The 57,671-nt window shown below is 55.4% G+C and carries 47 protein-coding genes, 1 tRNA gene and 1 pseudogene (1 of these 49 running past the window's edge); 24 read left to right on the top strand and 25 right to left on the bottom strand.

Going from position 1 to position 57,671, the window contains the following annotated elements:
• The 3 genes from AB3175_RS05865 to AB3175_RS05855 form a co-directional block, all read left to right on the top strand.
• On the top strand, positions 1 to 335 hold the end of the coding sequence (locus AB3175_RS05865) for a glutamate synthase-related protein (protein ID WP_367360011.1). Its footprint begins 1,147 nt before the window's first position; 335 of the gene's 1,482 nt are visible here — the last part of the coding sequence; its start codon lies off the left edge, out of view; its stop codon occupies positions 333 to 335.
• 17 nt (positions 336 to 352) lie between these two features.
• On the top strand, positions 353 to 3,025 hold the full coding sequence (locus AB3175_RS05860) for a glutamate synthase (RefSeq protein WP_367360010.1): 2,673 nt from the start codon (positions 353 to 355) through the stop codon (positions 3,023 to 3,025).
• Between the two features lie 97 nt (positions 3,026 to 3,122).
• Positions 3,123 to 3,196 (top strand) — tRNA-Gln (locus AB3175_RS05855).
• Positions 3,197 to 3,319: 123 nt separating this feature from the next.
• Here AB3175_RS05855 and AB3175_RS05850 read toward each other — a convergent pair.
• The 3 genes from AB3175_RS05850 to AB3175_RS05840 all read right to left on the bottom strand — a co-directional run bounded on the left by AB3175_RS05850 (position 3,320) and on the right by AB3175_RS05840 (position 8,256).
• Entirely contained in the window at positions 3,320 to 4,714 is a 1,395-nt protein-coding gene (locus tag AB3175_RS05850) for a deoxyribodipyrimidine photo-lyase (RefSeq protein ID WP_367360009.1), read from the bottom strand.
• A 156-nt stretch (positions 4,715 to 4,870) separates the two neighbouring features.
• A complete protein-coding gene (locus AB3175_RS05845; protein WP_367360008.1) occupies positions 4,871 to 7,474 on the bottom strand; it encodes a PEP/pyruvate-binding domain-containing protein in 2,604 nt (867 codons plus the stop codon).
• A 296-nt stretch (positions 7,475 to 7,770) separates the two neighbouring features.
• Positions 7,771 to 8,256 (bottom strand): methyltransferase domain-containing protein, encoded by a 486-nt coding sequence (locus AB3175_RS05840; RefSeq protein WP_367360142.1) that lies wholly within the window; start codon positions 8,254 to 8,256, stop codon positions 7,771 to 7,773.
• Positions 8,257 to 9,104: 848 nt separating this feature from the next.
• Between AB3175_RS05840 and AB3175_RS05835 the strand changes: the two genes are divergently transcribed.
• The 9 genes from AB3175_RS05835 to AB3175_RS05795 all read left to right on the top strand — a co-directional run bounded on the left by AB3175_RS05835 (position 9,105) and on the right by AB3175_RS05795 (position 20,305).
• Positions 9,105 to 11,201 (top strand): glutamine synthetase III, encoded by a 2,097-nt coding sequence (locus AB3175_RS05835; RefSeq protein ID WP_367360007.1) that lies wholly within the window; start codon positions 9,105 to 9,107, stop codon positions 11,199 to 11,201.
• Between the two features lie 346 nt (positions 11,202 to 11,547).
• A complete protein-coding gene (locus AB3175_RS05830) occupies positions 11,548 to 12,162 on the top strand; it encodes a hypothetical protein (RefSeq protein ID WP_367360006.1) in 615 nt (204 codons plus the stop codon).
• Positions 12,163 to 12,350: 188 nt separating this feature from the next.
• Positions 12,351 to 13,139, top strand: a complete 789-nt coding sequence (locus tag AB3175_RS05825) for an enoyl-CoA hydratase/isomerase family protein (protein WP_367360005.1) — start codon at positions 12,351 to 12,353, stop codon at positions 13,137 to 13,139.
• A gap of 12 nt (positions 13,140 to 13,151) precedes the next feature.
• On the top strand, positions 13,152 to 13,610 hold the full coding sequence (locus AB3175_RS05820) for a VanZ family protein (RefSeq protein WP_367360004.1): 459 nt from the start codon (positions 13,152 to 13,154) through the stop codon (positions 13,608 to 13,610).
• Between the two features lie 198 nt (positions 13,611 to 13,808).
• Entirely contained in the window at positions 13,809 to 15,752 is a 1,944-nt protein-coding gene (gene acs / locus AB3175_RS05815; protein WP_367360141.1) for an acetate--CoA ligase, read from the top strand.
• A 90-nt stretch (positions 15,753 to 15,842) separates the two neighbouring features.
• Positions 15,843 to 18,293 carry a glycogen/starch/alpha-glucan phosphorylase gene (locus tag AB3175_RS05810; protein ID WP_367360003.1) on the top strand — a complete coding sequence of 817 codons (2,451 nt, stop codon included), beginning with the start codon at positions 15,843 to 15,845 and terminating at the stop codon, positions 18,291 to 18,293.
• Positions 18,290 to 19,498, top strand: a complete 1,209-nt coding sequence (locus AB3175_RS05805) for a PP2C family protein-serine/threonine phosphatase (protein ID WP_367360002.1) — start codon at positions 18,290 to 18,292, stop codon at positions 19,496 to 19,498. Before AB3175_RS05810 ends, AB3175_RS05805 begins: the two co-directional genes overlap by 4 nt.
• Positions 19,499 to 19,525: 27 nt before the next feature.
• Entirely contained in the window at positions 19,526 to 19,870 is a 345-nt protein-coding gene (locus AB3175_RS05800) for an STAS domain-containing protein (RefSeq protein WP_367360001.1), read from the top strand.
• 6 nt (positions 19,871 to 19,876) lie between these two features.
• Positions 19,877 to 20,305, top strand: coding sequence for an ATP-binding protein (locus tag AB3175_RS05795; protein WP_367360000.1), 429 nt, complete (start codon positions 19,877 to 19,879; stop codon positions 20,303 to 20,305).
• Positions 20,306 to 20,488: 183 nt separating this feature from the next.
• Here the strand turns inward: AB3175_RS05795 and AB3175_RS05790 are convergent, their stop codons facing one another.
• The 6 genes from AB3175_RS05790 to bioB form a co-directional block, all read right to left on the bottom strand.
• Complete coding sequence (locus tag AB3175_RS05790; protein ID WP_367359999.1) at positions 20,489 to 20,803, bottom strand: Hpt domain-containing protein; 315 nt, start codon at positions 20,801 to 20,803, stop codon at positions 20,489 to 20,491.
• Complete coding sequence (locus AB3175_RS05785; protein WP_367359998.1) at positions 20,784 to 22,847, bottom strand: response regulator; 2,064 nt, start codon at positions 22,845 to 22,847, stop codon at positions 20,784 to 20,786. Before AB3175_RS05785 ends, AB3175_RS05790 begins: the two co-directional genes overlap by 20 nt.
• 117 nt (positions 22,848 to 22,964) lie before the next feature.
• Positions 22,965 to 24,680 (bottom strand): murein L,D-transpeptidase, encoded by a 1,716-nt coding sequence (locus AB3175_RS05780; RefSeq protein WP_367359997.1) that lies wholly within the window; start codon positions 24,678 to 24,680, stop codon positions 22,965 to 22,967.
• Positions 24,681 to 24,852: 172 nt separating this feature from the next.
• Positions 24,853 to 25,665 carry a glutamate racemase gene (gene murI, locus AB3175_RS05775; RefSeq protein ID WP_367359996.1) on the bottom strand — a complete coding sequence of 271 codons (813 nt, stop codon included), beginning with the start codon at positions 25,663 to 25,665 and terminating at the stop codon, positions 24,853 to 24,855.
• 155 nt (positions 25,666 to 25,820) lie between these two features.
• On the bottom strand, positions 25,821 to 27,041 hold the full coding sequence (locus AB3175_RS05770) for a class I SAM-dependent RNA methyltransferase (RefSeq protein ID WP_367359995.1): 1,221 nt from the start codon (positions 27,039 to 27,041) through the stop codon (positions 25,821 to 25,823).
• The gene (bioB, locus tag AB3175_RS05765) at positions 27,038 to 28,021 is read right to left on the bottom strand and encodes a biotin synthase BioB (RefSeq protein WP_367359994.1); all 984 of its coding nucleotides are present in this window, start codon (positions 28,019 to 28,021) and stop codon (positions 27,038 to 27,040) included. Before bioB ends, AB3175_RS05770 begins: the two co-directional genes overlap by 4 nt.
• 89 nt (positions 28,022 to 28,110) lie before the next feature.
• Here bioB and AB3175_RS05760 point away from each other — a divergent pair, with 89 nt between their 5' ends.
• Positions 28,111 to 29,121: a biotin--[acetyl-CoA-carboxylase] ligase gene (locus AB3175_RS05760; RefSeq protein ID WP_367360140.1), complete on the top strand. Its 1,011-nt coding sequence runs from the start codon at positions 28,111 to 28,113 to the stop codon at positions 29,119 to 29,121.
• Between the two features lie 265 nt (positions 29,122 to 29,386).
• Positions 29,387 to 30,109 carry a hypothetical protein gene (locus AB3175_RS05755; protein ID WP_367359993.1) on the top strand — a complete coding sequence of 241 codons (723 nt, stop codon included), beginning with the start codon at positions 29,387 to 29,389 and terminating at the stop codon, positions 30,107 to 30,109.
• A gap of 298 nt (positions 30,110 to 30,407) precedes the next feature.
• Here the strand turns inward: AB3175_RS05755 and AB3175_RS05750 are convergent, their stop codons facing one another.
• Both AB3175_RS05750 and AB3175_RS05745 read right to left on the bottom strand, forming a co-directional pair.
• On the bottom strand, positions 30,408 to 30,563 hold the full coding sequence (locus tag AB3175_RS05750; protein ID WP_367359992.1) for a hypothetical protein: 156 nt from the start codon (positions 30,561 to 30,563) through the stop codon (positions 30,408 to 30,410).
• 185 nt (positions 30,564 to 30,748) lie between these two features.
• Positions 30,749 to 30,994, bottom strand: a complete 246-nt coding sequence (locus AB3175_RS05745) for a hypothetical protein (RefSeq protein WP_367359991.1) — start codon at positions 30,992 to 30,994, stop codon at positions 30,749 to 30,751.
• A 540-nt stretch (positions 30,995 to 31,534) separates the two neighbouring features.
• Here AB3175_RS05745 and AB3175_RS05740 point away from each other — a divergent pair.
• Positions 31,535 to 31,960, top strand: a complete 426-nt coding sequence (locus tag AB3175_RS05740) for an AI-2E family transporter (RefSeq protein WP_367359990.1) — start codon at positions 31,535 to 31,537, stop codon at positions 31,958 to 31,960.
• Positions 31,961 to 32,051: 91 nt separating this feature from the next.
• Here the strand turns inward: AB3175_RS05740 and AB3175_RS05735 are convergent, their stop codons facing one another.
• Both AB3175_RS05735 and AB3175_RS05730 read right to left on the bottom strand, forming a co-directional pair.
• On the bottom strand, positions 32,052 to 33,053 hold the full coding sequence (locus AB3175_RS05735) for an anion permease (protein ID WP_367359989.1): 1,002 nt from the start codon (positions 33,051 to 33,053) through the stop codon (positions 32,052 to 32,054).
• Positions 33,046 to 33,666, bottom strand: a complete 621-nt coding sequence (locus AB3175_RS05730) for a DUF47 domain-containing protein (protein WP_367359988.1) — start codon at positions 33,664 to 33,666, stop codon at positions 33,046 to 33,048. Before AB3175_RS05730 ends, AB3175_RS05735 begins: the two co-directional genes overlap by 8 nt.
• A 417-nt stretch (positions 33,667 to 34,083) precedes the next feature.
• Between AB3175_RS05730 and mutM the strand changes: the two genes are divergently transcribed.
• Positions 34,084 to 34,863 (top strand): bifunctional DNA-formamidopyrimidine glycosylase/DNA-(apurinic or apyrimidinic site) lyase, encoded by a 780-nt coding sequence (gene mutM / locus AB3175_RS05725; RefSeq protein WP_367359987.1) that lies wholly within the window; start codon positions 34,084 to 34,086, stop codon positions 34,861 to 34,863.
• A gap of 102 nt (positions 34,864 to 34,965) precedes the next feature.
• On the opposite strand, the gene AB3175_RS05720 is transcribed toward mutM, so the two are convergent.
• Positions 34,966 to 35,733 carry a DsbA family protein gene (locus tag AB3175_RS05720; protein ID WP_367359986.1) on the bottom strand — a complete coding sequence of 256 codons (768 nt, stop codon included), beginning with the start codon at positions 35,731 to 35,733 and terminating at the stop codon, positions 34,966 to 34,968.
• 181 nt (positions 35,734 to 35,914) lie between these two features.
• On the opposite strand from AB3175_RS05720, the gene AB3175_RS05715 reads away from it, so the two are divergent.
• The 4 genes from AB3175_RS05715 to AB3175_RS05700 all read left to right on the top strand — a co-directional run bounded on the left by AB3175_RS05715 (position 35,915) and on the right by AB3175_RS05700 (position 40,725).
• Positions 35,915 to 36,148 carry a DUF3343 domain-containing protein gene (locus AB3175_RS05715; RefSeq protein WP_367359985.1) on the top strand — a complete coding sequence of 78 codons (234 nt, stop codon included), beginning with the start codon at positions 35,915 to 35,917 and terminating at the stop codon, positions 36,146 to 36,148.
• 478 nt (positions 36,149 to 36,626) lie between these two features.
• Entirely contained in the window at positions 36,627 to 38,264 is a 1,638-nt protein-coding gene (locus tag AB3175_RS05710; RefSeq protein WP_367360139.1) for a methyl-accepting chemotaxis protein, read from the top strand.
• Between the two features lie 240 nt (positions 38,265 to 38,504).
• Positions 38,505 to 38,705 carry a cold-shock protein gene (locus AB3175_RS05705; RefSeq protein WP_093883538.1) on the top strand — a complete coding sequence of 67 codons (201 nt, stop codon included), beginning with the start codon at positions 38,505 to 38,507 and terminating at the stop codon, positions 38,703 to 38,705.
• A 247-nt stretch (positions 38,706 to 38,952) separates the two neighbouring features.
• Positions 38,953 to 40,725: a DEAD/DEAH box helicase gene (locus AB3175_RS05700; protein ID WP_367359984.1), complete on the top strand. Its 1,773-nt coding sequence runs from the start codon at positions 38,953 to 38,955 to the stop codon at positions 40,723 to 40,725.
• A 73-nt stretch (positions 40,726 to 40,798) separates the two neighbouring features.
• Here AB3175_RS05700 and pheA read toward each other — a convergent pair whose 3' ends face one another.
• Complete coding sequence (gene pheA, locus AB3175_RS05695) at positions 40,799 to 41,863, bottom strand: prephenate dehydratase (protein ID WP_367359983.1); 1,065 nt, start codon at positions 41,861 to 41,863, stop codon at positions 40,799 to 40,801.
• Positions 41,850 to 42,674, bottom strand: coding sequence for a 3-deoxy-7-phosphoheptulonate synthase (gene aroF / locus AB3175_RS05690; RefSeq protein ID WP_367359982.1), 825 nt, complete (start codon positions 42,672 to 42,674; stop codon positions 41,850 to 41,852). Before aroF ends, pheA begins: the two co-directional genes overlap by 14 nt.
• A gap of 411 nt (positions 42,675 to 43,085) precedes the next feature.
• Here aroF and AB3175_RS05685 point away from each other — a divergent pair, with 411 nt between their 5' ends.
• Positions 43,086 to 44,045 (top strand): hypothetical protein, encoded by a 960-nt coding sequence (locus AB3175_RS05685; protein ID WP_367359981.1) that lies wholly within the window; start codon positions 43,086 to 43,088, stop codon positions 44,043 to 44,045.
• Here AB3175_RS05685 and AB3175_RS05680 read toward each other — a convergent pair.
• The 7 genes from AB3175_RS05680 to AB3175_RS05650 form a co-directional block, all read right to left on the bottom strand.
• Positions 44,006 to 44,170: a hypothetical protein gene (locus tag AB3175_RS05680; protein WP_367359980.1), complete on the bottom strand. Its 165-nt coding sequence runs from the start codon at positions 44,168 to 44,170 to the stop codon at positions 44,006 to 44,008. The genes AB3175_RS05685 and AB3175_RS05680 overlap by 40 nt on opposite strands.
• A 65-nt stretch (positions 44,171 to 44,235) precedes the next feature.
• Positions 44,236 to 46,275: an acetate--CoA ligase family protein gene (locus AB3175_RS05675; RefSeq protein ID WP_367359979.1), complete on the bottom strand. Its 2,040-nt coding sequence runs from the start codon at positions 46,273 to 46,275 to the stop codon at positions 44,236 to 44,238.
• 391 nt (positions 46,276 to 46,666) lie between these two features.
• Positions 46,667 to 47,338 carry a formate dehydrogenase subunit gamma gene (locus tag AB3175_RS05670; protein ID WP_367359978.1) on the bottom strand — a complete coding sequence of 224 codons (672 nt, stop codon included), beginning with the start codon at positions 47,336 to 47,338 and terminating at the stop codon, positions 46,667 to 46,669.
• 2 nt (positions 47,339 to 47,340) lie between these two features.
• Positions 47,341 to 48,138 carry a 4Fe-4S dicluster domain-containing protein gene (locus tag AB3175_RS05665; protein WP_367359977.1) on the bottom strand — a complete coding sequence of 266 codons (798 nt, stop codon included), beginning with the start codon at positions 48,136 to 48,138 and terminating at the stop codon, positions 47,341 to 47,343.
• 10 nt (positions 48,139 to 48,148) lie between these two features.
• On the bottom strand, positions 48,149 to 51,217 hold the full coding sequence (fdnG, locus tag AB3175_RS05660; protein ID WP_367359976.1) for a formate dehydrogenase-N subunit alpha: 3,069 nt from the start codon (positions 51,215 to 51,217) through the stop codon (positions 48,149 to 48,151).
• Between the two features lie 306 nt (positions 51,218 to 51,523).
• On the bottom strand, positions 51,524 to 52,408 hold the full coding sequence (locus AB3175_RS05655) for a formate dehydrogenase accessory protein FdhE (RefSeq protein WP_367359975.1): 885 nt from the start codon (positions 52,406 to 52,408) through the stop codon (positions 51,524 to 51,526).
• Positions 52,409 to 52,687: 279 nt separating this feature from the next.
• The gene (locus tag AB3175_RS05650) at positions 52,688 to 53,257 is read right to left on the bottom strand and encodes an FmdE family protein (RefSeq protein WP_367359974.1); all 570 of its coding nucleotides are present in this window, start codon (positions 53,255 to 53,257) and stop codon (positions 52,688 to 52,690) included.
• A gap of 117 nt (positions 53,258 to 53,374) precedes the next feature.
• Between AB3175_RS05650 and AB3175_RS05645 the strand changes: the two genes are divergently transcribed.
• The 3 genes from AB3175_RS05645 to AB3175_RS05635 all read left to right on the top strand — a co-directional run bounded on the left by AB3175_RS05645 (position 53,375) and on the right by AB3175_RS05635 (position 56,250).
• Positions 53,375 to 53,686 (top strand): integrase core domain-containing protein, encoded by a 312-nt coding sequence (locus AB3175_RS05645; protein WP_367360138.1) that lies wholly within the window; start codon positions 53,375 to 53,377, stop codon positions 53,684 to 53,686.
• A gap of 430 nt (positions 53,687 to 54,116) precedes the next feature.
• The gene (moaA, locus tag AB3175_RS05640; protein WP_367359973.1) at positions 54,117 to 55,097 is read left to right on the top strand and encodes a GTP 3',8-cyclase MoaA; all 981 of its coding nucleotides are present in this window, start codon (positions 54,117 to 54,119) and stop codon (positions 55,095 to 55,097) included.
• Positions 55,098 to 55,350: 253 nt separating this feature from the next.
• Positions 55,351 to 56,250, top strand: a complete 900-nt coding sequence (locus tag AB3175_RS05635; RefSeq protein WP_367359972.1) for an HD domain-containing protein — start codon at positions 55,351 to 55,353, stop codon at positions 56,248 to 56,250.
• 112 nt (positions 56,251 to 56,362) lie between these two features.
• Here AB3175_RS05635 and AB3175_RS05630 read toward each other — a convergent pair whose 3' ends face one another.
• Together AB3175_RS05630 and AB3175_RS05625 are read right to left on the bottom strand one after the other, a co-directional pair.
• Complete coding sequence (locus tag AB3175_RS05630; RefSeq protein WP_367360137.1) at positions 56,363 to 56,875, bottom strand: lipocalin family protein; 513 nt, start codon at positions 56,873 to 56,875, stop codon at positions 56,363 to 56,365.
• A 209-nt stretch (positions 56,876 to 57,084) separates the two neighbouring features.
• Positions 57,085 to 57,671 (bottom strand): annotated as a pseudogene (locus tag AB3175_RS05625) (hypothetical protein); the annotation flags it as partial.

Here is a 57,671-nt window from a genome sequence, read left to right as displayed (position 1 = left end):
TCGCTTCGGGAGGGATCCGGACCGCCCATGACCTGGCGAAGGCGATCTGCCTTGGCGCAGACGGGGCCGTGGTTGGAACGGCTGAGTTGATTGCCCTGGAATGTGTCCGCTGCGGCAATTGTGAATCGGGGCGCGGCTGCGCCCGGGGCATCGCTTCAACGGACTCCGAGCTGGCAGACCTCTTCACCGAGGAGTGGGCGACCCAACGCCTGACCAATTTCTACCATGCATGGAATGTCCAGCTCGTTGAGATCCTTCAGAAGTTCGGCATGAAGAGCGTTAAGGAGCTTGTCGGGCGGACGGATCTGCTGGAGCACATAGATTACAGTAATTAAGGCGGAGCTTGCAAATCATGGATAGCGCTGACAAAATATTGCTTTCACGCACGGAACTCTGCAGCCGGGTGCCCGATCTCCCCTCGAATACGGAGGAGGAAGGCGGCTGCGGCGTTACGGGATTCATCAGTTCCATCCCCGTCACCGGGAAGAACATCTTCGAGCCGTCCGTCCAGATGCACAACCGGGGCAACGGGAAGGGCGGGGGCATCGGCGCGGTGGGGTTTATTCCGGAAGCGCTGGGAGTCTCCCGGCAGGTCCTCGATGAGGATTACATGCTCCACATCGCCCTCCTTGAAACCGATGTGGCCGAGGAGATAGAACAGACTTACATTCAACCGTATTTCCGGATTGACAAGTCCGAGAAACTGGCCACGATCGATGATTATCGAAGCATCGGCCTTGAAGTCAGACCCCCGGACATTATGCGCTATTTCGTCCGCGTCAGGGACGACGTCCTGGACCAGTTCATTCGGGAACATGATTTCTCCTCGCTGGACCGGCGGGATGCCGAGGACGAATTCGTCTATCAGAACAGCTTCCGGATCAACACCCGGTATTACGCCTCTCTCGGTGAAAAGAAGGCCTTTGTCATGTCCCATGGCCGGAACATGATGATCCTGAAAATCGTCGGGTATGCGGAAAATGTGGTCCGCTACTACAAACTGGATGACTTCAAGGCGCACGTCTGGCTGGCCCACCAGCGGTATCCCACCCGGGGGCGCGTCTGGCACCCCGGCGGCTGCCACCCCTTCAGCGCCCTCAATGAAGCCCTGGTGCACAACGGTGATTTTGCGAACTATCAGGCCATTTACGAATACCTCAAACAGAGGAACTATACTCCCCTGTTTCTCACCGATACGGAGGAGGCTGCGCTGCTCCTGGACCTGTGGAGCCGCGTCTACAAGTATCCCTTGGAATACCTGATCGAGGCCATGGCGCCGACCTCCGAAATGGACTTCGACATGCTTCCGGCAGAAAAGCAGGAGCTCTACAAGGCCATTTCGACCCATCACGTCAACGCCTCACCCGACGGACCCTGGTTCTTCATCATTGCCCGCAATGACGTCAGGAACAGCCGGTTTCAACTGATCGGCATTACGGATACGGCCATGCTCCGCCCCCAGGTGTTCGCCCTGCAGGAAGGGGAGGTGTCCATCGGTCTGATCTGTTCGGAAAAGCAGGCCATCGACGCCACGCTCATCTCCCTGGAACGGGAAGATCCGCGCTTCGGGCCCATTGCCGACAAATACTGGAATGCCCGCGGCGGGAGCTATACGGACGGCGGCTCTTTCATCTTCAGTCTTCAGGATGCCGGCGACGGTTCGGAAAACAGGAAGCTCATCTGTACGGACAAGTTCGGAAAGGTCATCGAAACGCCCAAAGACAAGCTCATCTGTGACCTCTCAAAACCGGTGGCCGTGACGGAATCGTGTAAGGAAATCGAACAAAAGCTGGCGGGCCTGTTTTCCGAAAAAGAACCTACGGATGCAGCACAGAAAATGTTCACCTATATCCGGAGCCAGATCGTGAATTTTGAACCCGGCGACTTCCGGTTTGCCATTGAAACCATTAAACGGTATGCCTTGGAAAAAGATGAATTCAAGCAAATGGCGATTGAGGCCCTGACTCTTTTGTACGATCGGCGGTACGACACGGGCAGGATCAAGAGAAGTTCCGTCCAGCATGTCCTGAAGGTCAACCTGGATGAGATCTTTTCCATGACTCCGCTGATTTCGGAAGAATCGGAGTCCGCTTTTCGCCGGATCGATTTTACGACCCGGGATCAGCTGCGGGCGCCCAGGAAGAATGAGCGGACCCTCATTGTCGACGCAGAACGCTTCGAGCCGGAAGGTGACCTCTGTGACGCGGTGCTGATCGTGGCCGCTTACAAACTTGGCTGGAAGAGGTTCATTGTTTACAGATACCGTGGCCAGCGATTTACCGGCTGCGGGTTCGGCCCGGTCGTCAAGGATGTGCGGATTGATGTTTATGACTCCTCGGGTGATTACCTGGCATCAGGCATCGACGGCCTGGAGATCCATGTTCATGGAAATGCCCAGGATCAGCTCTGCCAGATCATGAAAGACGGGAAGCTGGTTGTCTACGGCGATGTCGGCCAGACATTCATGTACGGTGCCAAGGGCGGCAGTGCCTACATCATGGGGAATGCCGCAGGACGGCCCCTGATCAACGCCGTCGGCAAACCCCGTGTCGTCATCAACGGGACGGCACTGGACTACCTTGCGGAGTCCTTCATGGCCGGCGATCCCCTCAACGGCGGCGGCTTCGTGATCCTCAACGGCATCGGTTTCGACGATAACGACGGATCGATCCGCGAGTATGAATCGCCATATCCGGGCTCCAACATCTTTTCCCTGGCGTCCGGCGGGGCGATCTACGTGAGGGATCCCCGGAAAAGGCTGGTCAATGAGCAGCTCAACGGCGGGCAGTTTGCGTCCGTCACCGAGGCGGACTGGAATCTCATCCTGCCCTACCTCGAGGAGAACGAAAGACTGTTTGGCATCTCAGTGGACAGGCTCCTGACGGTTGACGGACAAAAAAGACCGCCGGCAGGGGTGTACCGGAAGATTATCCCGCAGGCGGCCGGGGCCCCCGCGAAAAACGACGACGGGCTCAGCGAGTGGGAATCCGGACAGGGGGCAATGCCCTGCGGCGCCGCATCATAAAGCATGGACAGCCGGAGCAGATCCCGGAAACGGACCTTTGCCGCCAGCGGCGGAAGAGCAATACGAATCCGGATCGGGATCTTTCCCCTTCTGTCCTTGAGGGGTCGTCTAACGGTAGGACGCCTGGTTCTGGCCCTGGAAATCGAGGTTCGAGTCCTTGCCCCTCAGCCATTCCGCCTTTCAGGCGCCGCGGAGAAGGCCCGCTTCCTGCCTCTGCAGGGGAGCCTTCTCAATCCGGTTGCCGGCGAGGTGAGGCCGGATCTCTTTTCATATCCTGACTCCCGGCTGATTTTTCTAGCGGGGAAGATCGTTCCCCCCTGCTCCGGCTTCAGCGTTCTGTGATTCCCATCGTCGGACCAATTGCACATACCCGTCCGCATCAAATTTTCTCTTCAATCCCCCTGCGTTCATGTATCGGACGTTGCCGAAAATGGGACGCTCTCCCCAGGGGCGGTCGTGCTTCCCGAAGCACCAGGCGACCCCCATGAAGCCGCTGGGATCCCTGCCGTCCAGTTCATACTTGTTGTTGAGGTAGAGGGCGGTCTGGTAAGCCTCCTCGGGAGTCGAACTCCACTCCAGGATTTTCTTTCCCCAGTACATTCTCATATAACCGTGCATCTTCCCCCGTAACACCATCTCCTTCTGCGCCGCGTTCCAATAGGGATCGTGAGTGTTCCCCTCCTCGAATTCCCGGCGGGAGTAACGATAAGGCCGGGGGTCATGCCTGTGGGCCTTGAGGCTCCTGATTGCCCAGTCGGGAAGGGATGCAAACGTATCGTAGCGGTCATTGTAGAAGACGAAGTTGATGCCCAACTCCCGCCGCACGATGAGTTCCTCGAGATAGGCCTCGGCGTCGGCGGCTCCCGAGCCGGAGATTCTCAGGGCGATGTGCAGGGGTGAGATCTGTCCGAAATGGAGATAGGGGCTCATGAGAGAGAGGTAATCCCGCGTGGGATCATTTCTGAACTCGGCATAATGCTCCAGTTTGTCCTCGAGAAAAATTTCAAGATGCCTGCCCGCCTCCCCGGATCCGCCCCGAAGAACGGGGACCGGCTGGACACTCCGATCCACTTCGAGGTGCGAAAGGGCCTTTTCCACATCCTCGACGGGAAAAGATTCGAAATCCAGGGCAAGGGAATCGGCCAGGGGCCGGGTCTCCTTCAAAGGGATCAGGTACGAAGTCAGCTTACGATGAATTTTTTTCCGGATCGTGGCTGCGGAATATTCCTCCTTGGGGGACGCTTCTTTTACCGGGACGACGACGTCGCTTTCGACCTGGAGGAGAGGGCAATCCATGGCCGCGGCCCCATCCCTTCGCCAGGCCTTCTGTATCCTGAGATAGCCCCGGTCCACAACCGCCAGGGAGGCATCCCGGCTCATCATGACGGCCCCCCGCTCCGGCGAACAGCGCTGGATCACGAGCTGTATGCCCCTCTTCTCCAGGGTGCGCTTTGCATCGCGGAGGCCCTCCAGCATAAACGTGTAATGCCGCTGGTTGCCCTCGGGAAAAGAGTCCGTCATTCCGAAAAATGTAACAACCGGTATGCCAAGGGCATTGGCCTGCACAATGGCATATTCCAGGGCATGGTTGCACTGCGCTCTCTGGGAAGCCTGCATCCAGTACAGCACATACTTCCCCTTTCTTTGCTCCGCGGCATTGAGCGCCTCGACTCTTTCCTCCTGGATCATGATCCTCCCTCGGCATTCCTGGATGCTTCTTTGATGGATCCAATCGATCGTGGCCGCGGTGTCAGTCCTGTAACCCTGACCTTGATGGCTTCCGTGTGATGGACGTCCACAAAGAGATTATTCCTGATACTGGAAAAAGATGCAAGAGGCCGCTTCCTACCGGATGATCGAACGGTAACAGAGGACCTTCCGGGAAACGATGTCGGCAAAGAGCGAGAATTCCTCCTTTTCCACGTCACGGACGATGACCGTCTTTCCATGGCGGGCGCTTTCCGGGAGAAGAACGGGCAGCCGGTTTTCCCCCTCCCTGATGACGCCGACATTGAAGAGGAACTCCTCCTGTTCCGGGAAGAGGGCCACATAAAAAATGTCCGTCTCCACCAGGTCCTGGAAGAAGTGCGTGCCGTAGGACAGTTCCGGCATCAGGCTCCCCGTCATGTAGGCGATTTCGACAATCGCAACGAAATTGTTGATCTCGGCGAACCGCACCGGCACGCCCAGCGAGGGGGTCGTGGTGCCCCATCGGCCCGGTCCCAACAGAATGGCGGGGCAGTCCTCCCGCTTGCTGATCCGGTTCAGTCTGCCGATCAGCCGGGCAACATCGTATTTTTCCGAGAGAGACAGCCGGCTGTATTCTTCGTAATCCACGTAGACAAGACGCTTCAGCCCCTGGGCAATGCTGCCGCCCATAAAGTTGCCCTCCGTCTGGAAAAGGATCTGCTCCAGGGCCGGCTTGGACGGGATGTCCACCCGGGTCCCCTCGCGCCGGCCCTTGGTCTGCAGCGGACGGCACTGGACGAGATTGATCATGAAAGCGCCGTCGCCGGTAAAATTGGTCGTAAATTCGATATCCACGGGATAATCGTACTTCTCTTCAAGCGTTTTCATCATGTTCTGCATGACGCCCGGGAAAGGGGTTTCAGAGAGAAGCCTGTCAAAGGTCAGGATCCACCTCTCTTCGCCGCCCCGCCCCCGCTCTTTTAACAGCTGCTCACTTTCATGATCCCGAATCCCGACCATCTCGGACTGGATTCCCATATCCCCGGACAGGACAGCATTGGCCGGGATGGTTTCAAATTCATTTTTGCCGATGTTGAGGACATCCACATCGTGCTGAGAATATCTCCTGATGTCACTGCCCCCGGAATGGGGACGCAGGGAAGGGGCATCCAGGGGAATAACGCGGGGGTAATCGTTCTCGACCCGGTTGACCGCCCGTGTTCCCAGCCCCAGCACCAGCCGGACCATTCCGGCCCTGGGGTCCATCTCCTTCTTCCAGACAAAGGTGTTGTAGGAGATGCCGACGCCCGCCAGATCGGGGAAGAAAAACTCCTTCCGGTAGGAGCCGGAGACCCGCTGAACCAGGAGGGCCATCTGCTCGTCATGCTGTTCCAATCCCCGCTGCAGCCGGTAGGCCAGGGCGTCTTCATTCATCGTGCTGGCGAAAATGCGACGAACCGCCTCCCTGAACTGCCGGTAGCGTTCTTCGGGAGGCCCCTGGTTGACGCAGAACAGGCTTTCATATTTGCCCGCAAAGGCATTTCCAAAGGCATCTTCCAGGAGGCTGCTGGAGCGCACAATCAGCGGGGATTGGCCAAAATACTCAATCACCCGCCAGAACTGTTCCTCGATTTCATCGGGAAATCTGCCGTGAAGCATCTGCTCGCGCAAAGTCCGCGCGACATCGAAGTACCCTTCCTGAGTCTTCTGATCCATGCGCAGTTTCCACCAGCCATTTTCCACAATGTAGGTGTAGAAGACATCCGAGCCGATGAAAAAGGAGTCGTGCGGCTCCAGATAGCGCGGCCAGTCGAAGGAAGGATCCTGAAGGAGCATTTTGCGCGCGATCAGCATGCCTGCCGCCTTGCCGCCGATGTAGCCCGTCCCGATGAGCCGTGCCTTGATGTTGCAGAGGTCTTCCAGGGTGAGGTAGTTTCTGGCGAGCGCATGGATCCGCTCCTCCCGCCCGATCATGATCTCGCAGAGATGGTCGAGGATCTTTCCTTTCTCCTCGTCGTCCATCTCTCCCTGCAGCAGATCCCGGACATGAAGAAAAAGCCGATCCCAGTAATCGAGATTTCGTTTGGCGCTTTCCAGCCCCTTTCCGGAAAAATAGCGGACGAGCTGCCCTGTGTCCATGCTGCTGCTTACCGGCGAAAAACGGTTTCCACTCTTGAGGTGCGGGAGAAACATGGTGGGAAGATGGCGTCCCATGACCTTCAGGGGATGGACGTATATCCTGTCTTCCACATTGTAGACATCCAGGAGAACCTGGGTGGTTTCCCGAATCCGGGCAACGGTTTTATAGGAGTGGTTGTCGCGCAGCAGGGCAAAATAGGCAACGGTATCGAGCTGGTAAAGATAGGGACAGGTGATCCGGAAGAAGTTGCCGATCATCAGATCCGTGGCCCAGGCGGACAGAAGATCCGAAAGGGAATCAAAGACGTAAAAGACCCCATCTCCTTCGCGGGTCGCAATGTTGTAAACCTCCGACGAAAACGACTCGAAGCCGCTCTGGGCATCGAGGTGATAACGGGTAATCCGCCTGTTCTCTTCCAGAAGCGGCTCATGCTGTGCAAAACGCAGATAAACGACTTTTCGATTTTCAGAAAGGGCGTGCTGCACGAAAGGCTTGACAAAAGAGCGGTAGTCCGAGATGGAATCCACCTGCCAGACGACATTGTCGCCGATTCTCAGGCCGTCGATAACCTTGTCTAAACCTTCGAGCCCCGTGCTCACTCGGGCGGGTATTTTTTCCATGACATCTTCTCCAGGGAACTCGTGAAAATTGTTCTGAAGCGGTTTGATTAACACAGCGAACCTTCCGCTCGTCACCTGCGGGTCAGCGCATCAGCCGGCATGGCCGGGAACCCTGCCGCGTTGAAAAACCGAATCATCCTTCGCTCATTTCAAGTAAGATCAAGATGTGTGCCCATGAACAAGAAATGTCCAACTAGCTGATCATGAACGATATCTGTAAAAATTTTCTAAAGGGCTTTTCCCCTGGCCGGGGCATGGATCAACAATTTTGTTCCAGATGGACATCGGGATGGGAATCAGGCGGGCTTGCGGCAGACAAGCTGGGCCATCGCCCTGGTGGGATTTTCCAGAAGGCCTTCAAAGGAATGGATGATCTCCCAGTCCCTGAACCAGCCAGCCAGTTCCCCGGGCCTCAACAGAAAATCGGGATTGCGGGGGCGGCCGTATCTGGGCTGTTCGATGGTGAACGTTTCATAAATGAGGATTCCTCCCCTGCGGATCGCCCGCCTCAGAGACGGCATCAAGGGCCGGTGGAGGTAACGGAAAACCATGATGGCCCGGTAATAGTCCTCCTGGAGGGGGTTCTCTCCCGTCTCCAGGTCGATTTCCCGGAACTGGACCTGAAGGCCTCTGGCCTCTGCCGATCGCCTGGCGTCTTCCAGCGCCTCCCTGGACTGGTCAGCCAGGATAACCGGCAGGTTCAAACCGGCCAGAAACAGGCCGTTTTGTCCCGCACCGCACGCCAGATCCAGGATGGGGCCTTCGGGTTCCTGCGCCTTCAGAAGGGGTGAAAACTTGACGAGCAGCGGGTTCGGGGCCTTCTCCCCTTGCCTTTATGGTCGTTCATGGTTGATCTCCTCTCATCACGATGGCTTCCCATCCTTTTCTACCATATCCGAAATCGGGCAGGCAAGGCCAATGGCAAATCCCTTCCATAGGGCCGTTCTGGAATCCTTATATTCATTCCGGAATAATTATGTTATGTTCGCGGAAAATTCAGCCTGGAAAGCCATGCCTGAACAAAAATCCCGTCTCAGATTTCCTGAACGACCCCGATCTCTGCCCAAGGCAAACTCTACAAAATGGGAAAGAGGCGAAAACCGTGAGGAGCCATGAGACGAACATCTGTCTGGATTCAAGAACAGAGGGGATCGACCCGGCCGCAATGACAGTATCTTCTTGAGTATTCTCTCTTGTCACGGCCGTCTGAAGATTGCACCCCGGGTCTTTTTCCCTGCTATTTCACCTCCGTGCAGGATGGCAGGAAAGATGCACTTTACAAGCCGGTGAAAAGAACGTTATGGAACAGCCGGTGAACACCGGGAGAATTCCTTCCGTCGACGAAAGAATTCAGACAGGAAAACGGACCGCGGCACATCAGAATTAATGAAGTATTACAAGATGTTGTAACGATATCTTTTTGGAGCATCCCACGGATGCCGAAAAGAAAAGGATTTTGACGCAGAGGGGAAAGGCGGGAAACGCCCGGTGGTATTTAACACAAAAATGTGCACATTCCCTGTTGTCGATACAATAATGTGCGCACTGAAACGGTCGGCTAAGAATAACTCCAGGCTCATGAGGTGAAATTCATGGGCATGATGCAAAAAGGTAAAATAAGGAGATAACGATGGATCTTGCTGAAATTTTTGGTTCTAACGTATTCAGCGATAAAGTGATGAAGGGGCGGTTGCCCAAGGATGTTTACAAGGCGCTGAAGGAAACGATCGAAAAAGACATGCCCTTGCGGCCGGACATCGCCAATGTCGTTGCCAATGCCATGAAGGATTGGGCTGTCGAAAAAGGGGCGACGCACTATACACACTGTTTTCAGCCCCTGACAGGAATACCCGCTGAAAAACACGACTCTTTCATCTCGCCTGCCGCAGACGGCAGCGGAATTGTGGAATTTTCCGGCAAGCAGCTTATTCAGGGAGAGCCGGATGCATCCTCCTTCCCGAGCGGTGGTCTGCGATCCACCTTCGAGGCGAGAGGTTATACCGCCTGGGATTGCACCTCCAACGCCTTTCTGAAGGAGGACGAAAGCGGCAACGTCACCCTGACGATTCCCACGGCCTTTTACTCCTACCACGGCGAAGCTCTCGACAAGAAGACGCCTCTGCTGCGCTCCATGAAAGCCGTGTCCAAGCAGGCCCTGAGGGTTTTAAAGGCCATGGGCAACGTGACCGCAACCAAGGTCACCTCCACCGTCGGCCCGGAGCAGGAATATTTCCTGGTTGACAAGCAGTTCTACATGGAGCGTCTCGATCTGATGCTGGCGGGGCGAACGATCTTCGGCGCGCCGGCCCCCAAGGGGCAGGAACTGGAAGACCAGTATTTCGGCTCCATCAAGGACCGGGTTTCGGATTACATGAAAGATCTCAATACCGAGCTGTGGAAGATGGGCATAAGCTCCAAAACACAGCACAACGAGGTGGCGCCGACGCAGTTTGAGATGGCTCCGCTGTATGCCACAACAAACATCGCCACCGACCACAACCAGCTCGTCATGGAAACCATGCAGAAGGTCGCCCTGCGCCATGATCTGGTCTGCCTGCTCCATGAGAAGCCCTATGCGGGGATCAATGGTTCCGGAAAGCACAACAACTGGTCGCTGTCCACCGATGACGGCACCAATCTCCTGGACCCCGGCCGCACCCCCGGTGAGAATGTCCTGTTCCTCCTGTTTCTGAGCGCCCTGATCAAGGCTGTCGACACCCATGCCGACATCCTCCGGGCGACCTGTGCGTCTGCCGGGAATGATCACCGTCTCGGTGCCAACGAAGCGCCTCCGGCCATTGTCTCCATTTTCATGGGGGAAGAAGTCACGGAAATTCTGGGAAAGCTTTTCAAGGGCGAAAAGGTCGCGGCCAAGGGTGAGCAGTATATGAAGGTCGGTGTGGATACCCTGCCCGAAATTCCCATGGACAATACGGACCGCAATCGAACCTCGCCCTTTGCCTTTACGGGAAACAAGTTCGAGTTCCGGATGGTCGGATCGGCACAATCCATTGCAGGGGTCAACGTGGCCTTGAATACCATTGCCGCCGAAGCCCTCGATGAAATCGCCACCCGCCTCGAAAAGGCCAGGGATAAAAATAAAGAAGCCGCGGCGATCATCAAGGAAATCTACGAGAAGCATCACCGGATCATCTTCAACGGAAACAATTACAGCGAGGAGTGGGTCCGGGAAGCTGAGAGGCGGGGCCTGCCCAATGTAAAAAACTCCATCGACGCCTTGAAGGCCTTTGTCACGGAGAAGGCTATCGGCCTTTTCCGAACGTATGAAGTTCTGTCCGAAAAGGAACTGCATTCCCGCTACGAGATCTATGTTGACACCTATGCGAAACAGATCAACATCGAAGCGCGGGTAGCCATCGACATGGTCAAGAAGCAGATTCTGCCCGCCGGTCTTGAATATGCGACATTCCTGGCGGATTCCATTTCCAGTTTCCAGGCTGTTTCGGTCCGTGCGTCTGTCCAGGAAGATCTGATCAAAAAGCTGGGCGCCCTGCTCTCATCGACCTATAAAAATCTGGCCAGGCTTGAAGAAGCCTTGACAGCGGCTCAGGGGATTTCCGATTGCTCCAGGCAGGCTGAGGCCTATCGTGACAAGGTGTTTCCGGCGATACAGACCTTGCGGACAGATATCGACGGCATTGAGATGCTGATGCCCAGCGACATGTGGCCCATCCCCACGTATGTGGACCTTCTCTTCAAACTGTAAAAGGACCTGCAGACGGGAAAGGCAGGATCATGTCCATGATCCTGCCTTTCCCGTTCGTTCCGGAATCACGCGATGGGCTCTTCGAATCAATGGAGTTCGTTGCAATGCCCTTGAAGTACGCCGTGCGGATTGGAAAACAGGTCATATTCCATTTTTTCTTAGCCGACTACGCCTCACGCCTAATCCATGTTTCCCAAACCGTAGTGAAAATACCTTAAAACTGGTATTGCATTATTTTGAAAATCAGGCTTTTATAGCACAGTGATTGCAAGGTTTGCAGGGAATGTCAACTTCAAGATCCGTGGAACACGCTTTAACTTTGATGGATAAGCCGGTGGGAGGTCTTATGAAAAAGCTTCTGGTTGTTTTCCTGTGGGCATGTGCTCTGTCATTGGGCCTATCGGCAGTGGCAGGGGCCGCAGAGCTTGATTTCGATGATCTCAGCGGGACCTTGACGCCCCTGCCTGATGGTTACGCAGGTTATTCCTGGTCCAATTTTACCTATCTTGACGCTACGGCCTCTCAGTATGCGAAAAGCGGCTACTCCGCGGGCGTGGTGTCGATCAACAACGTGGTCTATAACAGCCAGGCTCGCGATGCATCCATCGTAGCCGATTCGCCTTTCACCTTCAGCGGGGCCTATTTTACAGCCGCATGGAACAATGGCCTTCACATTGAGATCAGTGGATACCGCTCAGGGATGCTTATCGGGTCGGATGAAATTGTCGTCTCTGCCTACGCTCCCATGTGGTATGCTCCAAACTGGTCCGGCGGCGTTGACCGGTTGGCTTTCCACTCTTACGGAGGGACGGGTGTTGCCGCGTATTCCGGCTTCGGAAAACACTTTGCCATGGACAACTTGCGAGTTGCTCCAGTGCCCCTGCCTCCGGCGGCCCTCCTGCTCGCCCCGGGACTGATCGGTATCGCGGTCATCCGGCGACGACGGATCGGCAAGCGGTGAAAGAACAGAATGGCCGAAAAAGGCGGGGTTTCACCCCGCCTTTTTTATTGCCTCCTTACTCCGTTCGGCGGTTGAATCTTTTCTGCAGGATATGATATCTCTCGCGTGACGGGGCAGAGTGCCCTCTGGAAGGGCCGGAGAAACTCTGCGGCAGATGATCAACATGCCACAAAGCCTGGAGAAAAATCATGACTGAAGACCATATCCTGTACAGCGTTGAGGGACATCGCGCCATGATCACCCTGAACAGGCCGGAGGCGAAGAACGCCTTCAGCCCCGAGATGATCCGGCTGTGGCGCCAATGCCTTGAGGAGGCGCGGAGAGACGATCGGGTCAGGGTGGTCGTCATTACGGGGAAGGGGGACACGTTCTGCTCGGGCGGCGATATCCGGGATATGGCCGAGGGGAAACTACGCTCCTGGGACATGAAGAGTTACCTCTGGGAAGGGGTTCATCGCATTGTCCTGACCCTGGAGGACCTCGACAAACCGGTCATTGCGGCAATCAACGGCGCCGCCATGGGCGCGGGCCTGGACATGGCCCTCATGTGCGACATCCGGATCTGTTCGGACAAGGCGAAGCTTGCCGAATCCTATATTCTCCTGGGCGTCGTACCGGGGGACGGAGGGGCATACTTTCTGCCGCGCCTGGTCGGCGTCTCCAAGGCCCTGGAGCTTCTCCTCACCGGTGATGTTCTCTCTCCCGAAGAAGCCCTCCGGCTGGGCCTTGTAAATCGAGTCGTACCCCACGACCGCCTCCTGGACGAAAGCATCGCCCTGGCGGAAAAAATAGCCGACAGGCCGCCGCTGGCTGTCCGGATGACGAAACGGGCCGTCTACCAGGCGCAGACCAGCACCTTGAGGGCGCACCTCGACTACATTTCTTCGCAATTATCCCTCCTTACCGAAACGGAAGATCATCTTGAGGCGGCGAAGGCCTTTCTGGAAAAAAGAAAGCCCGTCTTTCAAGGACGATAGACAGGTGAGCCGGTGAATCATCCGTTTCTTCGATACTGGCTTCCCGTTCTTATCTGGATGGGCGTAATCTTCTCCATGTCCACCGGAACATTCTCTGCGGATCATACATCCCGGTTTATCGGGCCTCTCCTGCGCTTCCTGCTGCCAGGATACCCGGAGCATGACATCGCCGTGCTTCATGGACTCATTCGAAAGGCCGGACACGTCACGGAGTATTTTATCCTGGGACTGCTTTTCTTCCGTGCCCTCCGTGGAAATGCTCGGCAGGGCTGGCAGCTGCGGTGGGCCCTCTGCACGATTCTTGCTGTGGCGGTCTTTGCCCTGAGCGATGAGTTTCATCAATCCTGGGTCGCTTCGAGAACGGCTTCTCTGGTGGATGTGAGCATTGATTCGGCAGGCGGCGTCCTTGCCCTGATCGCTATTCTCCTGAAAAATAGATTTTTTGGACATGCCAACTCCGGACTCGCCTGAGATTGCCTGAGCGGTTTCATATTTCTGAAAAATCTTCTTGAAATAATTAATAATTACAGATACATAATTACATCATGCCGGTCGTGCAATTTCTTCGACAAGAAGAATCCATCAGGAAAAAAGAAGGCCACATTTCCGGTGGCAAAAGAGAAAAGCGAAGAATTTTCCAGTTACAGAGAGGCGTTAAAGGGGGGAGCCATGACGGATACGTTGTTTCCTGTTCCGGATTCCTGGGCAAAAGCGGCCTGGATAGACAATGTTACCTATCGGCGAATGTACGAGCAGTCGCTTTCAGATCCCGAGGGTTTTTGGGGAGAACAGGCCGGCTGCCTCGATTGGTTTCGCCCATGGACGAAAGTGAAGGAGGGATCCTTCGACGGCGATGTCCATATTTCCTGGTTCTGTGGTGGGAAACTGAACGTCAGTTATAACTGCCTGGATCGTCATCTGCCCATGCGTGGCGATGCGGTCGCCCTCATCTGGGAGGGGGACGATCCCGCGGTAAGCAGGTCCTTTTCCTATCGCCAGCTGCATGAAGAGGTCTGCAGGTTCGCCAATGTTCTGAAGTCTTTGGGATTGCGGCGGGGTGATCGCGTCACCATCTATCTGCCCATGATTCCCGAACTGGCGGTGGCCATGCTGGCCTGTACCCGGATCGGAGTCGTGCACTCCATCGTATTCGGCGGTTTTTCCGCGGACTCTCTGGCGGAACGTATCCGGGACTGCCAGGGGCGGGTTTTGATCACTGCTGATGAGGGATTGCGCGGAGGGCAGAGAATTCCCGCAAAAGAGAACGCGGACAAGGCCGTAGAAAAATGTCCCATTGTCGAAAAGGTGATCGTGGTGAAGCGCACGGGCGCCGCCATTTCATGGATACCGGGAAGAGATCTTCCGTGGGGCGAACTTATGGAAAATGCATCGACCGACTGTCCGCCGGAAGAAATGGATGCCGAGGACCCGCTTTTTATCCTCTATACCTCCGGGTCCACGGGAAAGCCCAAAGGCGTGCTGCACACAACGGGGGGCTATCTGGTCTTTTCGGCCATGACCCATAAGCACATCTTCGACTATCACGATGGCGACATTTACTGGTGTACCGCGGACATCGGCTGGGTAACGGGACACAGCTATATCATTTACGGCCCGCTGGCCAACGGCGCTACCACGGTCATGTTCGAAGGTGTACCCCATTATCCGGACTGGTCCCGCTTTTGGAATATCGTTGACAAGCACGGGATCTCCATTCTCTATACCGCTCCGACGGCCATTCGCGCCCTGATGCGCCAGGGCGACGAGCCGGTGCAAAAAACATCCCGCAGGAGTCTGCGACTCTTGGGCACTGTCGGGGAACCCATCAATCCTGAAGCCTGGCTCTGGTATTACGACGTGGTTGGCGAAAAACGCTGTCCCATTGTAGATACCTGGTGGCAGACGGAAACAGGCGGAATTCTCATTTCACCCCTGCCGGGCGCCATGCCCCTCAAACCGGGGTCAGCCGCCCGGCCCTATTTCGGTGTAAAGCCGGCCATCGTTGATGCCGCCGGCAATTTCCTGGAGGGGCCGGCAGACGGCAATCTCGTCATTACCGATCCATGGCCGGGTATGCTGCGAACGATCTATGGCGATCATTCCCGATTTCTCCAGACTTATTTCTCCATGTACAAGGGGGTTTACTTCACAGGTGACGGCGCGCGCCGGGATGAGGATGGCGACTACTGGATTACGGGGCGGATCGATGACGTCATCAATGTATCGGGGCACCGCCTGGGAACAGCAGAGGTGGAAAGCGCCTTGGTGGCTCATCCCGGCGTGGCGGAGGCGGCCGTAGTGGGTTTTCCCCACGAGATCAAGGGCCAGGGCATTTATGCCTATGTGACCTTGAAAGCGGATTGCCCCCCTTCTGAGGTGCTGCGGGAAGAGCTCCTGCTGTGGGTCAGGAAGGAAATCGGGGCCATCGCCGTGCCCGATGTTCTCCAGTGGTCTCCCGGCCTGCCCAAGACCCGCTCGGGGAAGATCATGCGGCGGATCCTCCGTAAAATCGCCGCAAATTCACTTGACGATCTGGGCGATACGAGCACCCTCGCCGAACCTGCCGTCGTTGAGGAGCTGACCAGGAACCGGCCGGCTGCAGCCGGGGGATAAATCAGGCATTGCGTCTCCTTTTTGATTGACAAGATCGGCAAGTCTTATCAGAATGACAGCTTAAATAACGAACCATCGAGGATTCCATCCATGACTCGGAACTACCTGGACAATTCAAGAGCGGCCCTGAAGGAATCGATGGATTATCATCTCCGTTGTTCACTCTGTAGGGAGACTCCATCAAAGGACTATCGGGATCATTTTCTCGCGACGGCTTTTTCCTTGCGGGACCGGATGACGGAGAAGATCCTCCAGACCGAACGGCGCTATCAGGAGGCCGGGGCAAAGAGGGTCTATTACCTCTCCATGGAATTTCTAATCGGAAGGCTGCTGGGCGACAGCCTCTACAATCTAGGCCTTTTCGACCTTTGCCGGGATGTTTTGTCCGAAGCCGGCATTGATATTGATGAGGTCCGGGAGCAGGAAAACGATGCCGGGCTCGGTAACGGGGGGCTGGGGCGTTTGGCGGCCTGTTTTCTCGATTCCATGGCGACACTCGATATCCCCGGGTTCGGTTACGGAATTCATTATGAATACGGCCTTTTCAAGCAGGAGGTCGATAACGGTTACCAGAAGGAAAAACCCGATAACTGGCTGGCGGAATTCAGCCCCTGGGAGATCAAGCGCCCCGACGAGAAATGTATCGTTCCCATCTATGGCCGGATCGAGCACTTTCAGGACCGTGCAGGCGAATACAATCCCATGTGGCTCGACTGGAAGGTGATCATGGGCATTCCCTTTGATATTCCCGTCGTCGGCTACGGGGGGAAGACGGTCAACTGGCTGCGTCTCTACGGAGCCGGTTCCTCCACGGATTTTGATATTCAGATCTTCAATGAGGGGGACTATTTCCGGGCGGTGGAACAGAAGGTTTCCTCAGAAACCATCACCAAGATGCTTTATCCCCGGGATACCCTCAAATCGGGGAAAGAGCTCCGTCTGGTGCAGGAGTACTTTCTGGTGGCCTGCTCCCTGAGGGATATTGTCCGTCGATACCTGAAGGACCATGGTGACTTCGACCGATTTTCCGATTCGGTGGCCATCCAGATGAATGACACCCATCCCTCGCTAGCGGTGGCGGAGCTGATGAGACTGCTCGTCGACGAGTACGCCCTTCCCTGGGATTCCGCCTGGGAGATCACCCAGAGGACGATGGCCTACACCAATCATACCATTCTTTCCGAGGCCCTGGAGAAGTGGCCGGTAAGCCTTCTGGAGCGGGTGATTCCCCGTCATCTCCAGATCATCTATGAAATCAATTCCCGTTTTCTCGCGACAGTGGCCTCCCTCCATCCCAGCGATATCGATCTGATACGCCGGATGTCGCTTATCGAGGAAGGCGAAAACAAGCAGGTCCGAATGGCCCACCTGGCCATGGTGGGTTCCCATTCCATCAACGGCGTCTCGGCCCTCCATACGGAAATACTGATGAAGAATAATTTCTCCGATTTCCATGCCCTTTGGCCGGAGCGCTTTGTGAGCATCACCAACGGAATCACCCAGCGACGCTGGCTCCTCAAGTCCAATCCGCAGTTAGCCGGGCTGATATCCGAAAAGATCGGGGATTCCTGGATAACCGATCTTGCTCAACTCAAGCGGCTGGAGTCCTGTGCCGATGACCCGGACTTCCAGGACCGGTTCCGCGGGATTAAGCGGGCCAACAAGGAGGCTTTGAGCAGGATCATATCGAGAACCGCCTGGGTTTCCGTCAATCCCGATTCCCTGTTCGATGTCCACGTCAAGAGGATTCATGAGTACAAACGCCAGCTGCTGAAGATCATGCATATCATCTATGAGTATCTGCAGATTGTCCGGGGAGAAAAAACCCCGACGGTCGCCAAAACCTATATCTTCGGCGGCAAGGCCGCGCCCGGCTACTGGGTGGCGAAGCAGATCATCAAATTGATCCACAACGTGGGACAGGTGATCAACTCGGACAAAAGGCTGCAGGACATCATGAAGGTTGTCTTCCTGCCCGATTACCGGGTGTCGCTGGCGGAGAAGATCATTCCCGCGGCGGATCTCAGCGAGCAGATCTCCATGGCCGGCACGGAGGCCTCCGGAACGGGGAATATGAAATTCATGCTGAACGGCGCGCTCACCGTGGGAACGCTTGACGGCGCCAATGTGGAAATGCTCCAGGAGTCGGGGGAGGATAACATCTTCATCTTCGGGCTGAAAGCCGGGGAAATTGAAGAGATGCAGAGGGCAAACACCTATCGTCCGACGGAGTACTACCGGAGCTATCCGGAAATCCGCATGGTGGTCGACACCTTTCGCGATAATGTCTTCTGCCCCTCGGAACCGGGACTCTTCCAGTGGATCTACTCCCGCTTCATGCATGAGGAAGACACCTACTTCCATCTGCCGGACCTTCTCGAATACATCCGTATCCAGGAAAAAATCGAGGAGGAATACCGAGATACGGCCTCTTGGACCAAAAAGGCGATTTTCAACGTCACACGGTCGGGAAAATTCTCCAGTGATCGGGCCATCTCCGAGTATGCGGGTCTTATCTGGAAGGTGGAAGCGGTTAAATGAGGAGGCTGAAAGATCGGATCCTGATCATAGATGACAGCCTGGATTTCAGGGCGCTGCTGGCCAGGCTGCTCAAGGCGTCGGGTTTTGAAATGATGGAAGCCGAGAGTGGCGAGGAGGGTCTGCAGAAAATCGGAGAATTTCAGCCGGATCTCATTCTTCTGGATATCATGATGCCGGGTATCGATGGATACGAGGTTTGTGAGAGAATCAAGGCCGATCCCTGCTTTCGGGATATCCCCATCATCTTTCTGTCCGGCAGGACCGATGCAGCGGACAAAATCCGGGGGCTTGCCATCGGCGGCGCCGACTACATCACCAAGCCGTTCGATCGGGGCGAGGTGATCGCCCGCATTGAAAATCAGCTCAAGATCCGAAGACTGACCGACGAGCTGATCGCGACCAATGCCGAATTGACTGAAAAGCAGAAGAAGCTCGACGAAGATCTTCAGGCCGCTGCCGGAATTCAGCAGAACCTGCTGCCCCGCAATCCGCCGGAGGTCGACAATCTGGACATCGCCTGGAAATTCATGCCCTCCGAGCAGATCGGCGGCGACATCTTCAATGTGCTCCGCCTGGATGAGGATCATCTTGGCTTTTACATGATCGATGTGAGCGGGCATGGAGTTCCCCCTGCCCTGGTGACCTTTTCCATTTCCCAGACCCTTCAACCCCACATGGGATGCACCATCAGGAAAAGGCCCGGTTTCACCCCGGATCATCAGGTGGTTTCTCCCGGTGAGGTTTTGAAGTCGCTGGACGAGGAATATCCCTGGGAACGCTTTGAGAGGTTTCTGACCATCATCTATCTCATTGTCAATATCCGGAATGGTCATATGATCTACAGCAACGCCGCCCACCCACCGCCTATTCTCCTTCACGCCGATGGAGCCCTGGAGTTGCTGGAAGAGGGTGGGACGATTATCGGGCTTGATGGGATCCTGCCCTTTGAGGAAGGGGAGAAGATCTTATCGCCTGGCGACAAGATTATCCTCTATACCGACGGAGTGTTTGAATTCGTGGATTCCAGGGGGGAAATTTTCGGTGAGAAGCGGTTTCATGAACTTGTAAAAGGCCTCTACAGGCTTCCCATCGGCGCCGTCCTTGACGAGATTGTCCTGGCGATTGAGCGGTTCGTTCAGGGGGCCAAGCTTCAGGACGATGTCAGTCTGCTGGGGATCGAATTCAAAAACGGGAAATGTCAGTGAACATATTACAGGCTAAGGAAGGAATCTATGCAACTACACCAGAACAAGATGGGGGATGTTTTGATTGTACGACCGCTGGAAAGAAGGATTGACGCAGCCACCGCAACGGAGTTCAAGGAGAAAATGAGCGAGTGGATCGGTGCCGGGAACCGGAGGATCGTGCTTAATCTTTCCGAAGTGGATTTTATTGACAGCAGCGGTCTCGGCGCCATCGTGTCCAGCCTTAAAAAAATCGGCAATGACGGCGACCTGGTGATCTGTTCCGTCCGGGAAACGGTCATGAGCCTTTTTCGTCTGACCCGGATGAATCGGGTGTTCGATATCCTGTCCTCGGAAGAGGAAGCAATCGGGGCCCTCTCCAGACGATTGTGAGGTACAATGGAAACAACTGGCTCCATCAAGCTGATTATTGAAAGCAAGCTCGAAAATGTTCCACTGATCGGCGGGGCTGTGCGCGGAATCGCCAGTGCCCTGTCTCTCGATGACGTCAGCGGCTATCATCTTGAACTCTGCGTCGTAGAGGCGGTCACCAATGTGACGAAACACGCCTATACGCTCGAAGCGGGAAATTCCGTGGAGCTGAACATCCTGCTCTTTCCGGACCGGATCACCTTTCAGGTTTGTGACCGGGGAAAAAGCCTGGATCCGGCCAAGGTCCGGCTGCTGCGCTTTGACCCCCAGAAGCGGGAAACGCTTCCGGAAAGCGGCATGGGCCTTTTCATCATGCATGCCCTCATGGACGAGGTTTACTACGAAACGGAAAGCGGACTCAATATTCTGACGATGAGCAAATATCTGAGGCGGTAGGATGAAATCCCCGCGAGCCCGGTTTCGACTCCGGAAGCGACGGGCTTCGGCACCGTCAGCGGCGATTTCCTGCCCGCGCCCGCTCAGGAGCAGATCCATCGCTTCGAAACCCGACGGGAAATATGAAATGGCATCAGGCCGTATCCCGGCGATGCGACCGGGTGCTGATGGCTCCCCGGCGACCTACTCGTAGACGATGTCGAGAGAATCGAGGTAGGCCGACAATTCCGAGACTTTTCTTTTCATCTCTTCCTTATCCCCATTTTTTGCAGCCTGCTCCAGGGATTTTCCCAGATCGGTGATTCCGTCAAATCCGTAGCCGCTGCCGCATCCTTTCATGTTGTGTCCTAAAATCCGGATCGTCTCGTCGTCATTCTGTTCCAGCGCTTTCATGATGGCGGCCACGTCCTGGCGCCGGCCTTCGAGAAAGCCGGGGATAAGATCGGCGAGATCGGGATCGATCCGGACGGTGATTCTGTCATTGGGCTTCTGTGTCATGCTGTTTCCCCCTTCCTGTATATTGGGCGATGGCTTCCAGAAAAAAGGCCTTTTTGATGGGCTTGGTCAAGTGACCGGTGCAGCCGGCACTCAGGCTTTTGTCGCGGTCTTCCTGAAGGGCATGAGCCGTCAGGGCAACGATCGGTGTTTCCTTGAGCCGATGCTCCCGTTCCCATTTTCGGATTTCCCGGGTCGCTTCATACCCATCCATCACCGGCATCTGAATGTCCATGAGAACGAGATCGTACTGACCGATCTTGAATTTCTCCAAGGCGACGGCTCCGTCTCCGGCGATATCGAGACGGTAAGGCTGCCCCTTGAGATAGGAGCGAAGAAGAAGGCAATTATCAGGCGAGTCGTCGGCGAGAAGGATGCCGAGCGCCTGCCCGGCCTCGGGTACCGCCGGAGATGACGGCAAAGGCTTTCTGGCGGAAACCTTTACCTTGCTCAAGGCATTCAGGATGACGTTTTTGAGGTCGGCGCGTTTGATGGGCTTGATGAGATGGGCCCGAATGCCCAATTGGCGAAATCGTTGAGGATCCCCCCTTCCCAGGTCGGAGGTCAGCATGATCAGGGTCGTGCCGGCCAGGACGGGATTCTTCTGGATGCGCTCCGCGATGCCGGCCCCATCAATCACGGGCATATGGTAGTCCAGCAGCACCAGATCGTACGGCCGCTCGGTTTCCCATGCCGCCTCCATCTCGGCCAGGGCGCTTTCCCCATCCTCCACTTCCGCAGGATAGGCTCCCAGCCCCATCAGGATTTCCCTGAGAATCATTCGATTCGTGGCATTGTCGTCCACGATGAGAATCTTGAGCCCCAGAATTTTCCCCTCGTAAGATTCGGCCACTTCAACGGCCTTTGAGGCTTTTTCCTGCATGCCGAAACGGGCGGTAAAGGAGACGGTGGTCCCGCGACCTTCTTCGCTTTCAAGGCTGATGTGCCCCTCCATCAGCTCGACGAGGCGTTTGGCAATGGACAGTCCAAGGCCCGAACCGCCGTACTTGCGGGTCGTTGAAGAGTCGACCTGGGTGAATTTGTCGAATATTTCTTCAAATTTATCCCGGGGGATCCCGATGCCCGTGTCGGCCACGGAAAAGAGCAGTTCGATCCGTCGCGGCTTTTCCTGCTCCTGTTCCGGAACGGGTTCACCGGCCTCCTCATCATGCCGGCTGACGCGAACGACCACCTCGCCTTTCTCCGTGAACTTGATGGCGTTTCCTATGAGATTGACCAGAATCTGCCTGAGCCGGACCGGGTCTCCGATCAGGTGGAGCGGGACATCCGGACGAAGGTGGCAGGCCAGTTCCAGCTTCTTCTTGTGGGCGCGGATGGCCAGTTCTTCAACCGTCCTTTCGATCATTTCCCCGAGATCAAACTCCACGTTCTCAAGTTCCAGGTGGCCCGCCTCCACCTTGGAAAGATCGAGGATGTCATTGATAATATTCAGGAGGTTTTCTCCCGCATTTTTGAAGATTTCCACATAATGCTGCTGTTCGGGGGACAGGGGGGTCTCCATCAGGAGCTCCGCCATGCCGATAATGGCATTCATGGGGGTCCGTATTTCATGGCTCATGGTGGCCAGAAAATCCGTCTTGGCCAGGTTGGCCGCTTCGGCTTCTTCCTTGGCCTTGAAGAGCGCCTCCTCGGCCCGATTAAAAAAGTAGTCGCTGAAGGTGAAAATGGTGCGGCTCAGGCAGGCATTGAGCTTTTCCAAAGCAAGCAGCAGGGCGTCACCCTGAAGTTCCCTGACAAGGATGGGGATCAGGATGGTGCGGTAAATTTCAAAGGCTTTCTGAACTTCTGAAAGGGAAAAGCCGCCTTCCAGCCTCATTTTGCTGATATCGGCGATAAAGGCGTCAATCTTGGTGTAGTCCTGATGCACCAGTGCATCGTAGTTTGCATCGGTCGACTTCGAGGTCGTGGCCAGAAGCTCTTCCAGGGGGCGGCTGGAGTATCGATTACTGACCTCTTCATGAAGGCGTACCGCCCACTGCCTGGCCAGCTGTTCGCCGTATTTCCGGAGCACTTCCGTAAGGTCCATCGCTCTTGAATAATCCCTTTCCGGATGTTGACGGGAAGAATGTCCTGTTGACTAGTAGAAGGTATCATTCTGCAATCCGTTATTTCCAGCAATTTTATCTCTGGGCTTCCCCCCGATTCAATCCTTCTCTGTTGCGGTCCGGTGCGCCGCCTGTTCCATGGCGAGCTGCAAAGGGGCGTCATACCGGTAAATGTCCTCGCGAAACTGCACGAATCCATCCGCATCGGCCCAGGCTGTGAAATAGAGCACCTGGATTTCCACGGCTTTCGGAAGGCGGATGGTTTTCATTTCACCCGAGTCCATTGCGGAAACAAGCTCCTCCCGTGACGGCTTCCCCCGGAGGAGCGTCATGGCGAGATCCGTTGTCTTTTCGACGCGGATGCAGCCATGGCTGAAACTTCTCACCGTCTTTTCAAAGAGATGACGGTCCGGGGTGTCATGAAGGTACACATCAAAGGGATTGGGGAAGATGAATTTAATCCGGCCGAGAGGATTTTTCGGTCCCGGCTCCTGACGCAGCTGGTACTTGAAATTGGAGGCCGTCACCTTCTCCCAGTTGACCTCCCAGGGAGGAATCACCTTGCCTGAACTGGAAAGGACTTTCATGTTTTCCCAGTAAAAATATTCGGGGTATTTCAGGATCAGGGGCACCACCTCATCGACGGCGATGCTCCGGGGAACATACCAATAGGGATTCAAGATGAAATGTGAAATCCGGCTTTCAAAGACGGGGGTGTTCTGGGCGTATTTTCCGACGACAATCCGGCTGTTCATCAGCTCATCGCTTCCTTCGAGAACCCTGAGCCGGAATTCCGGGATATTGATGACAACGACCTGGTCCCCCGTATCTTCAGGTATCCAGCGAAGGCGTTCGAGATTGACTTCGATCTGGCGGATTCTCTGAGCGACGGGAACATTCAGGGCTTCCAGGGTTTCGGGACCGACAGCGCCGTCGGCGTAGAGCCCATGCCTCTGCTGAAACGTCCGGACTGCCTGGTCGAGAGATTCATCGAACAGATCTGTTCCCCCGGTGATCTCGAAATGATCCGAAGCGTTAAGGTCTCCCGATATCTTCAGTCGCTTTCGCAGCAGGGCAACGCGCCTGCTCTTGGCTCCCTTTTTCAGCCCTGCCGCATCGGAGGGTATAAACGGCCATCCCCCCCTGCGGTCGATTTCCTGGTATTTGAAAAGGGCCATCCGCAGTCGTATGTAAGAGGGGGTGATCGGCGCAAGGCTTTCCAGAACCGGCTGCACCTGTCCCGAGTCCAGGGCCTCTTCGAGAGCCTCGCCGAGATCGGGGGCCACCCGTTCCCGAAGATACCAATGAGCTTTTCTCTTGTCCCCTTTCATTCTGCCGGAGGCAAGGTCGGAGGCATAACGGAAAAAGGCATCGGTCAGGAGAAGATCGAGGTTCGCGCTTTCTTCCGCTGAGAGAGGGTTGCGTCCGAAAAATCCCCAGAATCCGGAAAGCAGGTCTTCGATTGCGGCAAGGTGATAGTCCTCCGGCCGCAGTCCATGGCGCGGGGCTTTTTGCAGGGCGTTCAGCAGAGCATCCGCGGTGGGCAGGGGACCTTCCCGGTCGACCCATGCCGGGCGGAATCCGTGACGCGCGTAGAACTTCTTCACCCCCGGGGTGAATGAAGGCCTTTCTCCTCCGGAAGGGGCCGGATTCCGGGGATTCGCCGCCTCGATCCGGTTTTGGATGGCGACCGCCATTTCATCAGCCTCCATGGCGCTTCCGGCTGCCAGTAGAGCGTTCTGGCCTGAAGAGGCCATCAGAAGCACCAGGGACGAAAAAACAACCAATAACGTTTTGCCGATACAAGAAACCAAGTCTTTACTCCTGATCTTCAACTGGGAAATCTGTGACAAGGGAAGAAGGTCCCTTTCCAAAGCCCTGAGTTGCTGCAAATATGGCACCATGATGTCTTGATTTCTCAGGGATATCCTTGCCAACGGGATGAAGAAGGCATCACATGCCGCCCCTGTTCAGGGCAAAAGCCCATTACAATGAGACCCGTTCAATACCGGGCAGAGAACGTCCGAGAAACCGTTCCGCAATCTGCTGAAACCGAAGGGGAACATCCGTCACATAGAAGCGGTATTCCGGCGGCGTTCGCTCGGAATTCGTCAGCCTCCGGCTTTGAAGCAGGTCGGCGGTCATGTCGGCCATGGCCTCGGCGGAGTCCACCAGGCGGATGTCCGGACCGACGACATCCTGAAGAAGTGCCTTGATCAGCGGGTAATGGGTACAGCCGAGAACCAGCGTATCGATGTGTTCGGCCAGAACGGGACGGAGATATTCCTGGGCGGTCAGGCGGGTGACGGGATGTTCGAGCCATCCCTCTTCAACCAGGGGGACAAAGAGGGCGCACGCCTGAGAAAAGATATGGGTCTCCGGCGCCAGCTGGCAGATGGCGCGGGCGTAAGCGTTGCTGTTGATGGTTGTGGGCGTGCCGATGACCCCGATGGAATGCGTCCTCGTTTCCGCCGCCGCACGGAGGGCGCCGGCCTGGATCACATCCAGGACAGGGACGGCCGAAAGGGATTCGACGTTGGAGCGGGCAACAGCGGCCATCGTGTTGCAGGCAACGATGAGGAGCTTGACCCCCTTCTGAAGGAGAAACTCAGCGATCTGAACGGCATAGGCATTGATGGTTTCCACGGATTTGACGCCGTAGGGCACCCGGGCCGTATCTCCGAAGTAAAGGATGTTTTCAAAGGGCAACCTTTCCATCAAAGCCCGCACGACGGTCAGCCCGCCGATGCCGGAATCAAATACGCCGATGGGACGGCACTCAGTGGATGTTTTCTTCATAATCGACGGGCAGGCTCTGTAACGTTCCTGTAACCCTGTGGCGCATGTTCAATAAAGCATTCGTTCATTCTGTGTGGGAAGGGTCTGTTACCGCATTTCCCGGGAATTTGCAAGGGATGCCTGTTTTTCCCACCCGTCTCAAGCGGTGGGGTCGTTCAACTCCGAGGGCCGTTCGTCCCTTCCTGCTTCGAGGCCGTTTTCCAGTCCCTGTAGGTCCCCTCGTAAAGCTCGTATTCCAGAAGGCGGCACTCAATGCCGCTGTTGAAGAATATCATGCGTCGCCGGGTCTTCAAACCGACGTTTTTGGCCAGCTCGACGTTTCCAGTAAAGATGAATCCCCGGTATCCCGAACAGGAAGTTTTGAGGAAGCTGCCAAGGCCGGCATACGTCCGCTCCAGTTTCTGGACATTGCCGAGGCGCTCGCCGTAGGGAGGATTCATGACGACAATTCCTCCTTCCGGGGGGATGTCCGTTTCCGAATAATCGCAGACCGCCAGGTGGATCCAGTTTTGAACGCTGGCGTTTGCCGCATTCTGCTCCGTGGCGGCGATGGCCCGGCGGTCCATATCCGTGGCGATGATCTGGCCCGGAAAATGGCGGACGGACTTTTCCTGGGCCTTTTTCCGCAGCTCCTTCCAAGCGGCTGCAGGAAAGCCCTTGAGGTGGCGAAAGCCGAAATTGCTCCGCAGAAGGCCGGGCGCGCGGTTCAGGGCGATCAGGGCGGCTTCGATGGCGATGGTTCCGCTGCCGCACATGGGATTGACGAAAGCGCCTTTTCCACTCCAGCCCGTGGCAAGGACGATGGCCGCCGCAAGCGTTTCCTGCATGGGCGCCTTGACGGGAATTTTCCGGTATCCCCGGCGGGACAGGGGCTCACCGGAGGTGTCCAGATAAATCTGAACCCTCTGCCCCTTCCAGAAAAGATGCACCACCGCCCGGTCCCGGGCCGGGCCGGAATCCGGCCTCCGGCCGCAGGTTTTCTGAAGGCGGTCGACGATGGCGTCTTTGCATTTCTGGTTGGCGAAACGGGTGTCCCTGATGGAGGGATGATCCACCGTGGAGGTAACGCAGAGATAGCCGTCTTCATGGAGAACGTTTTCCCAGGCAAGGCCGTGAAGCCAGCGATAGAGATCGTCCGGGCCGCCGGCCTCGCCTTCGGCCATCAGGTAGAGAACACGGTGCCCCGTGCGCAGGGAAAGGTTCAGTCGCAGGGTGTCTCCCAGTGTGCCTTCGGTCACGATGGCGGCTTCCCGCTCCAATTCTATCGGAAAGCCCAGCAACTCGATTTCGCTTTTCAGGTAGGAAGCGATTCCCTTTGGACAGGTCACCAGGATCCTGCTGGATTTTCTCCAGAGGGGAAAGTGTCTGGAAGTCATGCAAATTCCTGCGCCGTTGCAATCATGTCCTGATCCATTCCGACATCCCGGCCCTGGGTGGTGAGGTAATTGCCCACGATGACGCCGCTGGCTCCAGCGAGAAACACCCAGGACTGAAAGTCCCTCAGCGTGATTTCCCGCCCGCCGCAGATGAGGAGAGGCCTGGCGGGATGGATGAAGCGGTACAGGGAGACGATGCGCAGGGCCTCCATAGTTGCCAGGAGAGGCTGGTTTTCCAGCCTTGTTCCGGGCCGGGGATTGAGGAAGTTCATCGGAATCCCATCGACATCCAGTTCCCTCAGGGTAAACGCCATTTCCACCCTCTGCTCCCACGATTCTCCAAGGCCGAAAATGCCGCCGCTGCAAAGGCGAAGGCCCGCCTTCCTCGCGATGCGGAGCGTCTCGATGTCTTCGTCGTAGCTGTGGGTGGTGCAGATCTCGGGGAAAAAGCTCCGAGCCGTTTCGAGGTTGTGATGATAAAAGGTGACGCCCCCGGCCTTGAGCCGCTCTGCAGAAGAAGCCGTCAATTGCCCCAGGGAGGCGCAGACGGTGAGAGGGGTTGATTTCTTAAGGGCTGATGCCGCCTGCGCGATCGTTTCAATTTCGCTCTCGTTCAGTTTGGTGCCGCTGGTGACCATGGAAAAGCGGGTCGCCCCGTTTGCATCCATCCGCCGACCTTCGGAAATCATGGCTTCTGCAGACATCAGCGGCCATTTCGATATGTCCGTCCGGTGATGAGCCGACTGGGAACAGAAGGCGCAGTTCTCGGCACAGGCTCCTGATTTGGCATTGAGAATGGAGCAGCGCACGATGCCGTCTTTTTGATAATGCTGCCGGATTTTGCAGGCGGCAAGGAAGAAATCCGGCGTGGAGCGGGAAGGCAGCTCCGTCAGGGAACAGGCCTCTTCAAAGGAGAGGGCATCGGGGCCCTCGTCGAGGATTTTCTGCGCCAGTTTATTTACCGTGGGGTCCAAGATCATGAAAGTGCTCTCCTGTTGCTTGATAAAGGTCATCGCCTATCAGAGGCGCAGGGCTTTGTCAACCGGTAATTGGAAACGGGTTGACAAATATGGGCCTCAATGATATTCCGCCCACGATGAACACCAAGGAACGGTTGCTCCGATACCTTAAAGAAGAGCAGGGACGGTTTGTTTCCGGAGAGAAGGTCAGTTCCCGGCTGGCGATTTCCCGCTCTGCAATCTGGAAGCACATCAGCAGACTGAAAGGGGAGGGATATGATATTGAATCATCCCCGCGCAAAGGGTATGCCCTGCGCAGAATCCCCGACTGCCTCCTGGCTGGCGAGATCCGGGAGGGCCTCGACACGAGCCTTATCGGTCAGAAGCCGATTTTTCATTTTCAGGAAACGGACAACACCAACAACCAGGCCAAAACGCTGGCCTACGACGGTGCACCGGAGGGCGCCCTGGTAATCGCCGAAGGGCAGTCCCAGGGCCGGGGCCGCCGGGGGAGGGTCTGGTTTTCGCCGCCCGGCCAGGGAATTTACGCCACCGTCATCCTCCGCCCCCATCTTCCCCTCAGTGAAGCCCCGAAGCTGACGCTGATGGCGGCCGTGGCGGCCGCCGATGCGGTACAGAACCGGACCGGTCTGACGGTCCGCATCAAGTGGCCCAACGACATTCTGGTGAACGGTCGGAAGCTGGCTGGAATCCTCACAGAAATCGGAACAGAGATGGACTCCTTGGATTTTGCCGTTATCGGATTGGGTCTGAATGTCAATATACCCCGGGAATCATTTCCTCCCGGCCTCCGCATGCCGGCAACCTCCGTTCTCATCGAGCAAGGGAAGCCATTTCCTCGGATTTTCCTGCTCAGGGCCTGGCTGGAGGAGCTTGAAAAAACCTACACCCTCTTCTGCCAGGGCCATTTCAATACCATCCTGTCGCGCTGGAAAATTCTGGCGGACATTGTGGGCAACCGGATCGCCGTTGATCTTCCGGGCCGGCGGTACACCGGAGAAGTCCAGGAAGTGGACGAACACGGCGTTCTGATCCTTAAGGAACCCGACGGCACCCTCCAGAGGATCTTCTCGGGAGATGTCACCCTGTTGACGTCCTGATGGAGGCTGAAGAGCCAGCTTCACGCGACAGCAGATCCTCCACGTCATCGGAAACCCGAAAAAATTTTCGCGGTTGTGCTTTTGGCGTAATCCTTACGAGGAATCCTTAGAAAAAATACCATGTTTACCTGATTGATTTATTTTATCCGCCCCATTATAAAAACGTTATGAGATTGAGGTTCATGCGGGTTTCATGGCATGAAGAATCGGCAACGGCTTTTTGGAAAAAAAGATGTCATTTTTTAATTTAAAGGAGGGTCTGTTTATGAAAGGAATGAGATGCCACATGCGCATGATGTTCCTGCTTGCCGCTGGATTGCTTTTCGGAATCGTTTCAATGGCCGGCGCGGCGCCCCTGGTGGTTTACTCGAACGATTTCGACGGGGCGGAATCCTTTTATGGGGGTGTTGCGGGAGGTTTGTCGGGTATCGTTACCACGGAAGGCGTGCAGGGCTACAGTGCCGACGGCTTTTCTGGGAATTTCCTCCGCAATACGACTACGGGAAACCCAGCGGGAAGTACGGTGCTGACGCTGAGCAACCTGCCCGCCCACACTTCGATCGACGTCAATTTTCTCTTCGCCTTCATTGATTCCTGGGACAGCAGCAACGGCTCCGTTTCACCGGACTGGTTCAATGTGAAAATTGACGGGACCCCTGTTCTCCAGATCACCGCGGCCATCGCGAGTGGAAGCATCACTTACGGAGGAATGGAGCTTGGAACGATGTATAATCGGGGATTTTCCGGCTGGGCAGACCGCGCCTTCGACATGGGTCCCGAATCGCTTCTTTCGATGGCCCATAGCTCATCCACCCTGAGCATCGAATTCTTTGCCAGCGGGAGCGGGTGGCAGGGCAGCACCGACGAATCGTGGGCCATCGAGAATCTGCAGGTTACCGCCAATCCCGTGCCGCTTCCCGGTGCCTTCCTTCTCTTTGCCCCCGGATTGGCCGGCCTTCTGGCGATCAGGAAAAGATTCCGGAAATAACGAAGGGTGGTTGAAAGGGCGGGAGGGCCCACCGGTGATGATCCTGCCCGGTCTGTTTCTCCCCCTTCCGGATGGCCGCTTTCGAGTGGTGCCCGGATAAACAAGGCGGACGTTTCCGCCCGCCTTGTTTATCCGTTGCTTTCTGGCCGCTGAGTCATCTCAATAGCCGTATTTCCGAAAACGGTTGATACGTCTCGGCGTCCAATCTAAACGATGATGACGTCCCATGCACCCGCTTGGTCCTGTCAATACGATTCCGCCTTCATCACGTGCTGACTTTTCGGCTGAAATCCGGTGATCACCATTCCATTTCTTCCAGCTCTTCCGACTTGGCAATCAAGTCGCAGACGATTTCCCTTGGATCGATCCCCTGTTTCCTGCAATCCGCAAGGGCCTCCATCAGACCGTTCTCTTCCAGCAGCTTAAGCACGACCTCCAGATCCTCTTTGTCCATCCTTTTACCCCCCAACGACACGTTTTGAATGGATTCAGAATATCGGATCCATGCGTGATGTCAAGAGGTTAATGCGAGGGCCGGTTTGGCTTGTTCCTGTCCGGCATGGACGTCTCCGGTCCGCAGGAGCCGGAAAAGAAGATTTCGTTGATTCCCGCCAAGCGCCCTTTGGCTTCAGCCGCCGGTTATATTCCCGTCCTGTCAGACAAGGACTGAACCTGCAGCTTCTGCTCGGTCTGACTACGCCAGATCGCTATCCGCTTAGAAGCCAGGATCTCCTGTTTAAGATGCTTCCGGAATTGTGACGGCTCAATGTTCATGACGCCGCAGATGAGCTCCAGAAAAACGTTTCCCCTGTCGAAAATAAAGGATTCCGCCAGTTCTCTTGATCCCGGCCGTTCTCCTTTGAGCGTCAGGACCGCATCCAGCATGACGGCAACCCACAGGCGGAAGGCCCCTGACCGGGTTGAAGGATCTGCATTGAAAATGGTCTCAAAATCATCTGCTTTCATGGGAAAATGAAGGGTATGGATTCCGGGTCGCTTCCGCCTGTGACACAATCACTCGGTTTCACGGCCCGGATTTCCATAGCCATGTTGACGACATGGTCTGGCTTGGAGTATCCTGAATGTTATAGCGTTCTATGAACTGTTCCTCCGGGTGGAGAAAAATCCAAAGAGTGGCTGTCTATATTGGTTCAAAGGAACCCAGGCGATGTCCTGATGATCATGTCCGGCAGGTTCCGAGTCATTTCGTGAGCGCTCAATCGATCTCAGGAAACTATCAGGCCAGGTGGAAGGAGAAGCGTCGGATGCTTGCGGGTGGCAGCGATGTTATGGCCAGAATTACTGGAAGCGTCTGTTTCCCGGCCGTTCTGTAACGTCTTTCATCTCCGAGCTCCCCTTTGAATGTTTGCCTTTCCTTATTGATTAGCAATTACAATGCCAGCTTCTTTCCCGATTTTCTTCTTTATGCACGCAGCGATTGGGTCCAGCCCGTTTCGAAGATTGCAGCTTCGCCGCTTCAGGTCCGCCGTAATGCTCCGCATCCTCTTCTTTTTCATCCGGGGCGGGGGAAAACTCCTGGAGATAACCATTCGACTCCTTCCCCTGGGCAACCAGCAGGAGCGGATGCTCTTTGACAGATTCATCATCACAGCCAAATCAACACGCAAGGTCACTCTGCTGATCGGTGGATTGCAGGGGATGCTGGGCGCGTTGGCCTTCTGGATCGTCGGCATTGAAGGGCCCATGCTGTGGGGCCTGATCATGGTCGTTACGGCGATCGTTCCCTTCGGTTTTTCAGGTTTCGTGCCGGGGCCGATTATTGCCTCGCTCATGCAGTCCGTCTGTCATATGTGCGAACAGCTCTACCAGGATCTTGACGTTCTGGAGTAGGGCCATGTTCAGACCGAAGGGCCCTCTGTCCCTTGAAGGTTCTGTCGAGGATTTGACAGCGCCGAGAGTGCGGTTGAAGAGGGGGCTTGTCTTATTGGAGGAAGGGTTTCAGGATAAAGTAAAGCAAGGCGGAGATGAAGGAAGATACGGGGATCGTCAGAATCCAGGCCCAGATGATGTTTCCGGCGATGCCCCAGCGGACTGCGGTGAGACGGATCGTGGAGCCGACGCCGACGATCGCCCCCGTTATGGTATGGGTGGTGCTGACCGGAATGCCGGCGAGCGAGGCCCCGATAATGGATATGGCCGCCGCCGTTTCCGCACAGAACCCGCCCATGGGACGAAGCTTGGTGATCCGTGTGCCCATGGTCTTTACGATCCGCCAGCCGCCGGAAACTGTTCCCATGGCAATGACGAAATAGCAGAGAAACACGACCCAGAAAGGAATGTAAAAGGTCGGCCCCAGCAGTCCCTTGCCGAAAAGCACCATGGCGATGATGCCCATGGTTTTCTGGGCGTCATTCATACCGTGCCCCAGGCTGTAGGTGGCTGCGGAGAAGAGCTGCAATTTGCGGAAGATATGGTCCAGCTTGGATGGGTTGGACCGTCGGCTCAGGTTAAGGACGAGGATCATCAGCGCAAGCCCCAGGATCATACCGATCATGGGGGAAACGACAATAAAAATCGTTGCCTTGGTGATTCCCGACCAGACCAGGACCGATGAACCGCCCTTGACCATGCCGGCGCCGATCAGTCCCCCGATCAGCGCGTGGGAGGAACTGCTGGGCAGTCCGAAATACCAGGTGATGAGGTTCCAGATAATGGCGGCGCCCAAAGCGGAAAAAATCAAGAGGTTATCGATGATGTCCGGGTGAATGATGCCGGTGCCGATGGTTTTGGCGACGGGGACACCGATAAAGAAGACTGCGGCAAAATTGAAAAAGGCCGCCCAGATGACGGCATATTTTGGAGGAAGCACCTGAGTGGAGACGATGGTTGCAATGGAGTTTGCGGAGTCATGAAAGCCGTTGATAAAGTCAAAGACCAGGGCCACTGCAACCAGAAAAATGACAAAGGCAAGAGAATCAAGCATTTTTCAGGACTATTCCCTCGGCAATATTGGACACATCTTCGCAGGTGTCGATGGCTTCTTCAATCCGTTCAAAAATTTCCTTCCACTTGATCAGTTCGACCACATCCTTTTCATGTTCGAACAGCCTGGTGACGGCCGTTCTCAGAACGACATCACCTTCATTCTCCGCCGTGTTGATCGCCACACAGGCGTCGATGATCATCCGGGCATTTTTCATGTTCCTCAGGGCGTGGACGACCTCCTTCACCTTGGAAATCGCTTTGTTGAGGATGCGGGTTTGTTCCTTCAGCTCCGGGGCCGGCTCCCTGATCCGGTAAAGGGACATTCGAATGGCACAGGCTTCGGTGATATCCAGAATGCTGTCCATCTTGTTGACGAGGGCATAAATATCTTCCCGATCGAGAGGGGTGAGAAAGGTCCGGTGCATTTTCTCATAGGTCCGGTGCGTGATGACGTCGGCCTCGTGTTCGATTTCTTTGAGCCGGACAATCTTGGGTTCCGCCTGGTCATAATTTTCCAGGATATCCATGAACAGAAGACCGCCCTCTTCGATCTTGACCGCCAGCTCTTCGAAAAGATCGAAAAACTTTTCTTCTCGAGGGATTATTCTCATCCGGTGCTTTCTCCTTCCCTGAAGTCGTCGACACGGCGTTGAGTATGAGGCGACAACTTTCGCCGTCAGTGCTCTATAAAATAAACGCACAAAAAGCAACTGTTTTATCCATGGGATGCTCATGGTGAATCCCTGGAAATCCTACACCTGATCCCTCCCGGCATCCGGCCGGACGTCAGGGCGGCCGGATGACCAAATGCTCCGCGGCCTTCACCATTGCCAAGACTTAGGGAACATGATATGGATAATGTCAATATCAGACCTTTGATATTACTGATATTTTTACCAAAGAACGACGACCGTGTCCAGGCAATACGCTGCGTGTCGCATCGTTGCGCTGCCTGCCCCCGAACAGCAGGAGAATAGACACGGATCGGATCGAAAATCGAGACGTCAGAGTCGGAAAAGAGCCGCCTTATGCCTGAACTTCCCGAAGTTGAAACCCTCTGCCGACAGTTGCGATCGAAAATTGTCTCTTCAAGGATCGCGGGGATATCCATCCTGGACAGCAGGCTGCAACTGCCTGAACATGTGAAGGGGCAGCAGGTGATTTCCGTGACGCGGAGGGGAAAATGGATCGTCATCGGGCTGGATGACGGGAGGAGGCTGGAAATTCACCTGAGAATGACAGGGCGGCTGCTCTGGCAGGAAAAGGAGGCAGCGCTGCCGATGCATTGTCGCCTTGTCTTCGATTTGTACTCTCACCAGGTGGTTATCGTGGACCCCCGGCGTTTTGCCACCCTGTCGCTGGCGGGGGGGGGAGAAGGGCACGACGGGGCTGTTGACGCGCTGGCTTCCCGATGCGCTGAAACCTTGATCGCAAAGGGCTGTAAAAGAAGGCGTCCGCTGAAGTCTTTTCTGATGGATCAGGGGATCATCCGGGGAATAGGGAACATCTATGCCTGTGAAATTCTCTACCGGGCGGGATTGAGCCCCCGGCGCGAGACAGCCGGCCTCTCGCCCGACGACTGGCGGAATGTTGAAAAGGCGATTGGGGCGGTCCTGACAAAAGCCATTGACTGCCGGGGGACGTCCATCTCCGACTGGCGTGATCTCTTTGGCAACAAGGGTGAATATCAGAAGGAGCTTCTTGTCTACGGCCGTGAAGGGCAGAAGTGCCACCGGTGCGGGGAACTAGTCCACAGGGAGCGGCTTCTGGGGCGGGGAACATGGTTCTGCCCGGGATGCCAGATGTGATTTCCTGAAGAGGATCTGTCCCCGGTTTACACAAGAAGGCGGGTATCGTATGGAGAAAACAAACGTTGCAAGGGTTTTGACCGTGTAACGATCCAGGCCGGGTTATTTCGACGCGGCCGTCGCGGCAAGCAGCACGGCCATGCCCTGCCTGATTCGGGAAACTCCACTGTAGCTGCGGATGTCGGCGGGGTTGAATTTGATGACGCACGTGGGTGTCGAATGGACATTAAACTGCCTGATGATGCGGTTGAATTCGGGATATACGGGCTTTAAGTCGTAGACTTTGAAGGGGATGTTGCGTTGTTCGAATCTGCGGACGATTTTCTGTTCGTCGACGGTATCCTGGTGTTCAGCAAGGGAAAACAGCTCCCGCCGGGCTCTGAGAACGTTCCTGCTGGAACCCGAGGCGCAGGCGGCGTAAAGAAAATAGCGGTTGAACAGAACCGTCTCCCTGTGAATGGGAAGATCGACAAAATGAATTTTAACGGCGTTCCTTTTAATCAACTCCTGCAGGGTGGAATCCAACTCCTCTTCCAGGGCCTGACAGGGGCCGCAGAAATAATCGGTAAAGATGTAAAGTTCGTATAATCCGGACCCTATGGAGGGGAGCCCGGGCTTCTCAAGGCCGCCGGCCGCTGACACCCGGCAGGGAAAAGCGACGCTGATCGCAAGATATCCCGCCACGGTCAAGAGGAGCGCCATCATCCTGCCCGATGAAAGGCGGGGGACAGCCGCTTTTGCCCTTGTAGAGGAAAGGGTTTTCCGGCAGTATCGGTTGCGCGATGCAAGGCCTGGGACATCAGAATTGAAGATCCTGATGATGGTCAGCAGGTAACGATACAGGGTTTGCATTTCTGATGACGCCGACAAGATGGCTTCCTCCTTGGTCGGAGCTGTGGCGGTATTCCGGGAACGTGTTGCTCGTGATAGCCCGGTTCCCCGTATTGTAAAATGCAAAAAACCGCCCCCTTTTTCCCAGCGGCGGGAAAAAGTCTTTTTTTGATGAGGCGTTTATGCCGGAGAGCCGGCGGCACATCCGGCAGAGCGCGTCATGGACAATATGATGACAGAAGTTTATGAGGTGGTTCTGTTCGATTCCGTCAGTCATGCTCTGAAAGCGGAAAAAATAATGATATCAGGAAACATCCCTTTCAAGCTGATACCTGTTCCCCGCCACATCAGTTCTGATTGCGGTTTTTGTATCCGTTTCCCTTCCCGGTTCCATCAGCAGGTTGCCGATGCCTTGAAAGGCACCGTGGAGTTCGTTGCCATCCGGCCTCTTTGAGCAGGCGAAGTGCCGTTTCCTGCGGCGGCATCCCGTTCCGTCGATCGATGATCCGGCCAAGATGAGAGGCCGAAGGGTTCTGGAATACGCAGGAAAGAGACGGGATACACCGCCGCGGCCATCCGGCTGTCTCGAAGGCCGGAACTGGAAAAAGCATAAAAAGGACGGTGCCCGTCAAAATCTGGTTATGCCTGCCGACGACAAAAAAGTCTCCGTGAATCTGTGTGATCCTCCGATGCCCTGGTCCCTGATCGTTCCCTGTCCGCCTGTGACTTTCCCTTTTTTGCATTTCACCCCTGTTTTTCCCCTGTTCTCAATCTATGGCATTTAATTTGCCTTAACAGTCCCCAACAAAAGGGTGGCCATGGCACGGTTATTGACTGCGTCAGAGGAACATCAGGCTGTCGGGTTCGTGGGCCAAGATATGGGATTAATCATCTAATAACAAGAGAAATTCAGGAGGTAAGGCGTGAAAGGGATGAGATTAAGTGCCAAATTGACTGGCGGGTTCGTGGTGGTGGCATTGATTGCACTGGTCATCGGGCTGATCGGAATTACGCAGATCAAAAAGATAGAAAATGCCGATACGGCGCTGTATCAGGAAAATACCGTTGGGCTGGGTATGATCGGCAAGGTCAATGAGGCCTATATGAATCTGCGGGTTGTGATGATCTATAGCCTGGTGAACAGGTTTGCCCTGGATAAGGACATCAGCTCGGTGCTTGGAACGGTCAAGGAAATGGATACAAAAATCAAAGGGCTGATCGATAACTATGAAAAGACGGTTACAAGCGATCAGGAACGGGATCTTGTCAACAGGATCAAGAAGAATCACGAGCAGTATCTTGTCAACTGCGATAAAATGGTGGGGCTGGCGGCAGCGGGCAAGAGAGATGAAGCCATGGCCGTAATTCAGGTGGCAAACCCGCTGGGTCAAGCCATCACAGGCGATCTGGAAAAGCTCAATGAAGGGGAGATGAAGCAGGCAAAGCAACGAGCGGAGGACAACAGCAGAATTGCCAACCGTGCGGTGTGGCTGGCCGGTATCATCACCATTCTGGGCATGGTCCTGGCCGTAGGGCTCGGTCTGTTGATCTCCGTTTCCATTACGCGCCCGATCAACCAGGTCGTTTCGGGACTTTCAGACGGAGCGGAACAGGTGTCCGCTGCGTCATCGCAGGTCGCATCTTCCAGCCAGATCCTGGCGGAAGGGTCTTCAGAGCAGGCGGCTTCCCTGGAGGAAACTTCCTCTTCACTGGAAGAGATGTCTTCAATGACCAAGCAGAATGCCGATAACGCCAGTCAGGCCAGATCTTTGATGGAGGAAGTGGGCAAGTATCAGGCCCACACCAGAGAGCAGCTGGAGAACCTGGTTGGCGCCGTTTCGGAGGTGGTCAAGTCCAGTGAAGAAACGAATAAAATCATCAAGACCATTGATGAAATCGCATTCCAGACCAATCTTCTGGCCTTGAATGCCGCGGTGGAAGCGGCCCGGGCAGGCGAGGCGGGCGCCGGTTTCGCCGTGGTGGCCGAAGAGGTCAGAAATCTGGCGATGAGATCCGCCGATGCTGCGAAAAACACCAGCAGTCTCATTGAAAACACCATCAAGGCCATTCAGAGAGGGAATGAATCCACCCAGCAGACCCAGAATGCGTTCAAGGACCAGATGGCTGTGGCCAGCAAGATCAAAGACCTGGTCGACGAAATTGCGGCTGCCACTTCGGAGCAGTCCCATGGCATTTCCCAGGTCAACATCGCCGTTGCGGAGATGGACAAAGTCACGCAGCGCACTGCGGCCAATGCGGAAGAATCCGCCAGTGCATCAGAGGAACTGAACGCTCAGGCTGAGCAGATGAAGGGCTACGTTGCAGAGCTGGTCCAGATTGTAGGAGGCTCCAGCCATGCGGTAACGTCTGCCGGTGGAAGAGGCGCATCAAGGGCTCTTTTGCAGACGGACCGGTCTGGCCGTTCGGGCCGAAGCGGCGCCAAACGGGCCGTCCTGTCCAATTTCAAACCTGATTTGAAGGGCCGGAAGCTATTGGCTTCGGGAAGAACCCGCGCGGTTTCTCCCGAAGAGATTCTTCCCATGGAAGACGAGGGATTCAAAGATTTTTAAAAAGGTTAAAAAAATAGTTGCATCCCGGTTTCGACTATGGTAGTAACTCTCATGTTTGTGCAGTGTCCGTTTTATATTAAATAAAATCCATTAAAGAGAACCGCACAATCCTCAGGCGAGGGCGTGCGGTTTTTTGTTGGGTAAAACGGGCTCTGCCGGTTCGAGTGGTCTACGGACCATGCGGACCTAATTAATTGAATGGGTTTTCAGGAAGAAAACCACAAAAAGGAGTTGTTAAAGATGTCAGAAGGAACAGTAAAATGGTTCAACGCGTCCAAGGGGTTTGGTTTTATCGCACAGGACAATGGAAATGACGTATTCGTTCATTTTTCCGCTATCAAAATGGATGGTTACAAGGCCCTCGAGGAGGGAGCCAGAGTCAGGTTCGATGTTGTCAAGGGCAACAAGGGTCCCGCGGCGGACAATGTTGAATTACTGTAATATCGGGTTGAGCTTCAGGGGATAACAAGGCCGGCGAGAAGGAGGCGGCGACAGGCTCAGGCCGTCTGCGCCAGGGAGCCGCATGGAACGCCGACATCGTTAGCCCGAGAAGGACGGCCGGAAAAAAGAGCTGATTGAACACAACAGGGGACAAGGTGCTAAGCCTTGTCCCCTGTTGTGTAGAGCGGAATCGCTTTGTTTCCGTCCGCCCGGATTTTGTGAAAGGGATTGTTACATAGAAGAAGATATGAAGACATTTGATGAGCTTGAGCTGAAGGCCGATATTCTTAAAGGGTTGGACGGGCTGGGTTTTTCTCTTCCGACGCCGGTGCAGGAAAAGGTTATTCCAATTCTCCTGAAGCAGCAGGTCGACGTGGTCGGACTTGCGCAAACAGGAACGGGGAAGACGGCTGCCTTCGGCATACCGCTGATCCAGTTGACGGATGTGCGGAGAAAGCAAACCCAGGCTCTGGTCCTGTGCCCGACCCGTGAGCTCTGTGTTCAGGTGACTGGAGATCTGAACCTGATAGGTCGGTACGTTCCGGGCCTGAGAATCACTTCGGTTTACGGCGGGGCGAGCATTGTTCATCAAATTCATGAACTTCAAAAAGGGGCGCAGATCATCGTGGCCACTCCGGGGCGCCTTTATGATCTGATCCGCCGGCAGTCCGTCGATCTTTCCGCCCTGAACTGGGTTGTCCTGGACGAAGCGGATGAGATGCTGCAGATGGGTTTCAGGGAAGAGCTGAACGCGATTCTGGCTGAAACACCCGATTCAAAAAACACCCTGCTCTTTTCTGCGACCATGTCGGGTGAAGTAGCCGGGATTGCATCGGATTACATGAAAGATCCCGTTGAAATCACCGTTGGCCGCCGCAATGCCGGGGCGGAAAATGTCCATCACGTCTATTATGTCGTGTCAGACCGGTACCGTTACCAGGCCCTGAGGCGCATTGCCGATATGACCCCGGATCTCTACGGGATCATTTTTTGCCGGACGCGGCTGGAGACGCGCGACATCGTTGAAAAGTTGATCGAGGATGGCTACAGCGCCGATGCCCTCCATGGTGAGCTTTCCCAGAGCCAGCGGGACCACGTGATGCACAAATTCCGCAGCAGAAATATCCGGATGCTGGTGGCCACGGATGTGGCGGCCAGGGGGCTGGATGTCAACGATCTGACCCATGTGATTCATTACAGTCTCCCGGACGAGCCTTCAGGCTATACGCACCGGAGCGGCCGCACAGGCCGTGCGGGAAAGGCGGGTATTTCCGTCGCCCTGATCGGTGTGCGGGAAAAGTACAAACTCCGGGGCATCGAGCGGAGTCTCAAGAAGAATTTCGAGGAAGGCCGCATCCCTTCCGGTCATGAGATCTGTAAAAAAAGGCTCCTCAGCCACATGGAGGCCGTCAAGCAGGCCGAGATCGATCCGGAACAGATCGACCCCTTTCTGCCCGTTATCTCCAGGACCCTGGAAACCCTCGACCGGGAGGAACTGATCAAACGTTTTGTTTCTATGGAATTTAACCGTTTTCTGGCGTCTTACCGGAACGCACCGGACTTGAATGTCGTCGAAAAGGTGACCGTTAAGAAAAAGATTCGGGAGGCCGGAAAATCCTTTTCACCGGTTCACAGGAAATCAACCCGCTTTCTGATCAATGCCGGAAAGAAAGACGGCATCAGCCAGAAAGGCCTGATGCGCGATCTGTCTCATGCCATGGGGATACCGCAGCTTCGCCTGGACGGAATCGAAGTGATGAACAACACCTCCATCCTGACGGCTGACAGCCGATTTGCCCGGAAGATGGCGCAGGCCCTGCGGACGTTAACGGCCAACGGACGGCCTGTCACCATAGAGATTGACCGGAGAAACAGCGTTGGACGCAAGGCCGAAAAGCAGCCTTACGATTCAAGCCGCACGAAGCAGGATGGAAAAGTCCGGAGAGTCCTGCCTGAAGGCGAGCACCGATTCGCGCCCAGGGAGACGACAGGGCGGCATCGCGGATGCCACCTGAGCTGAGCGCATCGGCAATCCGTTCACTCGCCAACGCCTGAGCCTCTGGCACCTTCTCGCCCGGGAAAGCCGGTTCAATTTACCGGGCCGGTGCGGCTTCGGGATAATAGCCCAAGATCCGGGACATGGGCGTCATTTCCCGAATCCTTCCCAGCGCTTTTTGAACGACCGGATCATCCTCCCTTCCCAGAAAATCCAGAAGAAACGCATAGGCGCCGGGATTCCGGCGGATGGGCCGGGATTCGATTCGCGTAAGGTTGATCTCATTTTCGGCGAACACCTGCAGGACTTCGAAAAGGGCACCGGCCCGATGCTGCGTGGAAAAGACCAGTGAGCATTTATTTCCGGGAGTGGCACTGGGCTCCCGGGAGATCAGGAGAAAGCGGGTAAAATTATCCGTGTTGTCCCCGATATCTTCCTTGATGACGTCCAGACCATAGAGTTCTGCGGCAATCGGACTGGCGATGACCGCTGTGGAACTCGGCCGCTCCTGGGACAGCCAGCGCGCCGCGCCGGCCGTGTCGTAAAAGGGGCGCGGCTCCAGTTTGTTTCGCGACAGGAAGCTGCGGCACTGCGCCAGGGCCTGGGGGTGGGAATAAACCACCTTGATCTCCCGGTAGTCGGTACCGGGCAGGGCCAGGAGGCATTGGCGAACGGGAACCACGACCTCGCCGGCGATGTTAAGCTCCGTCTCTACCAGGATGTCGTTGACTTCGGTCACGGCGCCTTCCAGGGAATTTTCCACCGGCACCATCCCAAAGTCCAGCTCCTTGTCCCGCACCCCCTCGAACACATGGGCGAATTCCATGCAGGGAATGGGGATCATGTCTTCGGCATAGCGGCGGACGGCCAACTCGCCCCAGGCCCCGTGCTCTCCCTGAAAGCCCACCAGCTTAAGGTTTCGCTCCTGCAGCAGTTTGCTTTCCGAGATGATCGACTGATAAAGCTCCGTAATGAATTCCGGGCGGATCAGCCCACGGGCCTGGGACAGCATCTGTTTTAAAACCTGCTCCTCGCGGGCAGGGTCCAGGATGAACTGCTTGAGTTTGCCGGTCCTCAACACGTATTCCATGCGCTGGTTGATGAGCTTGACTATCTGCATATCCGTCTGATCGATTTCGGCCCGTATTTCAGCTAAGTGCATCTTTTTTCTCCTTCATATAGCGTTCCAGGAGTCTGACTTCCTTTACGATTTCGTCAAACTCGCCGTGGGTCAGCGCCTGATCCTTGTCACTGAGGGCTTCCGGTGGATTCCGGTGGACTTCCAGTGTGATTCCGTCGGCCCCGGCCGCGACGGAGGCCAGGCACATGGGTTTGATGAGGCTGACTTTTCCCGTGCCGTGGGTGGGGTCCGTGATTACCGGCAGATGGCTGATTTCCTTGACCGCTGGAACAGCGCTAAGATCGAGTGTGTTCCTCGTGTAGGTTTCGAAGGTGCGGATCCCCCGCTCGCAGAGTACAACCTGAGGATTTCCCTCGTTCATGATGTATTCGGCGCAATTGAGCCATTCCTCCAAAGTGGAGTACATGCCTCGTTTCAGCAGAACCGGCCGCTGGCATTTCCCCACTTCCTTCAGCAGCGAGAAATTCTGCATGTTCCGGGCGCCGATCTGCAGCATCTGGGCGAATTCCGCAACCCAGGAAACATCACGGGTATCCAGCACCTCGGTGATCACCGGCAGACCCGTGGCTTCTCCCGCTTTGGCAAGATATTTCAAGCCCTGCAGCCCCAGCCCCTGGAAGGCGTAAGGCGAAGTCCTGGGCTTGAACGCGCCGCCGCGGAGGATGTCGGCCCCGGCTGCCTTGACAGCCAGCGCCGTTTCCATGATCTGGTCGTCGCTCTCCACGCTGCATGGTCCTGCTATGATAACCAGGTTTTCACCGAACACGGCATTCCCCACCTGGATTTTACTTCGCTCCTTGCCGAGCCCGGCCACTAGTTTCAGATTTTCCATTGAAATTTCCTCTATTCAAGCCCGGAAGTCAGGAAGGCCCCGGAGTTCTTTCGTGTTCTCACCGGCTGTCTTTCAAAGGCGGCAGCGGAATCGAGATGGCTCCAGTTCCTGTTTCCTATAATGAAAACCGGACGATTTATTAATTTTATTAAATACCATGTTTAGTTTTCACCAACAACTGAAATTTCCCTCGTCAGGACGGCTCCTCTGCCCTGCGCCGTTGATCGGCTTATGCCCGGATATCTATCTCTGCGATGCCATTGACTTTTCAGGGCTTCTTTTCTTATAATATCCGAAATAAGGGATGGTGTTTTTATCTCAGGGAGGAGGGATCCTCTTCATCTTTCTTGAGGAAATCTCAAGCCTGAGACCAGCCCGGCCGATCGGGCCGGAACCGGAAGGAGCCTCAAGATGAATGCACGTAACACCAAAAGGCATGGCCGGAAGATCTGTTTCGCCATCGTTTTGCTGGGCGTCCTGATCCTGCTGACGGGTTGCGCAATGACCTCGGCTCGGCCCCAGGGGATCGTCGGCACGGCAACCCTGCTTGATCTGAGCGGACTGGCCTGGATCGAGGACGATCTGTTTCTTGGCGTTCACGATACCAAAGGCGGTCGGGAGAAGAATGCACTGCCCCGGGTCAGCATTGTCCGCCTTCCCAGATCCGAGACCAAGGGGGTCACCTGGAAATCTCCGGAGTTGAAATTTCCCGGACCCGGCGGCTCCGCCAGTGATCTGGAGAGCGCCAGCCGCATTCCGGGTGGAAGGGGCTTTCTGCTGGTTGAAAGCGGCCAGGCAGGCGAAGAGGCCCGGCGGATCTTCTTTGCACGATATCATGGGGGGGCGCTGACCATCGAGTCTTACGCATCCTGGCCCGTTCCCGTCGAAAATGTCGAGGCTACCGAGGTCTGCCAGGTCGGGCAGCAACTGGTTTTCCTTTACGCGGAGCGTGCCGGCGGCCTGCTGTCCACAAAAATCCGCTGGGCGAAACTTTCCCTGGATCCAATCCTGTTCGGGCCATTCAAGGAGGTCACGTATCACGCGGAAGACCCCGTCGGAATCAATACCCGGCCCATCGTTGCTCTGGCGGTTGACGGCGAGGGCTTCATCTACAGCGCGTCCGCCAGCGATCCTGGAATCGATGACGGCCCGTTCCGCAGTGTGGTATGGCAGATCGGGAGGGTCCTTGCCGATCAAGAAGGCAATCCGACGGTCGAGCTGGGCGGGGAAAAACGGTTGGCAACCCTGGACGGATTGAAAGTCGAGAGCATCGCCGTCCGCGAAACCAAAGAGGGCGGCAGGCAGATCTTTGTGGGAACGGACGATGAAAACTACGGCGGGATCATCCGCCTGCTTCCCGGGGCGCCCTGAAGCGGAGTCCGCTCACTTCGCCCTTTGAACAGACGGCCGTCCAGCGCCGGATTGCCGCTGTAATCCAGGACCAGAACATTCTCAACGGCGACGTACCCGATCCGGGAAGAGCGCTTGAAACCCACGGGTCACCTGGCGTTCCGATGATCGATCTGCCGCGATCCCGGGGAACGGGCAGGGCTTTCCGTGATCATATGACAAACAGGGCGTCAAGGGCGAGAATCCCTTTTTTGTAAACGCGCACGGGATTGAGATCGATTTCCCTGATCTCAGGGTGTGAAGAGATCAGCCCACCGATTTTCACGATGGCCTCGGCAGCGCGCTCAATGTCCGCGGGAGCCGCTCCGCGCCATCCTTCCAGGAGTCTTCCGCCCTTCAGCTCGTACAGCATGGACTTTGCCTCTTCAAGGTTCAGCGGCGCAAGCCTGATGCTCGTGTCGCCCATGGCTTCGGCGGCAATGCCGCCCATCCCTGCCAGGACGCTTGGGCCGAAGCTGGCGTCGTTCTTGGCTCCGATGATGATTTCGACTCCCTTTTCCGCCATTTCTTCGATGAGGTATTTCCTCGGGCTCTCACCTTCTTTGCCTATCGCATCGATCAGCTCCAGGGCCTTCACCAGTTCATCCTCCCCGTAAATATCCAGATGCACGCCGCCGACCTCGGTCTTATGGGTAATGCGGCTGTCCAGCACCTTGACGGCGCAGGGTTTTCTCAGCCTTCTGAAAGCCTGCCGCGCTTCATCGTGATTGGAGCAGACCGCCCTTTCCGGTGTTGCGATGCCGATTCCGTTCAAGATGTCCTTGCCCTCCGCTTCGGTGAGAACCTTGCCTGCGAATCGGATTTCCCCCGGGGATTCTTCTTCCGCTGCGCCCGTTTCTCGGTATGCCGCCTTTGAATCACGGACCAGCGCCGTCACCGCCCTGGACACGCTGTCCGGGGAGGTGAAGACGGGGACCCCCATTTGCTCGACTGCTTCCACCGCCTCGGCCACGGCTTCAGGAAAGCCTGCTGTTGCGAAAAGAACCGGTTTGTTCGTTCTGTCGCGAATGGTGGTGAACAGTTCGATCGGGTCAATAACCGCAGGTTCGTAAATGGCGAAAATGATCAGAACATCGATGGAAGGATCCTCGGCCATTGCGAGGAAAATATCCTTGAAAGAAGGCCCGGGTCTTGTCGTATCCACAGGGTTCTTGATATAGCTCATGGGGAGAAGCTTTTTGATCTTCTCCACGGCGCTTTGCCCCAGTTCGGGCAGCACGACGCCCCTGCTCCTCAGGTAATCGGTGATGACCATGCCGGGCCCGGCCTGGCCTGTGAGCAGCCCCACGCCGGGCTCACGGCCTGGTTCGAGCCTGACGCGCGACAGGAGCGCGGCGGCATCGAGAAGATCGTCGACCGTATCCGCTATGACCGCTCCGGCCTGCGAAAGGGCGGCGCATTTCAGGGCGTATGAACCCATCAGGTTTCCCGTGTGGGAAGCGGCGAAGTCGGCCACATCCGCCTTTCCAACCGTGAGCACGACCACGGGCTTGCTCTTTACCGTATTCTTTACGGCCTCATAGAGCCGGCGGCCGTTCGGAGTTCCTTCGAAATAGAGGAGAATGACCTTCGTCTCCGAATGCTGAGCCAGGTAGTCAACGGCGTCGGCGGTATCCACATCGGCTCCGTTGCCTGTCCCCGTGGCGATGCTGAGTCCCAGCTTGCGGCCGTAGAGAAGCGATGCGATCGTGAAGGTCATCGCCCCGCTCTGCGAAACGAGGCCGATCCCGCCGCGCTTCATCTTCATGATCCAGGGAAGAAAATTGGCGGAGACTGTTGAATGAAGATTTGCAAACCCGGCGGTGTTCGGTCCGAGAAGGCGCACCCCGTAAGTCCGGCACGCAGACAGAACCCTCTCCTGCAATCGTTTCCCCTCCTCTCCCGATTCCGCGAAGCCCCCGCTGATGATCAGTGCGGATTTCGCTCCCGCCCTGCCTGCTTCCTCAATGGCGTCGGGACATGACGCGGCGGGCACAGTGAGCACGGCAAGGTCGATCTTTTCCGGGATATCTGCAATTCTCGGATAGGCCTGAAATCCGAGAATCGTGTCGGCCTTCGGATTTACCGGGTAAAGCCTTCCGGGAAAATCCTTCAGCGAAAACAGGACCTGATATCCGGCCTTGTATTCGTCGGACGAAGCGCCGATGACGGCAATGGATTTTGGATTGAAGAGAGGTTCCAAGGCATGCATGAGTTCACCATGCTTTCTGCGGTTAAGAGAAGATTGAGGAAAAAACCTGTGCGCCCTTCTACGCCTCCGTGCGGGTTGGTGAGCGAAGAGGAATGGCAGGAGGATCCGTTCGAGACGCGATATCAAACCGGCAACAAGTCAACTGTGTGAATTTACCTGCAATACATCAAAAAATACACCTCAAATTCTAGGCTTGCGAAGAAAGATTGTCAAGGCCCTTTCTTGAATGGTCGGTTTGTTCCAAGCCCCGCCCATCCCATCCCTCATTGCGCCATGTTCATAAATATTCGGGTGGTTCTGACTCCACGCAAAAAGGCAGAGCCATTGGACATGACTCTGCCTTTTATGCATATCGGGTGAAGCACCCTTATTTTATGTTGCCGGTCCTGTCTTAATGACCGTGCCCGTGCCCTTCCTGCTTTTCTTCGCCGTAGACCACCAGCGTCCCGTGTTCCTCCATCTCCTTTAGCCACTTGGGATGCTGCTTTTTAAGCCAGGCTCTCGTCACCCAGCCCGTGGTCATGGCCGGCAGCGATCCGGGAGATCCTACCGTTCCAAGGTAGAGGTGGATGAAGAAAAAGGCGAAAATCGCCACAAACCCGGCGGCGTGGAGCAGGTACATCAGCCGGACGATCATGGCCGGAATGCTCAGGGGAAAGAGCATGATCAGACCTGAAAAGACCATGGCCGCCCCGCCAAGCGCCACCACCAGGAAGAACATCTTCTGGCCGGGATTGTACTTTCCCACCTCGGGAACCTGATCGACATGCCAGAGATAACCGCCCGCGGACTTGATCCAATCCATGTCCTCCGGGAAAACAAAGATCCCCGCCTCTTTCCACCACATGCCTATGGCGAAGAAGAGAGAAAGGGCAAAAAAGAGGGCGGTGATGTTGTGGATGTATTTCAACGATTTCAGTCCGCCGAAGGGTTCACCGAGAAAGTTCAGGGAATGGAACATGATCCCCAGTCCCGAGAAACACAGCACCAGGCATGATATGGCCAGACACCAGTGAACGATTCGTTCAAAGGAGTCCGTGGCCTGAATTAATCCTTTTCTCATGATTATTCCCCTCCCTTCGTATCTTGTCCCTGATCTTCATCAGGCAGTTTGGGTCCGTGGATAATATAATGCAGGAACGACCCCGCAACGACGCCGCCGGCGGCCAGGAGACTCAGCGGTTTCAGAATGTCTTTCCAGAGCACCGTGGTAACCGGCACACTGGGATTCTTCGGCAGGCCCTCATAAACCTCAGCCTTTTCACCCAGCACATAAATGACATGGGTTCCGCCGACGAACTTGTCTCCGTAGACGTTGGCGTCTCCACCAAGTTCCTTCGCCCGGGCATAGGCCTTCTTGATCATGGCGTCCTTGGGGCCGATGGTCAGGGCTCCGGTCGGACAGGACTTGACGCAGGCCGGCTGCTGGTCTCCCTGGAGCCGGGTGTAGCAGAGATCGCATTTATAGACCTTGTCCGTCGCCCGGTCATATCGGGGAACATCAAAGGGACAGGCGGAAATACAGTACTTGCAGCCGATGCACTTATCGTGATGGATGCCCACAGTTCCATATTCCGTGTGATAAAGGGCGCCACTGGGGCACACCTTGACGCAGGCCGCATCGGTGCAGTGCATGCAGCCGTCCTTCCGGAAGAGCCACTTGAAGTCGCCCTCGTTGGGGGCGTATTCCTGAAAGCGGATCAGAGTCCAGGTGTTCCACTGGAGATCCGGCGGATTCTGGTAACTGCCCCACTGTTTCGTCCTCAGCCCGGGCATCTCATTCCACTGCTTGCAGGCCACCTGGCAACCGCGGCAGGCGGTGCACAACGTTGTATCGATCAGTTTTACGAATTCAGTTTTCATCGTCTCCCCCCTATGCCCTTTCCACGTTTACCATGAACGCCTTGTACTCCGGACAGAAGGTATTGGCGTCACCGACCGTGGGCGTCAGTAAATTTGTGCTGTCTCCACCGTCCTTGGGGAAGAGCCAGCCGTAATTGAAGGGAAGCCCGACCTGATGAACCGTCTTTCCTTCCACCTGGAAGGGCGTGAAACGCTTGGTCACCATGGCAACGCATTCCACGGATCCCCGAATGGAGGAAACCTTCACCCGCTGACCGTTCTGGATGCCTTTCTCCTTTGCCAGGAGATCGCCGATTTCGATGTAGAGTTCCGGCATCGCCTCCAGGAGCCAGGCCTGCCATCGGGTCAGAGCCCCGGAGCACCAGTGCTCCGTGCAGGAGTATGTCGTGCAGACATAGGGATATTTCTCACTGGCATTGGCCACCTTGTCGAGTTCGCCCTTGAAGATCTCGATGGCCGGATTGATAAGCTGACTCGACATGGGGTTTTTGGTCAGGGGGCCTTCCAGGGGCTCGTAGTGCTCAGGGAAGGGGCCTTCCACCATGCCCGGACCGAACAATGCGCCCACGCCATCGGTCTTCATGATGAAGGGGTATTTCCCCTTCTCCTTATCCGCCATGGGCGGCCAGGGGCCGTCGGGGACATCTCCGACCCACTTATCGCCGACCCATTCCAGAAGTTTCCGCTTGGGATTGTAAGGCTTCCCATAGATATCGCAGGAGGCCCGGTTGTAGATAACCCGCCGGTTGACCGGCCAGGCAAAGGACCAGTTGGGGAAGAGGCCGAGACCCGTCGGATCTTCCTTCCCGCGCTTCATCATCTTGTTCTCGCCGTCGGCGGTGAAGCTCCCCGCCATGATCCAGTTGCCTGAAGAGGTCGAACCGTCCGCCTGGAGATTGCCGAAGGTCGGTACCAGCTGCCCCTTTTTGAAGGTTGTCGTCGTTCCCTTCGCCTTATCCTCGATGACCGTGTCCTGAAGGAAATAGCCGTTGATCTGCTTGGACACCTTCAGGGCGTCGAACCGGCCTTTGCTGTCGGTGTAATCCCACTTGAGGTTGAGGATCGGCTCGGGATGAACGCCGCCCTCCTTGGCATAAAGTTCCTTGACGGCGTCCATGATCTTGAGCGTCATCTCGCCGACGGGAATGGCATCGCCGGGGGCCTCGGCCGCCTTGTACTTCCACTGGACCCAACGGCCCGAGTTGCTCTGGCTGCCTTCCTTTTCCATGGTGGCGGAAGCGGGAAGGAGGAAAACCTCCGTCTTGATCTTTTTGGGATCGACACCGGGTCCGCGCCAGAACTCATAGGTCTCGTTGTTGAAAATGTTCTCGCCTACCAGCCAATCAAGCTTCTCCAGGGCCTTCCGGACCTTGCCGGCATTCGGGGAACTGACCGCCGGGTCGTTGGCTACGGAGAAGAGCCCCTTGACCTTCCCTTCGTACATCTTATCGAAGAGATGCATGAGGGAATAGGCCACGCCGTCATCCAGCTTGGGCAGCCAGGGATAGCCGAATTCGTTTTCCGCCGTTGCCTTGTCATCGAACATGGACTTGAGAAAGCTGACGTGAAACTTGGGATAGTTCGAATAATAGTTGGCCGATTGCGGGTCTTTCGATTCCGGTGTGTACTTATGGAGATATTTCTCCAGCGTATCCAGAGAAGCCACGTGCATCTTCAGGTACCCGGGCAGATTGCCATAGAGGATACAATGGTCCGTTGACCCCTGGACGTTCGGCTCACCACGGAGGGCGTTGATGCCGCCGCCGGCGATGCCCATATTCCCCAGAAGGAGCTGGATGATGGCCATGGTCCGGATATTCTGGCTCCCAACGGTATGGTGGGTCCAGCCCAGGGCGTAACATTCCGTGCCCGCCTTGTCCGGGACACCCGTCGCGCTGTATTCGGAGTAAACCTTGAGCAGATTTTCCTTGGAAACACCGGTAATGCTGGAGACCTTGTCCAGGGTGTAGCGCGAGTAATGCGCCTTCAGCATCTGGAAAACGCAGCGGGGATCGCTCAGGGTCATGTCCCGCTTGGGAATGCCCGCGTCGTCCTTTTCGAGGACCCAGGTGTCCTTGTTGTACTTCCGCTTTTCCGGATCATAGCCGGAAAAGAGACCGTCCTGGAAATTGAAATCGGGTCCTACAATAAAGGGAGCGTTGGTATAATTGACAACGTAGTCTTTGAAATACTTGTTGTTTTCAATGATGTAATGGATCATCCCGCCCAGAAAGGCGATGTCCGTGCCGGAGCGCAGGGGGACATGGTAATCGCAGCGGGCCGATGTCCTGGTGTAACGGGGGTCGACGTGGATGATTTTTGCCCCGTTCAGTTCCCTGGCCCGGAGGATCCACTTGAAAGCGATGGGGTGATGCTCCGCAGCATTGCTTCCCATAATGAGGATGCAGTCGCTGTTCTTGATGTCACAATAATGGTTCGTCATGGAACCGCGTCCGAACGACTCTCCCAGAGCCGCTACCGATGGGCTGTGTCAGACCCGGGCCTGGTGGTCGATGTAGACGAGCCCCAGCGCCCTGCACTTGACGCTCATGAGCCAGCACTCTTCATTGTCCACGTTGGAGCTGCCCAGATGGCCGATGGTTTCACATCGGTTGACAACCTCGCCCTTGGCGTTGGTCTTGACAAAGCCGGCATCCCGGGTGTCCTTCACCAGGCGGGCGATCCGTTTGAGCGTCCAGTCCCAATCCTTCTCCTCCCACTTGTCGCTCATGGGAGCCCGGTACAGGACTTTTGTGAGGCGGTGCTTGTTCGCCTCTGTCAGGTCGAAGAAGCCCGCACCCTTGGCGCACAGGGACCCTTCGTTGATGGGGTGGTCGGCGTCCCCTTCAATGTTGAAAATTTTTCCGGTCATCTTGTCCACACTGCAGACGAGTCCGCAGCCGACGGAACAGTAACAGCAGATCGTTGTTACCTGTTTTGCCGCCTTGACCCGGTTCATCTTGTTGAGCTCATCTGCGTAAGCTCTGGTGGGTTTCAGGTTGATGCCCAGGGTGGATAAGGCAATGCCTGATCCTACAGCGCCGGACAAGTGCAAGAAACCTCTCCTTGTGATGTCCATATCTACCTCCTTATGAATATGCCAAAATTGACCTATGTCACGCGTGGTATACCTATGTTTTTTTCCTTCCAGCGTCAAGGAAAAAACTCACATTTTGTCATGGAAATTCATATGTTATAAAAAATACAATACAAGAGAGATGACGGAAGGAGGATTTCTGGAACGGTTGCTAGATGTCCGTGATGGAAAAAATGAGGGCGTTCTTTCCTGCGCATTCTGAAGAAATTCCGGTGAGATCTGTCACCGTCAACAGGGCGGCCGGCCGGAGAGCCCTGGCAGCAACCGGGACTCCTTTACCGAACGGTTCTAAAAAACATTCCAGTCGGTGACGGTCATGGGGGCAAAATTCTTTTCCTGCATGATCACGTCGATATGGGTGAGGCCAAGGGCTGAAACGTCCAGGTCGCGGTCGTGCAGATCACTGACCCGGTACAGGGTAACAAGATAACGTTGACAGGAATCGCACGTGAAGGCCGCTTCCTGTGGTCTTTCTTCAATCAGGAAAAAATCCATCCCCTCCTGTCCTTCATATTCGCAATAAGGGCAGACCACCCGGCTGAAACGCCACAGGTGCCCGCAGCGCGAGCAGTGGAGCCGGCGTTCGCCGATCTTTTCTCCAATGACGGCCAGAGAAGGGAAAGAGCCGCAGATGGGGCAATAGCCTTTTTCCCATTTGAGCCCCTGGATCCGCTCGGCGATCTTCAGCGCCCTCTTTTCCAGGACAATTCTGGAGGCGGAATTCAGAATAAAACCGATTCGCGGTGCGGCAATCGAAAGGGTGCCGCCCCAGGTGGAGAGAAGGTTCTGCTGTCCGTCACGTTTTCTCGTGAAATAGTCCGAAAGGGCAAGCACCCCTTCGGAAAGGGCCTTTTCCAGGCGGTCAAGATCTTCCTTCAGATCGGGAAAGCCCTTCTGAAAAGCCGGGATCAGGGAGCGGACAAGATCCTCCCAGGGATCACTTTCCAAAAGCAAAGGGTGCTGCTCGATGGCCGGTACTCCTCCCTGAAAGCGGATCTCGTCGATCTGAAAAGGAGGATTTTCCTCCAGCTCCAACTCTTCCAGGAGGCGGTTTCTCGTTAAAATCAAAGGGCGGAAAGCTTCAAGGAGAGGCTGGTTGTGGGGGTGCCTTTCTACCTCCCGATCGATTATTTCTTCAAATCTCCTGATGCTGCCGCTCCTGTCTTTCATCATAGTGCACCCTTCGTTTTTTGCTTCTTCTGTATCGGAAGGAAGAGGCCGGTGTCAAGGGATATGTGTCTTTATCGACATACCGGGCCGGAAAAACACCCTGACTCTGTCGGGGTGGACGTTCGACCTGTCCGGCAGTGGGCCTGGCTTTTTAGCCAGGGCGGTTGGCGTGTGATTCTGAAGCTCAAAGGAGGACGGTGATTGGCGACTTTTGATCTCGCATGATCAAAAGGGGGGAGGTGCGCCCCGCCCCATGCTGCACGGGGCGGGGCGTCCGTTGATCTAACGATATGGATCCGATCCCTGGCAGCCGAGGCAGAGGTCCCCGTCGCTGACGGGATAGGACTCGCCGCATTTAGGGCACAGGGCAACCTTTCCTTTTTTCTTCTCCTGGATGAAATCCGGTTTGATCTGAATACGCCGCAGGCTGAGCAGATCCTGTCCGGCTTCCCGGATTTCTCGGTAAAGCCTGTCGGAATCCTGTTCCTTCTTGGGTTTTATCTTCATGAACCAGTTTCGAACCTCCTGCCAGGGCTCCATTTTATTCACATCCAGAAACACCCGAACCCCTTCCCCGGTATACTTGTCATAAAGGCTGAGCGCATAGCGCCCAAGGGGAAGGACCGTGAGCCACCCGTTGCCGGTGGTACAGGGGGTCAGAAGCTGTATCGCATCGGGGAGGCAGGTTTTTGTTTCGCAGAGGGCATCGTAAAGGATCCCCTCGGGTAGATTTTTTACCGCAAGGTCCACCATGAATCCTCCGATAAGGACGCCGGGGGCGGGGGAGCCGTGAAAGGACCTTACGATTTCAAAATATTCATCATAAGAGTAAGACATAATTTTCGAACTCATGGTGTTGTTTTCTCCTTAGCGTATAACGTCTCCAAAGACCGCAATCCCTCAGGCTGTATAAAGGGTTCAATTAACACTATGTTCTGGATCCCATAATGTCAAGATGAAAAATGGCGCATCCTTCCGCAGTCCAACGGCAAACTGGAACGCTTTCACGGAACCATCAAGGAAGAATGCATCCGCCCCGGGGTGCCACTATCCCTTGACGATGCCCGTAGAATGGTCCAAAAGTACATCACGTATTACAATGAGACCAGGCTGCACAGCGCCATCGGGTACGTTTCCCCCTTGGACAGACTTGAAGCCAGAGACATGGAAATCTTCAAAGAGCGAGACGGAAAACTGGAAGCAGCCAGAGAGCTGCGAAAACATCAACGACAGAGGACCTATTCTGAAATCAATCCTTCAGGAGCAGCCTTTGTATGTTAAAACAAGTGGGTCAAAAGTCCATTTCCGACTGAGACGGGATACCCTCCTATTCACCGGAACTTAATCTGGACGAATACTTAGACGGAAACCTGAAAAACAAAGTTCATTCTGGGAAGCAGATTCGCAACCAAGAAGATATTGAAAAAAGCCCCGTTCATTTATGCGGACTCTCGTTAAACGGCCTGCTCATGTCCGTAATTATTTCAAGCACCCAAGAGTAGCCTATGCTGCGTAACGAACTTCAGATGTTTAATCGCCGGAGTAACAATGGAAATTATTTCGTCTTCCCCAATAAATTATGTTATTCATAACTTGACATAGGAGATGGCTCTGACTATATAAGCAACAGGTCAACAGCCGGGTCGGCTCATAAGTTTTGCCGTGCTTTAAACATACGACAGAGAAGGGTTGGTCAAAGAACGTGGTAAACATGTTGGATTCTTATAATAGGAAGATTAACTACCTGCGCATTTCCGTGACCGACCGCTGCAATTTGCGCTGCAGGTACTGCATGCCGGAAGAGGGCATTTCCAAACTTGAACACGATAAAATTTTAAGTTTGGAAGATATCGTGAGATTGGTCAAGGTAGGGGCCGGGATCGGCATCCGCAAAATCAGGCTCACAGGCGGCGAGCCGCTCATACGCAGTCACATTACCCAGCTGATCGCCAGCATTCGCAAAATCCCGGCAATTGACGACATCGCCATTACCACCAACGGAGTTTTGTTTTGCGGTATGGCGGAAGAACTGAAAGCCGCGGGCCTGGATCGGGCCAATTTCAGCCTGGATACGATGGTTGCGGAAAAATTTGAATTCATTACACGGCGCAATCATCGAACAGAAGTCAAAAGGGCGATTTTCAAAGCCCTGGATCTGGGCCTGGAGCCGGTGAAAATCAATACGGTGGTCATCAAGGGATTCAACGATGATGAGCTGCTGGATTTTGCGAAGCTGGCCTATGATTTTCCTCTGCATATCCGGTTTATCGAGTTCATGCCGATCGGAGATGTTTTGTTCTGGAACAGGGACCGCATCATTTCTTCCGAAGAGATTCGGGAGAAGATTGCCCGGAGATATGAACTGGCTCCGACGAAGATCAGCAAGGGAAGCGGCCCGGCCGTGTATTTCAAGCTGGCAGGCGGTCGGGGTACGATTGGCTTCATTACGCCCATGAGCCATAAATTCTGTTCCGAATGCAACCGTTTGCGACTCACGGCGGAAGGAAAGCTGCGGGGCTGTCTGTACGACAAGCGGGAAATCGATTTAAAAGCGGCCCTGGAACATAAATCCGATGATGAGGAACTTAAAAAACTATTCATTCAAGCCATTTCCCTCAAGCCGTCCGAACATCACATGAATGAGGGCTGGGGAAAGGACAACCTGCGCAAAATGAGCCAGATAGGCGGTTGAACTCGGCCGTCCCCGGATCATTCGGCCCGATAAACATCCGCATCGTTGTAACGATTCCCTCCTGAATCCTTCCTTTTTTTCTTCCTTTCGGATAACGGTGAATCCCCGTTGTGCTATGTGTAATATAATCATTTGATTTGATTAAAGAAATGTTTCATTTTTGTCTTTACCGCAACGGGAAAAAGATGTAGTACTGTACCCGTTCTGTTTGGTGCGATTGACACATTCATTGGAAGGAATTTTAATTACAGTCATGCGATGCGGAACGTTCAAGGAGCCAGGCCTTTGCAGAAACGACCAGATCCAATTGCTGGAGGCTGACCTGAAGGATCATATCAGGAAAGAGGAGGCCGGATACAGCGGAAAACGCCAGGGAGAGGGCAGTCTGTGGCATCATCTTGTCCGGGTGGCGCATTTAGCCGAAAAGCTCGGCCGAAGTGAAGGGCTTGATCCCGCAGTCTGCAGACTCGCTGGTCTCTTTCACGACGCCGGCAAATTCTCAGACGGAACGTATCATCAAGGTGATCGGCCGGAAGAGGAACGCTCCGTGGAACTTCTGATCGAGTATGCGGGAAGGTACGGTTTGAATCAACAGATTGTGGACGACATCAGCCGGTCCTTCGGGCAGCTGTACCGGGACGAAGCGTATCCATCCGCCTTGACGCGGGTGCTGTTTGATGCCGACAATCTGGACAAACTTGGAAGCCTCGGGATCGCCAACTATTTTGTCAAGTCAGGCCTCAAGGGAAACGGCATATCCCCGGACTCGCTTTATCGTTTAACGGCGGAACTCACCTACGCACGGCACGCACCGGCATGTATGGCCACCCCGGCTGGATATGAACTGGCCAGCCGCAAGGCGCCGGAAACCTATCAGTTCATCCTGAACCTGCTGAAATCGCTTCGAGACGATGGCATTTTCAACTTTAGCGTCGAAGCGGTCACCTTCGACCATCTCATCCTCGATGTCGTATCACCGTCCGAATGCGAGTGCCGCGCTGACCTTCAGCGCCGTCTCTGGAAAGTCAAAGGCGTCAAATGCCTTGAGATCCATGTGGAGCATTTCTGCCCGCATTGTGAGTCGCGGCATGAGATTCGATTTTGCACCCCGAAGCTCAGGGCGCGGCGGCCAGAGGGCGATGTGGCCGTTTAGCCGCAGGTCACATACGTTCCCCCATCACAATCTGTTTCTGAAAAAGGGGGACTCTCCCCCCTCCGGCGGAGTCCGAAGCAACCGTTCCCTTCCCCCGCTGTCCGAAAAGAGATCAATGGTGATCGACAAAAATGAGCTTTCCGGTATCAAACCCCACAGACGAGGCTTTGGCGATCAGGGCCTCTATGGTCTCCTTCTTCAACGTCGGGGTTCTGGCCAGAATCCAGAGGTACGATTTGTCCGGGCCGCTTACAAGGGCGTACCGGTAGTGCTCATGGTCAAGATCAAAAATGACATAGGAGCCGTAAAAGGGACCAAAGAATGAAACTTTCAGGTAGCCCTGATCCGATCCCTTAACGAAATAAGCCCTCCCCACGGCTTCTTTCCAGGAATGTTCCCTCCCGGAGTACCCGCGGTTTAATACCCTGACGCCTCCGTCATGGCGCAGACTGTACTCTGCCGTTACCCTGGTCAACCCCCGCTCAAAGGGATGATCCAGCCGTGCAATTTCATACCAGGTCCCCAGGTACCGATCCAACTGGAAGTTTTCAACGGGTTTCACGTTTTCGGGAATACCGACACATCCCATCAGGAGGATGGTCAAAACCAGGGCCAAGAATTTCATCGCTCCCCCGGCGGCCTTTTGAGCCTGGCCGGGCATTGAACGGCTGGATTCAAGGTGGATTTGAACGGTGATCCGCTCCTTCGTTCCGCGTTGACCCTGAGAGGGAATATGATTCTTCATCGGATTTCTCCTTCATTTTGAAGCCGGATTGGGGTAACGATCGATGTCCTATGCCTTCCGCCTTCGGAAATGGGCGTTCCAGGTCTGATTCACTCAGGCCAGTTCTTGCCCGGTTTTGCCCAGTCGTACCTGTCAAAGGTCCCGGTGCGGTAATCGTAGGTGGCTTCCAATGTGAGGAATTCCTCGTCATCGCTGAGATCGACCCCCGCCCAGTGCGTCTGCTTTTTCCCGGGATGAAAACCCATTTCCGGCTCAAGTCTGTCGGGAAGATCATCCCCGTCGAGATCCTGGTGTTCTTTCCATCCGTCGGGCCAGAAGGTGTGGAAATGATTGAAATGGGTAAACTCATGCATAACGGCGACAGCGAAGGTGTCGATATGCGTGTAACTGAAGTAGTTTCTTTCTGAAAGCGTTGAAGGTTTCGAGCGCTTGACCGCCGGCAGCTCCGCATAGAATGTTTTAGGAATCCAGGTATTTGTTTTCAGGTTGCATACGTTGATGGTTTTGTAGCCGGAATAATAGGGATTGAACTGGCCTATGACCCCCCTCTGGCGGCAAGAGCACTTTTCATGGGGAATTCCTGTGCAGTGATATCCGATTCGGACATTCTGTCCAAAGGGTCTCGCCGCCGGGGTCTGTTTCCAGTAATAAAACCAGTTGGGGTGCTTTCCCTCCG

It is taken from the genome of Syntrophus sp. (in: bacteria) (assembly GCF_040768185.1).
Taxonomy (GTDB): domain Bacteria; phylum Desulfobacterota; class Syntrophia; order Syntrophales; family Syntrophaceae; genus Syntrophus; species Syntrophus buswellii.
The sequence above is the reverse complement of the archived record's forward strand: the minus strand, read 5'-3'. Positions and strand labels throughout refer to the sequence as shown.

What these genes read in the sequence shown, in the direction of transcription:
- AB3175_RS05715 (WP_367359985.1), top strand. Translation starts at nt 35,915, where the DNA reads ATGGACAATATGATGACAGAAGTTTATGAGGTGGTTCTGTTCGATTCC.
- AB3175_RS05740 (WP_367359990.1), top strand. Translation starts at nt 31,535, where the DNA reads ATGCACGCAGCGATTGGGTCCAGCCCGTTTCGAAGATTGCAGCTTCGC.
- AB3175_RS05700 (WP_367359984.1), top strand. Translation starts at nt 38,953, where the DNA reads ATGAAGACATTTGATGAGCTTGAGCTGAAGGCCGATATTCTTAAAGGG.
- AB3175_RS05805 (WP_367360002.1), top strand. Translation starts at nt 18,290, where the DNA reads ATGAGGAGGCTGAAAGATCGGATCCTGATCATAGATGACAGCCTGGAT.
- AB3175_RS05665 (WP_367359977.1), bottom strand. Translation starts at nt 48,138, where the DNA reads ATGAAAACTGAATTCGTAAAACTGATCGATACAACGTTGTGCACCGCC.
- AB3175_RS05730 (WP_367359988.1), bottom strand. Translation starts at nt 33,666, where the DNA reads ATGAGAATAATCCCTCGAGAAGAAAAGTTTTTCGATCTTTTCGAAGAG.
- aroF (WP_367359982.1), bottom strand. Translation starts at nt 42,674, where the DNA reads ATGGAAAATCTGAAACTAGTGGCCGGGCTCGGCAAGGAGCGAAGTAAA.
- AB3175_RS05845 (WP_367360008.1), bottom strand. Translation starts at nt 7,474, where the DNA reads ATGGAAAAAATACCCGCCCGAGTGAGCACGGGGCTCGAAGGTTTAGAC.
- AB3175_RS05785 (WP_367359998.1), bottom strand. Translation starts at nt 22,847, where the DNA reads ATGGACCTTACGGAAGTGCTCCGGAAATACGGCGAACAGCTGGCCAGG.
- pheA (WP_367359983.1), bottom strand. Translation starts at nt 41,863, where the DNA reads ATGCACTTAGCTGAAATACGGGCCGAAATCGATCAGACGGATATGCAG.
- AB3175_RS05650 (WP_367359974.1), bottom strand. Translation starts at nt 53,257, where the DNA reads ATGAGTTCGAAAATTATGTCTTACTCTTATGATGAATATTTTGAAATC.
- bioB (WP_367359994.1), bottom strand. Translation starts at nt 28,021, where the DNA reads ATGATCTTGGACCCCACGGTAAATAAACTGGCGCAGAAAATCCTCGAC.
- AB3175_RS05705 (WP_093883538.1), top strand. Translation starts at nt 38,505, where the DNA reads ATGTCAGAAGGAACAGTAAAATGGTTCAACGCGTCCAAGGGGTTTGGT.
- AB3175_RS05750 (WP_367359992.1), bottom strand. Translation starts at nt 30,563, where the DNA reads ATGGACAAAGAGGATCTGGAGGTCGTGCTTAAGCTGCTGGAAGAGAAC.
- murI (WP_367359996.1), bottom strand. Translation starts at nt 25,665, where the DNA reads ATGAAGAAAACATCCACTGAGTGCCGTCCCATCGGCGTATTTGATTCC.
- AB3175_RS05795 (WP_367360000.1), top strand. Translation starts at nt 19,877, where the DNA reads ATGGAAACAACTGGCTCCATCAAGCTGATTATTGAAAGCAAGCTCGAA.
- AB3175_RS05685 (WP_367359981.1), top strand. Translation starts at nt 43,086, where the DNA reads ATGAATGCACGTAACACCAAAAGGCATGGCCGGAAGATCTGTTTCGCC.
- AB3175_RS05790 (WP_367359999.1), bottom strand. Translation starts at nt 20,803, where the DNA reads ATGACACAGAAGCCCAATGACAGAATCACCGTCCGGATCGATCCCGAT.
- AB3175_RS05635 (WP_367359972.1), top strand. Translation starts at nt 55,351, where the DNA reads ATGCGATGCGGAACGTTCAAGGAGCCAGGCCTTTGCAGAAACGACCAG.
- AB3175_RS05755 (WP_367359993.1), top strand. Translation starts at nt 29,387, where the DNA reads ATGAAAGGAATGAGATGCCACATGCGCATGATGTTCCTGCTTGCCGCT.
- AB3175_RS05860 (WP_367360010.1), top strand. Translation starts at nt 353, where the DNA reads ATGGATAGCGCTGACAAAATATTGCTTTCACGCACGGAACTCTGCAGC.
- AB3175_RS05830 (WP_367360006.1), top strand. Translation starts at nt 11,548, where the DNA reads ATGAAAAAGCTTCTGGTTGTTTTCCTGTGGGCATGTGCTCTGTCATTG.
- AB3175_RS05810 (WP_367360003.1), top strand. Translation starts at nt 15,843, where the DNA reads ATGACTCGGAACTACCTGGACAATTCAAGAGCGGCCCTGAAGGAATCG.
- AB3175_RS05735 (WP_367359989.1), bottom strand. Translation starts at nt 33,053, where the DNA reads ATGCTTGATTCTCTTGCCTTTGTCATTTTTCTGGTTGCAGTGGCCCTG.
- AB3175_RS05850 (WP_367360009.1), bottom strand. Translation starts at nt 4,714, where the DNA reads ATGATCCAGGAGGAAAGAGTCGAGGCGCTCAATGCCGCGGAGCAAAGA.
- AB3175_RS05710 (WP_367360139.1), top strand. Translation starts at nt 36,627, where the DNA reads ATGAGATTAAGTGCCAAATTGACTGGCGGGTTCGTGGTGGTGGCATTG.
- AB3175_RS05630 (WP_367360137.1), bottom strand. Translation starts at nt 56,875, where the DNA reads ATGAAATTCTTGGCCCTGGTTTTGACCATCCTCCTGATGGGATGTGTC.
- AB3175_RS05760 (WP_367360140.1), top strand. Translation starts at nt 28,111, where the DNA reads ATGGGCCTCAATGATATTCCGCCCACGATGAACACCAAGGAACGGTTG.
- AB3175_RS05745 (WP_367359991.1), bottom strand. Translation starts at nt 30,994, where the DNA reads ATGCTGGATGCGGTCCTGACGCTCAAAGGAGAACGGCCGGGATCAAGA.
- AB3175_RS05825 (WP_367360005.1), top strand. Translation starts at nt 12,351, where the DNA reads ATGACTGAAGACCATATCCTGTACAGCGTTGAGGGACATCGCGCCATG.
- AB3175_RS05835 (WP_367360007.1), top strand. Translation starts at nt 9,105, where the DNA reads ATGGATCTTGCTGAAATTTTTGGTTCTAACGTATTCAGCGATAAAGTG.
- AB3175_RS05655 (WP_367359975.1), bottom strand. Translation starts at nt 52,408, where the DNA reads ATGATGAAAGACAGGAGCGGCAGCATCAGGAGATTTGAAGAAATAATC.
- AB3175_RS05800 (WP_367360001.1), top strand. Translation starts at nt 19,526, where the DNA reads ATGCAACTACACCAGAACAAGATGGGGGATGTTTTGATTGTACGACCG.
- AB3175_RS05670 (WP_367359978.1), bottom strand. Translation starts at nt 47,338, where the DNA reads ATGAGAAAAGGATTAATTCAGGCCACGGACTCCTTTGAACGAATCGTT.
- AB3175_RS05675 (WP_367359979.1), bottom strand. Translation starts at nt 46,275, where the DNA reads ATGCATGCCTTGGAACCTCTCTTCAATCCAAAATCCATTGCCGTCATC.
- mutM (WP_367359987.1), top strand. Translation starts at nt 34,084, where the DNA reads ATGCCTGAACTTCCCGAAGTTGAAACCCTCTGCCGACAGTTGCGATCG.
- moaA (WP_367359973.1), top strand. Translation starts at nt 54,117, where the DNA reads ATGTTGGATTCTTATAATAGGAAGATTAACTACCTGCGCATTTCCGTG.
- acs (WP_367360141.1), top strand. Translation starts at nt 13,809, where the DNA reads ATGACGGATACGTTGTTTCCTGTTCCGGATTCCTGGGCAAAAGCGGCC.
- AB3175_RS05770 (WP_367359995.1), bottom strand. Translation starts at nt 27,041, where the DNA reads ATGACTTCCAGACACTTTCCCCTCTGGAGAAAATCCAGCAGGATCCTG.